This is a genomic window from Empedobacter sp. GD03739 (assembly GCF_029843245.1).
GTDB classification, from domain to species: Bacteria; Bacteroidota; Bacteroidia; order Flavobacteriales; family Weeksellaceae; genus Empedobacter; species Empedobacter falsenii_B.
Map to the genome: position 1 here is coordinate 1 of NZ_JAOCHX010000019.1, position 57,671 is coordinate 57,671.

Genomic DNA, 57,671 nt, shown 5'->3' on the forward strand with positions numbered 1-57,671 from the left:
TGCTAAATTTTGATAACTTTGTTAAAAATATAAAAAATTGTACAAAGTTTTATCAAATCACGAATATGAAATAGGTTGCGATGAAGCAGGAAGAGGATGTTTAAGTGGTCCTGTCGTAGCAGCAGCCGTTATTTTGGGAAATGATTTTGAAAATGAAATTATTAATGATTCAAAACAATTATCTGAAAAGAAAAGAAATTCGTTGAGAACATTTATAGAAGAAAATGCTAAATATTGGGCAATTGGAATTGTTTGGCCAAATGAAATTGACGAAATAAACATCTTAAACGCTAGTTTTTTGGCCATGCATAGAGCAATAGATCAATTAGATTGTCCGAAAGATTTGATTGTTGTTGATGGAAATCGTTTTAATAAATATCATGATGTCCCACACAAATGTATTATAAAAGGTGATTCAAAATATATGAATATTGCGGCAGCATCTATTTTAGCAAAAACGTATCGGGATGAATATATGGAAAAAATCCATGAAGAATTTCCAATGTACGATTGGAAAAAAAACAAAGGTTACCCGACAAAAGCTCATCGTTTAGCTATAAAAGAATTTGGAGCTACTCCTTATCATAGGATGACATTTAAGTTATTACCAGATCAATTAAGTTTAGATTTATAGAAAATAAAAACGAGAGCATTATATAAATGTTCTCGTTTTATATATATAATATAACGTTATTCTAAATCCTCACAACATCTGGAACTAATATCTCATATTTCCCTGCGTTTCGCATGACATCACGCACAATGCTTGAACTGATGTAAGCTTTACCAGAAGATGTTAATAAAAAGATTGTTTCAATATTATGATTTGTAATTGCTCGGTTTGTGTGCGCAATCGCTTTCTCAAATTCGAAATCGGCTGGATTACGAAGTCCACGTAAAATAAATTGTGCATTTACTTTATCACAAAAATCTACAGTCAGACCTTTATAAGCAATCACTTCTACATTTTCGAATTTCGCAACCGAATCTTCAATAAACTTAATTCTTTGCTCCAAAGAGAACATATAATTCTTCGATGAATTTGTTCCAATTGCAACAATAATCTTGTCAAATAAAGGAACTGCACGCTCTATAATATCTAAATGCCCTAAAGTAATTGGATCAAAAGATCCAGGAAAAACGGCTATTCTATCCATGCTGAAGGTCTATTTAAAGCAAATTCTATTTCACTATCCATCAAATCTTCCAAAGCAATTCCTGCATGAGCAGCTTGCTGAGGAAAAATACTTGCAGGAGAAAAACCTGGCAACGTATTCATTTCAATAAAATGCGGCTCTCCGTTTACAATAATATATTCTGAACGCGAAAAACCAGACATATTAATACATTTATATGCTTTAGCCGCAATTTCTCTTACTCTTGCTTCAACTTCTGGTGTTAAACGAGCTGGTGTAATTTCGTCAGACAAACCATTATATTTTGCATCATAATCAAAAAATTCTGTGTGCGAAACAATTTCTGTAATTCCCAACACCATTGTTTCTCCTTTGTAATTTAAAACTCCGACCGATATCTCAGTTCCATCTAAGAAAGATTCGATCAAAACTTCTTTATCTTCAAGAAAAGCTTTTTGCATTGCAGCTTCAAATTCATCTTCTTTATGAACTTTTGAAATTCCTAAACTTGATCCTGAACGATTTGGTTTCACAAAACAAGGTAAACCAACTTGATCGATAATTTCTTTTGCAGAATATTGATCTCCTTGATTAAGATAAATTGATTTCGCGTGTGGAATTCCATATTTACTCAATACTGCGATACAATCTTTTTTATTAAATGTTAAGGCAGATTGATAAAAAGGGCATCCATTGTATGGTAAACCAATCATTTCAAAATACGCTTGCAAATAACCATCTTCGCCTGGCGTACCATGAATTGTATTAAAAACGACATCAAACGTAATTTTTTCTCCATTTTTTTCAAATGAAAAATCACCTTTATTGATTGGATATTTTTCGCCTTCAATTTCGGCAAACCAACCTTCTTTTAAGATTCGAACCCTTGTTCTGTCGTACTTTTCTGGATTTAGACTTGAGTAAATTAACTCGCAACTTTTCAACGAAATCACGCTTTCATCCGTATATCCACCTGCTACAACTGCTACTCTTAACATGTTTAATTTAAAATTTATTCAAATATAGAACTTTGACATCAATCATAAATATTATTTTTAAACTATATTTGTGCGACAATTTATCATTTCAATGAAAGGAGTAAAATCAATCATTCAAGTTTTGCTGAATGTAGCTATTGTAATAGCGCTATCATTTGGGCTTTACCATTTTATTTTTAACATTTGGTTAGATTCGTATACAAATCACAATGAATTTGTTGAAGTTCCGGATTTATCTAAAATGAATATTACTGATGCTACAGCTAAGTTAGAAGAACTTGGTTTGACATATGAAGTAGATAGTTCTCGTTTTGATCCAAATACGAAACCTTTTGCTATTATGGATTTTTATCCTGCAGCAGAATCGCGTGTAAAAGAAGGTCGTCGTATCTTTATTAAGTCAAATCCGAAAACATATCGTCCAGTTGAATTACCAGATTTAGTTGGAAAATCAAAACGTTTAGCCTTTACACAATTAGAAATTTCTGGTCTTAAAATCGGAAAAATCATTTACGAACCAGATTTAGCAAAAGATGCAGTTCTTAAAATATTATACAACGGAAAAATTGTAAAAGCAGGCGAACAATTACCTCGTTTTGCGACAGTTGATTTGGTATTAGGACGCGGAATGTTATCTGGTGTTAGAATGCCTAATTTGGTTAATTTAACATTGACAGAAGCTAAAAAATCAATCAAAGATAATTTCTTCGAGATTGGTCAAATAAAATTTATTGGCGCATCTCACGATACAATTAACGCAAGGGTTGTTTATCAATTCCCATTTGCTACGGATACTTACGATCAAGGTCAACCAATTGATATTTGGTTATCAACAGAACCTCGCGATAAAATTAGGACGCAGTTAAAAGAATTGGATGTTCAGTACAAAAACTTTGGCGAAGATACAATTAGCGGTTCTCAATATAGAGATATTATTACACAAAAAGCTGAACAGCAGATCAAAGATATGCAACAACAGCAACAACAAAATAATCCGACAACAGAGCAGCCAAAGCCTACAGAAGCGCCTAAAGCTCCAGAAGAGGTTATTATAGAATAGAAAGAGAATAAATGACAGAAGATTTAGAAGATTTCTTGCAAGAGGAAGACGACAATAAATTATACGAGCATTTTTCAATAACGGTTGACAAAGGTCAATCGTTATTGCGTATAGATAAGTTCTTAATGGTTAGAATTGAGAACGCGACAAGAAATAAAATTCAACAAGCAGCCGATAACGGAAACATTTTAGTGAACAATGAATCTGTAAAATCGAATTACAAAGTAAAGCCTGGAGATTTTATTCAGATTATGTTAGAAACTCCTCCACGTGAGAATGAAGTTATAGCAGAAAATATTCCGATCAAAATTATTTACGAAGACGATCAAGTTGTCGTAATTGATAAAGAACCTGGAATGGTTGTGCATCCTGGACATGGAAATTATACAGGAACTTTGGTAAATGCCTTAAAGTTTCATTTTGATAATTTACCATCAATGTCAGATCAAATGGAGCGTCCTGGTTTGGTACATCGTATCGATAAAGACACAAGCGGACTTTTGGTTATTGCGAAGACAGAAGTTGCGATGACAAGTTTAGCAGAACAATTTGCAGCTCACACAACAGACCGTTTATACAATGCTTTGGTTTGGGGAGTTTTGGCAGAACAAGAAGGAACAATTACAGGACATATTGGTCGACACTTAAAAGATCGTATGCAAATGGCAGTTTTTCCTGATGGAGATCAAGGTAAACATGCTGTGACACATTATAAAGTAATGGAGAATTTTTCTTATGTTACATTGGTCGAATGTAAATTAGAAACTGGTCGTACACATCAAATTCGTGCGCATTTCAAACATTTGGGTCATCCATTATTCAATGATGCTCGTTATGGTGGAGATCGCATTTTGAAAGGAACAACATTCAACAAATACAAACAGTTTGTTGACAATTGTTTCGCTGCTTGTCCTCGCCAAGCTTTACACGCACGCACATTAGGATTTGATCATCCTACAACAGGAGAACGTATGTATTTCGAATCCCCGATGCCTGCTGATATGATAGATATTTTAGAACGTTGGAGAAATTATTCGGCAAACTCTGTTCATGCAACAGAACCTGAGGAAAAAATTGATCGCAACGCAAAAGAAATGGAATAGATTTATTTTTAATTATAAAGCACTTCTACGGAAGTGCTTATCTATTTCTATATAAAAACTTACACGATTTTAATCAATGAATTTTTCAGAATTAAATATAATTGAACCAATTTTAAAAGCAATTGATGAGGCTGGATATACAGAACCAACCGAAATTCAAGAGCAATCTATTCCTTTAGTTTTAGAAGGAAATGATATTATTGGTTGTGCACAAACAGGAACAGGAAAAACAGCATCTTTCGCAATTCCTATTCTACAAAACTTAACAAATTCTCCGAGTAAAGGAAGAAAAATTAGAACATTAATTTTAACGCCAACACGTGAATTAGCCATTCAAATCAACGAAAGTTTTAAATTATATGGTAAAAATTTACCATTAAAACATTTAGCGATTTTTGGAGGTGTTAATCAAAATCCACAAATTGGAGCCATCAAAAATGGTGTTGATATTTTAATTGCAACGCCTGGTCGTTTGTTGGATTTGATTGGACAAGGACATTTAAAAATTAATCAAATAGAGATTTTTGTTTTAGATGAAGCCGATCGTATGTTGGATATGGGATTTGTTCATGAAATCAAAAAGATTTTAGAAATCATTCCAAAAGAAAGACAATCACTTTTCTTTTCGGCAACGATGCCAAAAAACATTCGAAAATTTTCTCATTCAGTTCTTCGTCGTCCAAAAGAAGTCAGCGTAACACCTGTTTCTTCGACTGCCGAAACGGTTGAGCAGTTTGTTTATCATGTAGACAAAGACATGAAAGTAAAACTTTTGGTTAGCATTTTAAACGAGCATCCAGAAGATCGTACCTTGATTTTTACACGTACAAAACATGGCGCAAATCGTTTGGTAAGACACTTGGAAAAAGCAGGAATCCCTGCTGCGGCAATTCATGGTGATAAATCTCAAAATGCAAGACAACGTGCTTTAAATGATTTCAAAGAAGAAAAATTAAAAGTATTAATTGCCACTGATATTGCTGCTCGTGGAATCGATATTGATCAATTACCTTATGTGATCAATTACGAATTACCGAATGTTCCTGAAACATATGTACACCGAATCGGACGTACTGGTCGTGCGGGACGCGAAGGAAAAGCAATTTCTTTATGTGCTGCTGACGAAAGAGGTGATTTGGCAAATATTGAGAAATTAATTGGTAATTATGTTACAGTGATTAAAACGCCAAAAGAGTTTTATAAATTACCTGACGCGAATAGCAACAATAATAATTTCAAGAAAAATAATACTGGTTTTAAACCTAAAAAAGATACAAAACCAAAGAATCCTCATCGAGGAAGAAGAAAATAGTTTATAAAAAAATCACTTCGAAATGAAGTGATTTTTTTTGCTTTACAGATAAATTGAAATTATTTCTCTTCAGCATATTTATCTACAATCATACTCAATGCACCATCAGTTGTAATATTACACGCCGTCCCAAAACTATCTTGTAATGCGAAAATAGTCAAGATTAAAGCGACTCCTGCTTCATCAAATCCTAAAACATTTGAAATTAATCCTAACGAAGCGACAACTGTTCCACCCGGAACTCCAGGTGCACCAACAGCAAAAACGCCTAAAAGCAAGACGAAAGTTACCATTGTTCCAACATCTGGAATATGACCATATAAGACTTGCGAAACCGTCATCACAAAGAAAACTTCTGTCAAAACCGAACCACATAAATGTGTATTCGAGAAAAATGGAATCGTAAAATTAGAAATCGTAGGTTTTATTACCTTACTATCATTCACCGCTTTTACCGCAACTCCCAAAGACGCCGCCGAAGACATTGTCCCAACTGCCGTTAAATAAACAGGTGGATAGAATTTTAAAAGTTTGAATGGATTTGTCTTATGATAAAATCCTGCGATTGTATACATTAATGTCATCCAAATAAAATGACCAATAATAACGATTAAAATTACTTTCAAGAAAACTGGTAATTGTTTTTCAATAGAACCTTCATAACTCAAAATTGCAAAATTTGCAGCAATGAAAAAAGGTAAAATCGGAATCAAAACTCTATTTACCAAAAGAATTACAATGTCTTTGAATTGATCAAAAATCTTTTCTAATTCCTTCGCTTTTGTAATCAAAATTCCCATTCCTAACATCAACGAAATAACCAACGCTGTCATCACCGAAAAAATTGGCGGAATATCTAATTGAAATAAAATTTTTGGAACTTCTCGCAACGAATCAACAGAAGTTGGAATGGATAAGTTTGGAATGATTTGATAACCTCCAATTATCGAAAATAACCCCGCTCCTATTGAGGATAAATATGCAATTAATAATGAAAAACCTACTATTTTAGCAGAACCTTCTCTTAATTTCGTAATTGAAGAGACGATAAAACCAATTACAATTAAAGGAACCAAAAAGAAAATTAATTGCCCTGTAAAATATTTTAAGGATAAAACAACTTGAATTGTATTTTCGTTCAGATAATTTCCTAAAACCAAACCGGCAATCACACCCAAAAGCAATCGAAATAATGTATTGCTCGCAATCTTTTTTAACATTTGACACAAAATTTACGACAAATATAAACTCTATTAATTTAATAGACTAAATATGTTTTAGAAAATATCTTTAATTCTATTAACACTCCTCTCTCACAAACTGAATTGCTAAATTAAGTACATTATTGGAAACAATTTTGATGAATTCTTCTCGATCTAAATAGGGATAAAAATATTTTTTATTCAATGTTGTATGACCATTTGTGATCGAAATCCAAACCGTTCCAACCTCTTTTCCATCTTCACCTTTATTTGGACCAGCGACACCAGTTGTAGAAATACTAATATCCGTTTTTAATTGATTTCGAACACCTTTAGCCATTTGTTCAGCAACTTTTTCCGAAACAACTGTAAATTCATCAATATCAGATTGATTTACATTGAGCAAATTTACTTTTACCGAAGTGTCGTATGAAACAATAGTTCCGAAATAATAAGCAGAACTTCCCGAAACAGATGTGATTAAACTTGCAACATTTCCTCCAGTACAACTTTCGGCAGTCGAAATTGTCAATCCTTTTTCTTTTAAAACATCACCCAAAACTTGTTGCGCATTTCCAGAATTTTCTGAAATTAGATAATTACCAGCAATTAATTTGAATTGATTAATCTGATGTTGAATTTCATTTTGTAAAAATTCTTTATCTGTTCCAAACGCTGAAAATCGTAAATCAATAGAAGTTCGATTCGGTAAATACGCCAAATGAATAAACTCGGGCAAATTATTTTCCCATTCTTCAACTAATAAAGCCAAATCACTTTCTGGAATTCCACTGACCAAAATATCACGATGAACAATAGTTTCTGATTGAAATTGGTTTTGTAATCTCGGAATAATTTCGTCACGAATTAATCCTTTCATTTCAAAAGGAACACCTGGTAAATTGATGATAATTTTATTCTCAATTTCTGTCCAAAGACATGGCGCTGTTCCATATTTGTTCTGAATAAATATAGACTTTTTTGGAATTAACGCTTGATCTTGATTAAGATTATTCAACTCTTTTGAGTAACCTCTGGCAACAAATAATTGAACAATATTTTCTAAAACTTTAGGCTCTTTAACTAGTTCACAATTCAAAAATTGACACAAAGCTGCTTTAGTTTTATCATCTTTTGTAGGTCCTAAACCTCCTGTTACAATTACAATATCTGATTTAGAAATTCCTCGTTCGAAAGCTTCAATAATATGACTCATTTCGTCTTGAACAGAAATAATTTCTTCCACTTCAATCCCAATCTTATTCAATTGTTTGGCGATAAATGCAGAATTAGTATCTACAATTTGACCAATTAATATCTCGTCACCAATTGTGAGTAATGTCGCTTTAATTTTCATATATAAAAAAACTTGCTTAAAGTTAAGCAAGTTTGATTTCATTATTTATATGATTTTATTTTCTATCTACACCTTGATTATGTAATTCGCACTGTTTTTGATTATCCTCTTCAATCATTCTCATAAATTCTGAATAGGATACCTTTTGTAACTTATTATTTATTGTAAAAATTGGTGCTTTTTTTAATTCTTTTTTCTTTGTCGCATTCCATGAAATCATCACTTCTACATCATCTTTCGTGTATTTATAATGCAATTCTAAAATCAAACCTTTTGTACCATAATATTTATCTGGCGAATATGACTAAGGAATTAAAGGCGCATACCAAGCAATAACATCAACATCTTTGTATTTCCCGATTGCTTCTTTGGTTTCGATTCCAAGAATAGTTTTACTTTTTCCAGTATCAGTAAAATTTACATAATTCAGCGAATCATAAATGATCATTTTCTTTACAAACAAATCTGTTTCATTGTAAAAAACTTTCTCTTTGTAATCAAAAATTGGTTTTTCTCCTATATCTGGACTAATTCCCATTGAGCCTCCTTGTGCTTGTTGAGAATTATCTATTTTTTGAATATTTACTGATTGACTTTGAGTTTTATTATAGGAAAATTGATAATTAATCGAAGGAATATTTTTAGACATTTCTAAAACTTCGTCTCTTTGTTTTTGATCTGGATAATATTGCTTCATCTCTTCTAAAGCTTTATCCGTAAAATGAATTTGAGGTTTTACTTCAAAATCTATTTCATAAAATTGTGCTTGTACAAAACTAGAAATGATGATAATTAGTGTTAATAGCTTTCTCATATTTATTTTTTATCAATTCCTTGAGTGTTATTATACATTTCGTTACGTTTCTTGTTGGCTTCGTCATAAATTTTTGCTATTTCTTGTTGAGATACAATAGGTAATTTTGAAGCTTTATCAGCTTTAAGAGGATTTTTGAATTTATATTTTTTTACATTTGGTTGAATAGCTTCTACACGAATAATATTATCCATTCGTCCAACTTTTTCACTTTCAACAAATAAATTCATCTCTAAAACAAATCCTTCAATTGGTTTTACATTTATCGGCATAAAATCAAAATCAATTTCTTTGGTATACCATGCTTCTACTTTATATTTTTTAAAATCAGAAGTTGCTTTATAAACTTTATAACCCAATATTTCTTTTGTTTCGTTTGAATATTCCCAAACTAACTCTTCTATTGGATTTTTGACAATATATTTTTTACCGTAAACATCTTCTTCTTTATAATTTTCATTCAATCTAAAATCTGAATATGTCACTCCTAAAGGCAGTCCTACAACTGATTTTTTAATTTCTCCCTGATAATTTTGATCGTTATTAATTTTTTCTTGTTCAACAGAATTTTGCTCATTTTTAGAAGAATAAATTAAAAAATCTATTGGTTTTGGATTTTCATTCTGTTCAATATTCCATTTTCTTTGTTCTTCATTTTTAATATCTGAAAAAACTTTTTCAATATATTCTGAAGTATACTTTGTATGATGTTTAAATCTTACTTTCACTTCATAAACTTGCGCTTGCGCAAAACTTGAAAAAATGATAATTAGTGTTAAGAAGTTTTTCATAATTGTAATTTATATTTTAAAAATAAAAAAAAAAAGTTACAAATCATTGCAACTCTTCTAAATATTAAATTTAAATTATTTTTATAAAATATGTTTCTCTGCATGATAAGAAGAACGAACCAATGGTCCTGATTCTACATGACGGAATCCTAATCCACGTGCGAAATCTTCGTATTTTTTGAATTGTTCTGGCGTGATAAATTCTTTCAAAGGCAAATGTTTTTTCGTTGGTTGTAAATATTGACCAATTGTAATGACATCTACATTTGCATCAGCAACTTCCTGAATTGTTTCAAAAACTTCGTCTTCAAACTCACCTAAACCAAGCATAATTCCAGTCTTTGTACGATGTTGACCTGCTTCTTTTGCATAACGTAAAACTTCTAACGAACGATCATATTTCGCCTGAATACGAACTTCGCGCGTTAAACGACGAACCGTTTCCATATTATGAGAAAGTACTTCTGGAGCAGCTTCTACAATACGATCGATGTGTTTTTCGATTCCTTGAAAATCTGGAATCAATGTTTCCATCGTCGTTCCTGGGCTAATTCTACGAACAGCATGTATTGTTTCTGCCCAAATAATCGATCCCATATCTTTTAAATCATCACGGTCAACAGAAGTTAAAACCGCATGTTTTATTTGCATTAATTTGATAGAACGCGCAACTTTTTCTGGTTCTGCCCAATCCACTTGCTCTGGACGACCAGTTTTTACACCACAAAAACCGCATGAACGCGTACATACATTTCCCAAAATCATAAATGTTGCAGTTCCTTCACCCCAACATTCGCCCATATTAGGACAGCTTCCACTTTGGCAAATGGTGTTCAATTTATATTTATCTACTAAACCTCTTAATTCGCGATGTTTTTTCCCCGTAGGCAATTTTACACGTAACCATTCAGGTTTTTTTACTCTTCCATCTGGTAATAGCTCAACACTCATACATTACTTTTCTGATTGGCTAATTTACAATTATTTTTTCTAAAACAGATTCAATTGTTTCGATTCTAATTCCAACAAAAATTGTTTGCGTTTCTTTCCGCCAGCATATCCAGTTAACGAACCATCTGAGCCAATTACGCGATGACAAGGCACTACGATTGCAATTTTGTTTTTCCCGTTCGCATTTGCAACTGCTCGTATCGCTAATAAATCTCCAACGGCTATCGATTGATCTTTGTATGATCTTGTTTCTCCAAATGGAATTTTAATTAATTCGTTCCAAACTTTTTTCTGGAAATCAGTTCCAATCAAATCAAGTGGAATGGTAAATTCTTTTAAATTTCCTTTAAAATAATTGTTCAATTCAGTTTCTAAACGATTCAAAATTTCATCATCTTTTTCTAAAATTTCACCTAAGTTTTCTATTTCTTTGAGTTGTTTTTCGGTCGATTTTCCATCAAAAAACTCTAACATACAAAGTCCTTTTTCCGACTTTATTGCAAGCATTTCTCCAAGAGGTGTTTGTATTTTTTTTGAGCGAAACATTTTATAAAATTTTAGTTGAAAGTTAGAAAAATATAGTCGTAATTTGGTATCAAATTTGTTGTTAAAAATATCATAAAATTAATTTATGAAAAAATCTATTTTCGCGAGTATTTTCGCATCTTTCATTATATTCTCTTGCCAATCAAAAGGTGTTCAACAAGAACAAAAAAATACAGATTCTTCTAAAGAAATTACAGAAGCTGTAAAAAAAGAACACAATTCTATGAATTCGTTGGATTGGGCTGGAAAATATGAAGGAACTTTACCTTGCGCCGATTGCGAGGGAATAAAATATATTGTTGAATTGAAAAAAGATGGTAACTTTTTTATTGAGCAAGAATATTTAGGAAAAGAAACAGTTTATCAAGACGAAGGATTTTATAAATGGGATGCTTCTGGAAATGTTTTACATTTAAATTCTAATGTAAGTCCATTAGTGTTGAAAGTTGAAGAAAATAGATTGAAAGTTTTGGATCAACAAGGAAAAGAGATCACAGGAAATTTGAAAGATAAATACATCTTGAAAAAGACAAAATAATTTCAAAAATAAAAGGCAATCTCGATTACGGATTGCCTTTTATTTTTGAAATTATTTTTAGTTCAATAAATGATCTTTTGTCAATTTTTCAAAAACTTTGATCACACCAATTACTTGAATTTCCTCTTGTAAATATTCTTCAAAAGAAAAATAGTTGTAAGCTTCAATTTCGTTTGTTGGTTTTATTTCTTCGTTCAAATCGTACAAAAAACAATCTTGTTCCATCAAAAGGTTTTGCTCTCCATACGCTTCGGCCGTAATATGACAATAAAAATTGAGTTCTTCTTTTACCAAATCCAAACTCAATTCTTCTTTTATTTTTCTAAACTTTTTTGCCATTCCCAAGCTGTACGCATACTTTCTGACAATTTTGTTTCAGGTTTCCAACCCAATTCTTTTTCTGCTAAAGAGTTATTTGCATAAGCTTCGATAATATCACCTGCACGACGCTCTTTGATTTCGTATTTCAATTTCAAATCATTAGCATCTTCAAATGCGTGAACAACTTCTAAAACCGTAGATCCTGTTCCTGTTCCAAGATTAAAGAATTCTAGCTTTGCTTTATTTTTATTTTCGATCAAACGAGTTACTGCTTTTACATGTGCATCAGCCAAGTCATTTACATCGATATAATCACGAATTGCCGTTCCATCACGCGTAGGATAATCATCTCCCCAAACTGATAATGCTTCTCTGATTCCAGCCGCAGTTTGTGTAACATAAGGAATTAGATTATTTGGAATTCCTTTTGGTAACTCACCAATTTTAGCTGTTGGGTGTGCACCTACTGGATTGAAATAACGTAAACAAATCACATTTTTATCAAATGCTGCTGAAAAATCTTCTAAAATTTCTTCCCCCATTTGTTTCGTTTTTCCATAAGGAGATTCAGGTTTTTTCAGTGGAGTTTGTTCATCAATAGGCATTTTATCTGCTTGTCCGTAAACTGTACAAGACGAACTGAAAATAATATTATCAGCATCAAAATCTTTCATTGCATCCAAAAGATTAATCAAACCTAAAAGATTATTGCGGTAATACATCAACGGTTTTTCTACAGATTCTCCAACTGCTTTATGCGCTGCGAAGTTGATAATTCCGTCTATTTTATTTGTTTTGAAAAATTCGTTTACTTTATCTTGATTTTTTAAATCAATCTCAAAATAAGTTGGTTTTGTTCCAGTAATAGAAGTAATTTTATCCAACACACCAATTTCTGTGTTCGATAAATCGTCTATAATCACAACTTCATAACCTGCATTTTGTAAAGCTACAACTGTGTGCGAGCCAATATAACCCAAACCTCCAGTTACTAATATTTTACTCATTTTTAATATTTAGTTTTTATAGTGAAATCAAATTTAGGAAAATAAAAAAGCTTCTGAAACTAATCAGAAGCTTTTTCGTATTATTTTTTAGGATAAATTATTTTCCAAAAAATTCGCGAACAGCAGAAGTGATATAAGCTAATTGCTCTTCATCTAACTCTGTATGCATTGGCAAAGACATTACTTCTTCTACCAATTTGTTTGTATTTGGAAAATCTGCATCATTATAATGTCCGTTATCATACGCCTTTTGTTTACGTAATGGAACAGGATAATAAATCATCGCAGGAATTTCTTTTTCAGTCAAGAAAGCTTGTAATTCATTACGTTTACCATTTGTTACACGTAACGTATATTGATGGAATACGTGAGTTGTGTCTTCTCCTTTTACAGGCGTTAATAATGCATCAATATCTTTAAAAGCTTCTGTATAATAAGCCGCAGCTTTGTTACGAGCAGCGTTATAATCATTTAAGAAAGGTAATTTACGACGTAAAACTGCTGCTTGAACAGAATCCAAACGAGAGTTAACACCAACTTCATCGTGGTAGTAACGTTTGTACATTCCGTGATTTACAATTCCACGTAAACGATGTGCAATATCATCATCATTTGTAAAAATTGCTCCACCATCACCATAACAACCTAAGTTTTTTGAAGGAAAGAAAGATGTACAACCAATGTGACCAATTGTTCCAGCTTTTCGACCTTTGTAATCCGCTCCAATAGCTTGTGCAGTATCTTCTACAACATATAAGTTATGTTCTTTTGCAATTGCCATAATCTCGTCCATATTCGCACATTGACCAAATAAATGAACTGGAATAATTGCTTTTGTTTTTGGCGTGATTGCCGCTTTTAATTTTTCTGTATCAATTGTAAAAGTATCATAATCAACGTCAACTAATATTGAATTTAATTTCAATAAATCAATAACTTCAACAGTTGCAGCAAATGTAAAATCAGCAGTAATTACCTCATCACCTGGTTCTAAACCTAAAGCCATCAAAGCAATTTGCAACGCATCAGTTCCGTTTCCACAAGGAATTACGTGTTTTACATTTAAGTAATTTTGCAATTCAGTTTCGAATTGTTTTACTTCTGGTCCATTAATAAAAGCAGCCGAATCCAAAACATTCAAAATTGCTGCATCAACGTCTCCTTTTATTTTTTGATATTGACTTTGTAAGTCAACCATTTGTATTTTTTTCATAACTTAATGAATCTTTCAAAATCTACAACTTTAAAAAGTCGTTATTATTACAACAAATGTACAAAAAAAGCTCATTCTAAATTTTTAACTTTGCAACATTGTGCAAGGATTTTATAACACATCAATTAAGGCGTACGGAATGGCGCTAAAATTGGCTTCGAATTTTAACGAAAAAGCAAAACTTTGGGTAGATGGAAGAAAAAATTGGGAAGAAAAAATAGCTTCTAAAATTTCAGAAACCGATAAAGTTTTGTGGGTACATTGTTCATCTTTAGGCGAATTTGAACAAGGTAGACCAGTGATCGAAGCATTGAAAGAAAACTATCCAACACATAAAATTGCTGTTTCATTTTTCTCTCCTTCTGGTTATGAAATTAGAAAGAATTATCAAGGCGCAGACGTTATTTTTTATTTGCCTTTGGACACAAAATCAAATGCAGAAAAGTTAATAAAAGTGCTTCATCCAGAAATTTTGATTTTGGTGAAATACGAATATTGGTTTAATTTGATTATCGAATTACATCAGCAAAACATTCCTACAATAGTGGTTTCGTCAATCTTTAGAGAGAGTCAAAATTTTTTCAAAAAAGACGGAAATAATTGGTTTGCGAAAAAATTAAGTTTGATAAATCATTTCTTTGTTCAAAATCAAAAATCAAAAGATTTACTGGATTCAATCAATATCACACAAAATACAATTGCAGGCGATACGCGATTTGATCGTGTCAAACAGATCATTCATCAAGATAATGAATTGGATTTTATGAATGATTTTAAACAAAATTCGAAATTAATTGTGGTAGGAAGTTCTTGGCCAAAAGATGAAGAGTTATTTGTGAATTTAATCAATCAAAAATTAACTGATGATTGGAAAATTGTTTTTGCGCCACATAATTTGAATGATACTGAAATCAATTCGTTTCTAAGTAAAATCAATCAAAAAGCAGTTAAATTCTCTGATTTAGAAAAAACTTCGCAACAATACTTAATCGATTCGAAAATATTTATTCTAAATACAATTGGTATTTTATCAAAAGTCTATTCTTATGCAGATATTACCTATATTGGCGGAGGTTTTGGTGCAGGAATTCATAACACGTTAGAAGCTGTAACATTTGGAAATCCTGTCGTTTTTGGTACTAAATACAAGAAATTTCAGGAAGCTGTGGATTTGATTGAAATTGGCGGAGGATTTTCTATTGCTAATCAACATGAATTTGATACAATTATGAATCGTTTGATGAATAATGAAAATTTTCGAAAAGAAAGTGGAAAAAAAGCTGGAGATTTTGTTCAAAATTCGCCAAATGCAACTAAAATTATTTTAGAATATTTAGATGATATTTTGTAAATCTTAAAATTTTATCAATTTTTAACAAAAAAGGCACAGAAATTGTGAGTCAAAAAAGCATTATTGATTTTTTTAAAGTGTAAATCAATCTTTTGTATGAATAAAACTTTACTTTTGAATTAAATATTATAACTCAGACTTAAGTAATAAAAAAAATGAAAAAACTAATCTTAGGAATAGCACTTTTTGGTGGATTAAGTGCAGCAAACGCGCAAATTGATTTAGGAGTAAAAGGAGGTCTTAACTTCCCAACTTTATCTGGTGATTCTAGAAAAATTTACTCTGATAGTCAAGGAAATGGTTTAGGGACTAAATTAAGAACAGACTTTTATGTTGGTGGTTATGCAAACTACAAAATAACGGATCAAATTAGTTTTCAACCAGAACTTCTGTATTCTAAACAAGGAGCTGGATTAAAAACAAATGACAATTCAAAAGCTAAATTTGTAACACATAATATTAATATTCCTTTAATGGGACGTTATGAAATTATGGATGGTTTAAATGTTGAGTTTGGTCCGCAATTAGGATTTTTAGTTTCTGCTAAAATGAAAACTGAAGAAGGAAAAACAGATACTAAAATAAAAGCTACAGACAATTTCAAAACATTTGATTTTGGTTTAAACTTCGGAGCTGCATACAAAATTACTGATGAATTAGAAATTAATGCTCGTTTTACAAAAGGATTATCAAACATTAATGATTATTATCCAACAGGAATTGATAATAACTTTAAATTGACAAATACTTACTTTAGCGTTGGTGTAGCATATAAATTAGCTGAAATGTAATTTATTTCGAATTTAAATATAGGAAGGAGCTTTTTTGCTCCTTTTTTTGTGCTTTATCGTTAAATAATTCTAAAAAAACTTTGTCATGTTAAATTAAATTCTATATTTGTAGTAGTGAAAATACAGTTGTAGATATGAAAGTTAAATTATCAAGAAGAGAAGAGGAAGTGATGGAAGTTATCTGGAGCGGAAAACAAGTTTTTGCGAAAGATATTATCGATTCTTATGACGATCCAAAACCTGCGAATACTACAATTTCTACCTTATTAAAGAGGATGCACGACAAAGGTTATATTGATTACGAGCAAATGGGAAACTCGCGTCGATATTATGCTTTGGTAAAAAAAGATGATTATTTTTCGAAAGAAGTAAAAGGAATGATTTCCAACTTTTTTAATAATTCGGCAACACAATTTGCTTCATTTTTTGCTAAATCGAACAATATGTCGGTCGAAGAATTAGAAAAATTACGTGACATAATTGACAACGAAATAGACCGTAAAAAGAAATAGCCTATGGTTGCGTTTTTTATAAAATTTATTCTTTGTTCCGGATTTTTATATTCCTTTTATAAACTTTTTTTGGAACGTGAAAGCATGTATAAAATCAATCGATTTTATCTGTTGTTTTCGTTGATATTTTCGTTAATCGCGCCTTTGTACAAAATTGATTTGCCTATCACAGCGACAGAAACAAATATTTCGCCCGAATTATTGGCTTTTCTGATGCAAAATCCTGAATTGTTGCAACAAGAAAGAGGAATCAATTTTGGTGATATTTTGAATGTTATTTACATTTTGGTTGGCGTAATATTTCTTGTAAGATTTATCTACAATTTGTACGAATTGATGTTCAAAATTAAGACAGAAGAAAAGATCGAAGATCAAGAAATTACATACATTCTCGATTTAGATTCGAATCAACCATATAGTTTTTGGAAATATATTTTTATTCCGAAAAAGCAACTAAAAAGTTTACATCAAAATTTAATTGATCACGAAAAAGCGCATTGCATTCAGAAACATAGTTTGGATATTTTGTTGATCGAAATTTTTCAGATTCTTTTTTGGTTCAATCCGCTTATTTATTTCTATAAAAAATCAATCAAACTAAATCACGAGTTTTTGGCAGATGAATATGTTTTGAAAAGAAACTCAGATTTAAAAACTTATCAACATCAAATTTTAGATTGTATTGCAACGCAAAATCCATCTATGATGGCGAGTAATTTCAATTTTATTCTAACTAAAAAACGCCTACTTATGATGACAAAAAATACATCGAAACGAAAAGTAAAGATTCTTTCGTTTGCATCATTACCTTTTATATTGAGTGCATTTGTATTATTTTCTCAAAAATCTTTCGCACAAGAAGTTGAGAAAAAAGCTCAAAAAGTAGAACAAGTTTTGGAAAAACCTGTTCAATCGCAGGCCGAAATTCTTCTTGGACAAGCAACTACTTTAAGAGATTCGCTTCTCAAAACAGATCAAGTCAAAACGGCTACACCAATAGAAAAAGTGATTACCAAAGATGAGCTAAAAACGATTCTGAAAAGTAATCCGCAAAACAAAATTATCTTGAATGACGCAGGAGATATCATTCTGAATGATTCTATCAAAATAAAAGATATTGTCTTGAAAAAAGAGTTGGTTCCGACGATTTTATACGGAACGGATGGAAAAGTTTTGCAAAAAATTGATCCCAAAGAAATAGAAAAAGTTTTTGTAAAAAGTAATGAAGGTTTGATAGAAATTATCAAAAAAGATTCAAGTATCATCAAAATTTTTAATTCAGAAAAAGACATTCCGAATATTGATAAAAAAGTAAAAACAGCTAAAATGCCAACATTAAAAAATAATATTACGTTGAAAAATGGTTATTCTATTTATACAGATAAAAATGGTGTTGAGCATAAAATTATTAGTTCTGAAATTGATAAGGTTTATTTAGAAAATCAATTAAAATCAAAAGAAATTGATAATGGTTATAGTCTAAGTTTTTCAAAAAATAAAGGAGTTGATAAAGCGGAAATAGAAAAACAATTAAAAGAAGCACAAGCAAGAGGTTATGATATTACAGCTATAAAAACTGATACTAAAAATCCCGAAATACAAAAATTAGGTTCATTTACTGTAAAAACATTCTATTCTGAAGATCCTAAAGAAATGAGTAAACATCTTGAAGAAAAAAAGAAAGAACTTGAATTACAAGAAAAAAACACTAAGAAAATGCTAAAATAGATTGAGAAAAGGCAAAAACAGCTAAAAAAAGAAATTAAGAAATAATCAAAATTTCATAGTATATATAACATATTCAAAAAAAAGGAAACTCGTTCGGGTTTCCTTTTTTAGTACGTCATGTTTTGGCATTCTGATTTCTTATTTTTGAGAAGATTGTTTAACTTTCCTAAAAATTCAGAATTTGTTACAAGCAGGCGATTTCAAAATTTACAATGCATCCGCTGGTGCAGGTAAAACTTATACGTTGGTGAAAGAATTTCTTTCGTTGTTATTAACCAATGAAAGCGATTATCATTTCGAACATATTTTAGCCATCACATTTACCAATAAAGCTGCTGGTGAAATGAAAGAACGTATCATCGAAACGTTAGAAGAAATCGCCAAAAATCCTAATCCAAAAGAAAATCAATATATTCTGGAATTAGCTTCGGAATTGAATTTGAAACCTGAAATCATTAATACAAAAGCATATAATATTCTGATTGCGATTCTACATAATTATTCCAAATTTTCGATTTCTACGATTGATAAATTTAATCTTCGATTAATGAAATCTTTTGCACAAGATTTGGGATTATCGATGAATTTTGATGTCGAAATGAATACAAATGAAATCATTAATGAATCGGTTGATTTGTTGTATTCAAAAATTGGAGAAGACGAAAAATTAACGCAAACAATGATCAAAATTGCGTTGGATAATATGGACGAAAATAAATCGTGGGATATTCGAAAAACGCTTTCTTCAGACACTTCAGATATTTCTAATGATCGACATTTGCAAGATTTAGAAAAATTAAAAAACATTTCGTTAGACGAATTTATTCGTTACCGAAAAGTTATTTTTGATGATATAAAAACTTTGAAAGATGGTTTGATTACAATTGGAAATGAGTTTTTCGAATTACTTGCAAACAATGGAATTTCGGCAAATGAATTACCAGGAAAAAGTCGTGGAATTGCAGCTTTTTTTCAAAAATTAAAAAACTTTGATGGTTTTGGTTTGATTTTGCCAACAGATGCCAACACAAAAGATATTTTGGAAGGTGGTTACCTTTCGAAAGTGAAAGATGCAACTGCTGAATCTATTTTTCCTCAAATAAAAGATTTGTTCGAAAAAGCTGCAAATATCAACGATCACTTACTTTTATTAACTTCGATTCAGAAAAATATATCTTCGATCTCACTGATTAATGAGGTTGAAAAATCATTGGATTCGATCAAAAAAGATTCAAATGTTTTGTTGATTAATGAATTCAATACCATTATCAGTAAAAATCTGCAACAACAACCTGCCAATTTTATTTATGAGAGAATCGGTTCCCGTTACAATCATTATTTTATTGATGAATTTCAAGATACATCAACGTTACAATGGAATAATCTGAATCCGTTGGTGGAAAATGCACGCGCGCAATCTGACACAATTATGCTGGTTGGCGATGCAAAACAGTCTATTTATCGTTGGCGAGGTGGAAATCCTGCGCAAATGATTGATTTAATTGATCGAAAAGAGGAAGAAAATATAAAAGTTGAAGAGTTAGAAAAAAACTGGCGAAGCCACGAGAATATTATCCAATTTAACAATGAATTGTATTCGTTTATCGCACCACAACTCAATTTGCCGAGTTTTCAATATTTGTACGAAATCGGAAATAAACAATTGACCAATCATCAAAAAGATGGGTTTGTCAAAATAAACTTCATTGAGCAAGAAGGTCGTTCGAAAGATTTATTTAAAGAACAAAATTTAGAATTAGTTTTAAAAACGATAGAAGATTGTCGAGCAAATGGTTTTTCTTTAAATGATATTGCAATTTTGGTTCGTAGTAATGCGCAAGGGATTTTGTTAGCGAAATATTTGACCGAAAATAACTTGGTTGTAATTTCAAATGAAGCTTTGTTGTTAAAAAATTCTTTCGAAATTCAATTGATTGAATATTTGTTCAAAATCACATCAAATCCTCAAGACGAGCAATCGAAAATTCGTTTTTTGATGGTGGCTTATGAATTAGAATTATTCAAAACGAATGATTTAACAATCACAGTTGAAAAAGCATTAAAAGGTGATTTGCCTAAGTTTTTAAAATTAACCAAATCAGTTGGAATTGATTTAGATTTTATTCAAGATCAAAACCTTTCATTATACGATTTCACCGAAAAAGCGATTCGAACTTTACATTTACAAGAGCGTTCACCAGCTTATATTTTGAGCTTTTTGGATGTTATTTTAGAATATTCATCAAAAAACGAATCTGATCTTAATTCATTTCTTGAGTTTTGGTCAACGATCAAAGATAAAGCGAGTATCAAAACACCAAAAGGTGTCGATGCAATCCAGATTATGACGATTCATAAATCAAAAGGATTGGAATTTCCAGTTGTAATTTTACCATTTTTGGATTGGCAAAGTAAGAATTCTAAAATTTGGATTCCATTACAAAAAGATGAAGAAAATCCCTTCGAAACATTTTATGTTGGAATTAATAATGAATTAAAATCAATCAAAAATGAAGCGATAAAATCGAAGATTGACGAAGAAGAGAATTTGGTTCAATTGGATGAAATTAATACGCTTTATGTTGCAACAACGCGTGCAAAAGAGCAATTGTATATGATTGCGCTAAAACCGAAAGAATCTTCGAAATCTAAAAATATTGCAAATTATTTACACGAATTTGTATTCAGTAAAGGTTTTTCTGAGGATGAAGTTATTTTGAAAGGTTCTCCAGAACGAATTTCAACTCCTAAAATCATAGAAAACTCTTCGGCTGAGTTAAAAATTTATTCTTCGGATTGGAATACGCGTTTAGTGATTAATACGAATTCGGAAAAGGCGCAAGAAAAGTTAAAATTCACCGAATTTGGAAATACAGTTCATAACATTTTATCGCAAATTGTTACACAAAATGATTTACCAAAAATCATCGAAAGTGAAAAACAACGTGGTACAATTTCAGTCGAAAATGTAGAACATCTGCAAAAAACCTTGCAAAATTTATTACAAGATGCTAAATTAGTTCCATATTTTGCTGAAGGTTTAACCGTTTTAAATGAACGCGATTTTATTGATGAAAATGGACAAATTTTCAGAGCCGATCGTGTGGTAATTGATTCTGAAAATAATTGTTCAATTATCGATTATAAAACTGGTCAACCCGATTTAGATCATCATTTTCAAGTGAATAGATATACAGATTTTTTTAGAAATTTAGGTTATAATATTCAGACCAAAATCTTGATTTATATTGATGATGAACAGCAAAAAATAAATGTTGTAGAGGTATTTTGATGAATGAAAATGTAAAATTAAAATTAGCGAGTTTACCCGAAACGCCTGGTGTTTATCAGTATTATAACAAAAAAGGAGATTTGTTATACATTGGCAAAGCGAAAAACTTGAAGCGTCGCGTGAATTCGTATTTCAATAAACAACACGATTCAAAACGTTTGCGTGTTTTGGTGAGTAATATTGATAACATCGAAACCATCAACGTAAATTCTGAATATGACGCGTTGTTGTTGGAAAATAATTTGATTAAAGAACATCAACCGCGATATAATATCCTGTTAAGAGATGACAAAACCTATCCTTGGATTTGTATCAAAAATGAACGATTTCCGCGAATTTTTTCGACTCGCAATGTAATCAAAGATGGTTCGGAATATTTTGGACCATATTCTAACGGAAAAGCGATGAAAGTTTTGTTAGGTTTGATCAAAGAATTGTATCAACTAAGAACATGTTCGTACGATTTGAGCGAGAAAAATATTGAAAATCATAAATTCAAAGTTTGTTTAGAATATCATATTGGCAATTGTCTTGGTCCTTGTGAAGCTTATCAAACCGAAGAAGAATACAACGAACAAATTTCGGCAATTCGTAATATTATCAAAGGAGAATTTAACGAAGCAAAACAATATTTGGTCAATCAAATGACGAAATATGCATCGGATTTGAAGTTTGAAAAAGCGCAAATGATTAAAGAAAAAATTGAAGCGTTGCAGAATTATCAATCTCGATCTACAATTGTTTCGCCAACGATTACCAATGTTGATGTTTTTTCGATTACGTCAGACGAAGAATATGCGTATGTCAATTTCATGAAAATTTATCACGGTGCTATTATACAGTCGCATACAGAGGAATGGAAAAAGAAATTGGATGAAACGGACGAAGATTTATTGGAGCGCGCAATTATTGATTTTTCAGATCGATTTAATTTAACTTCGAAAGAAATTTATGTTCCGTTTGAATTGAGTTTAGAAATTCCGTTCAGAAAAATTACAGTTCCAAAAATTGGCGATAAAAAACATATTGTCGATTTATCATTAAAAAATACTCGAATTTATCGTTTAGAACAGCTTAAACAAACTAAAATCGTCGATCCTGATCGTCATACAAATCGTATCATGAATCAGATGAAAGTTGATTTACGTTTACCTGCAGAACCTCGACATATAGAAGGTTTTGATAACTCTAACATTCAAGGAACGAATCCTGTTTCTGCTTGTGTGGTATTCAAAAATGGAAAACCAAGTAAGAAAGATTATCGCATTTTCAATGTAAAAACCGTAGAAGGACCGAACGATTTTGCAACGATGGAAGAAGTGATTGAAAGACGATATTCGAGAGTTTTGGCAGAAGGAGAATCTTTGCCTCAATTAATTTTAATTGATGGTGGAAAAGGGCAATTAAGTTCTGCTCTAAAATCGATTGATCGTTTGGGATTGCGCGGAAAAGTTTCGGTGATTGGAATTGCGAAGCGTTTAGAAGAAATTTATTATCCAGATGATCCTTATCCGTTATATTTGGACAAAAATTCTGAAACCTTGAAAGTGCTTCAACATGTGCGAGATGAATCGCATCGATTTGGAATTACGCGTCACCGAAATCGTCGAAGTAAAAACGCTTATAATTCGGTTTTGGAAGAAATAGAAGGTGTCGGTCCGCAAACAATTAAAGAATTATTAACAAAATTTAAATCGGTCGAACGAATAAAAAATGCATCTTTGTTAGAATTAACCGATTGTATAGGAAAATCTAAAGCAAAAAAAATAAAAGATTATTTTTCGAATGATGAAAAATCTACTAATTGACAGAGATTTAACGTCTCTTTTGAACAATCCAAAGCTACAAGCCACTTTGGCAATTGTTCCTATCACTTTATTTGTACTTGGCTTGTTAAGTTATTTTGGAATTTTTTATTCGATGTTTAGTACGCTCGATGTGCAGCTAGGACATTCAGGAAGTTCTAAATCGCTATTGAGTGCGTTATTAGGAAATCTTATCATTTTTATCTTCTTGGTATTGATGAGTTTTTTCACTGGCGTGATTTCTTTTGTATACTTTATTGTGCATGCTTTAAAGAATCCAAATTTGATAAAAAGTGATGATCGCTTGGTCTGGATTACGATTATTATTTTTGGAAATGGAATAGGAATTTTTGTCTATTGGCTGACTCAAATCAAGCGAAAAAAACCTCGTCCAATTATTGATTTATACACAGACGATATCTAAAAATATAAACTGCTTTACAATTTAGTAAAGCAGTTTTTTTTATGAATTATTTCAAAAATTTGTACCTTTTAACTACAAATCAAAACAACATGAAAATAGTAGAATTATTAGCAAAAGAATTGCAAAACGAGTATCAAATTACCAAAGAATTTATTGCAAGATTCCCTGAGGATAAAACGACATACAAACCTCATGAAAAAAGTATGGACATTACAATGTTGACGAATCATATTGTCGAAATATTTGCTTGGCCAGCTTTGATTTTAACAACTGATAAATTAGATTTTGCTACAGGAGATTACAAACCGACAAGTTTTACTTCTGTGCAAGATTTACAAAAGAAATTAGACGAAGATTACGAAGCGGGTGAAAATTCCTTGAAAAACGCAACGGATGAAGAATTGAATAATAATTGGAAAATTGTTGCTGGTGATACAGTCTTCGCAGATTTTACAAAATATGAAGCAATTCGTCATGCACTAAATCAAATTACACATCACCGCGCTCAATTGGGAGTTTTTTATCGCTTACTTGGAATAGATTTACCTTCGAGTTATGGACCAAGTGCTGATTCTCAAAAGTTTTAAAAAATAAAAAAGACCTCTAATAGAGGTCTTAAAATCATAATTAGTGTTAATTGTATTACTGATCAGTAATATTATTATCTCAATAAATATAACATATATCATATTTAAGCAAATCTAAGTTATGTTTTTTTTAAGAAATATTAACAATTTTATAATATTCGTAGTTAATAATCTATTTTATTGATTTTATCAAAAAAAGACATCTATAAAAGTATCAATTAATGTGAATTCATAAAAAAAGCTTTCGAAATCCTCGAAAGCTTTTTTGTATTTTGACTTTATATTGTTTTAAACAAAAGGAGTTTTTACAACTTCTGCTAATACATTTTTATCACGAATTTGAATTCTAATTGTTGTTCCAACTTTAGCAAAATCTGTATGAACATATGCTAAACCAATTCCTTGTTTCAACATTGGAGACTGCGTTCCTGAAGTCACAATACCGATTGTATTCTCGTTGTCATCTACAACTTTATAATCGTGGCGAGGAATTCCTCTTTCGATCATTTTGAAACCAACTAATTTCTTCTCAACTCCAGCTTCTTTTTGAGCTTTTAAAATATCAGATGAAATAAAATTTGTGTCCAATTTCGTTACCCAACCAAGACCAGCTTCTAATGGAGTTGTATCATCATTGATATCATTTCCGTATAAGCAGTATCCTTTCTCTAAACGCAATGTGTCACGAGAAGCTAAACCGCAAGGCTCAATATCGAAAGATTTTCCAGCTTCCATTACTTTGTCCCACATTTCGTTTGCTTGCTCATTCGCGAAATAAATCTCGAAACCTCCTGAACCAGTGTAACCAGTTGCAGAAATAATCACATTTTCCATACCTGCAAACGTACCAATTGCGAAATGATAGAACGGAATTTCAGCTAAATTAACATCTGTCAACGACTGCATTGCTTCAATTGCTTTTGGACCTTGAATTGCTAACAAAGACATCTCATCAGATTTATTTGTTAACTCTGCACCAAACGTATTGTGTTTGTTCATCCATTCCCAATCTTTATCGATATTAGATGCATTTACAACTGCCATCCATTCATCATCAGAAATTTTATAAATGATTAAATCATCTACAATTCCTCCTTTTTCGTTTGGCATTGCATTATATTGAGCTTGACAAATGGCAACTTTCGTTACATCATTCGTCAATAAGTGTTGTAATAAGTCTGTTGCTTTTTCTCCTTTTACAAAAAATTGTCCCATGTGAGAAACGTCAAAAACACCAACTTTTTCTCGAACAGCAAAGTGTTCTTGGTTAACACCTGCGTATTGCACTGGCATTTCATATCCAGCAAAAGGAACCATTTTCGCACCTAAATCTTTGTGCTTTTGGTTTAATGCAGTTACTTTCATTGTTTGTTTGCTTTGATAAGTTTATAATTCTCCCAAAAATAAGGAATTAATTGTTAGGAAAATTTCTTTAATAGAAGATTATCTAATTTTATGAATAATTTTTAAATTCCCTTCCGTCGCTTTATACGGCTCGAAACGCATAACCGATTTTCCTTTACCAAATTTGTTCATAAACTTTTCGTTTATTTTTCCTGATAATTTCAATGGTTGACAACCTTCGCAAGGAATAATCAAAATGGTATCGTTTGTTTTACCTTTTACTTTTACAATTTCGTACGAATAATCTGTATCCAAACGAGAATTAATAACATTTTCAATTGGTTTATTAAAGCTCTCAATAAAGAAAACGCGTCGATCTTTGTTGCTTCCAATAATAATTGCAGCACCAACTAAAATCAATAAAACGACAATTGATATGGTCAAAATTTTTTTAAAATCCATCTTTTTGGTTAATTCGTAGATTAAAAGTAATAATTCATTCCGAATGAAAAAAATATTCGTTTTATTTCCTATCTTTTTACTTCTATTTACATTGACAATGAATAGTTGTACAAAAGCAAAAATATTAAAAGAAAAACATTCAATTTCATTACAAAATATCCAAAATGGAGATTTGATTTTTGTTGGTGCGCAAACAGAAGAACTTTCGGGCGCGATAAATAGAGTGACAAAAATAAATGACGAAACCAATTTTGATCATGTTGGTTTAATCGAAAAAACTGATGATTCTATTTTTGTTCTACATGCTGCTCCAATGGGCGGATCGCAACGAGAGGAAATTCATCATTTTTACATTTCTCAAACCGAAAAGAATAATAAAATTGTCATTTATCGTCTCAAAAATGAATATCAATATACAATTCCTCATGCAATTGAAAAAGCTAAAACAATGCTCGGAAAACCTTATAATTGGTTATACATTTTGAATGATGACGAATTATATTGTTCAGATTTTGTGGAAAGAGCTTTTCGTGATGATACTATTTTTGAATTGATTCCCATGAATTTCAAAAACAAAGAAACTGGAATTATTGATGATTTTTGGATAGATTTCTATCGTAAAAAAGGAAAAAAAGTTCCGCAAGACGAACCAGGAACAAATCCAAATCAATTGGCAACTTCTAAGAAATTAATTAAGGTTGGTGAGGTGAAGTTTTAAAATGAAACTCTGAAACAAATTCAGAATGATTCATAGAATCTTTATAACAAATAAATTAATTCCTACTTTTACCACATGAAACAAAATATCATTTATAGTATCATTTTCTTTTTCGTGTTATTTGGACTAAAATATTTGTTCGATAAAAGCGATGTGCAAACAATGTTGGTTTATTCGGCAATTGGAACGGTTATCTTTTTTATTTATCGCGTTTTTGTAAGAAAAATGTTGTACAAACAAAAAGACCAAGAAAACTAATTTTCTTGGTCTTTTTTTATTGCTTGCATCGCTTCCTCGATGTGCGTTTCGGCAACATTTGAAACAATGTGTTTGATTAATTTTCCTTGTTTATTGAATACAAAAGTTTCTCTCGGGGTGATTAAACCAAATTTCTTTTTAATTCCCAACAACTTCGACAACTTTGCGCCTTTATCAGAAAGCAACGGAAAGTTTAGTTGATGTTTTGTATAAAACTTTTCGTGAGAAGAAGTTGATTGTCCATTTATTCCGACAATCACAGCATCTAAAGCATTAAAATCTGTATTTACATCACGAAATTGACAGACTTCTTTTGTACACATTGGCGTAAAATTCATTGGATAAAAGAATAAAACAAAATATTTTTTGTACAAAAACTCGTCCGAATTAAACCAATTTCCTTTATTATCCTCCAACGAAAAAGTTGGAATGTGATCGCCTAATTTCATTCGCCTGTGTATTCTACGAAATTACGTGGAGTTTCGTATAAAGTTACTTTCAATTCTAAATCAGTCGCTAATTTTGCTCTAATTTTATTCCAAATCAAAATCACAATATTTTCGGCAGTTGGATTGATAGTTTTAAATTCTTCAATATCAACATTTAGATTTTTATGATCCAAATACTCTTCAACTTCAACCGCGACAATTTTTCGTAATTCGTCCAAATTCATCACAAAACCTGTTTCTGGATCAACTTCACCTTTCACCGCCACAATAATTTCATAATTGTGTCCGTGATAATTTGGGTAAGAACATTTTCCGAAAACTTCAAAATTCTGTTCATCGCTCCAATTCTTGTTAAACAATCGGTGCGCAGCGTTAAAATGTGCTTTTCTGTTGACAGTAACCTTCATCTGTATAAATTTTTATTCTTCGATATACGAAACGTAATGTTCAAAAATTATTTTGAACCAAGCTGTATAATTCTGAGGATTTTTTTCCATATCTTTTTTCAAATCATCCAATTCTACCCAACGATAAGCCATCACTTCATCAGGATTTAGCTTTGGTTCTTCATCAAATGTTCCGATAAAAACATGGTCTAATTCATGCTCAATCAAATCATTTTCTAAATGCGCTTTGTAGATGAAATTGAATTTATATTCTAATTCGCAATCAAATCCCATTTCCTCTTCCAAACGTCTATGCGCCGCTTGTTCGTATGTTTCGTTATCGCGCGGATGACTACAACATGTGTTTGTCCACAACGTTGGCGAATGGTATTTGCTCGCAGCTCGTTGCTGAATCATCAATTCTCCTTTGGAATTGAATACAAAAACAGAAAATGCACGATGCAACAAACCAGCTACATGAGCCTGTTGCTTCTCCATCAATCCTAATTTTTGATCGTCCTGATCAACTAAAACTACAAATTCTTCCATAAAACAAAAATAACCATTTATGTAGGATTAAAAAAGAAGTTCGATTTCTTTGTGTTTAAATTCTCGCAATTCTTGATTGATTTCAATTAGTAAATTTCCTGCTTCATTTACATCTCTAATCATTCCGTCTACTTCTACTCCATCTAATTTAAATTGTGAGATTTCATCTTTTCTAAATAGATTATCTAAATATGTTTGATGAATTTGTTCGAATTTTTTTTGTTCTAAAATTGGATATTCATTTTCGAAATGATGCATTAAATCTGCCAAAATTTCCTCGATGTCATATTCTTTGTCAGTTATTTTTCGAATAGATGTTGCTTTTGGTAAGTGATTAAAGTCAGCTTGATTGACATTAATTCCAATTCCAATCACAGAATTCATTATTCCATTAGAACGATGATTCTCAATTAAAATTCCGCAAACCTTTTTATCATTTAAAATGATATCATTTGGCCATTTTACGTTAGATTTTGGATGAAATTGTTTTAAAAATAGACAAATAACATTCGAAATCCATTCGTTAAAATAAATTAATTCTTGAAAACTATAATCCGTTTTCAGCAAAAAACTAAAGGTTAAATTTTCTCCTGCGACAACTTTCCACTCATTTCCTGCATAACCTTTTCCTTTTGTTTGATTTTTAGCATGTATGACAGTCCAACTATTGGCATCTTTTTTGGACAAATCCACCAAGAACTCATTCGTATTAGGCAAAGAATCAAAACTAATTAAATACATTTTTTTTACTATTTTTATAGAGTGGTTAAAGTTATTTTAAAAAGTTTAAACTTTAATAAGGATTCACTAAATTTGCGAATTACAAAATAAAAGATGATAGATACTCAATATACAAAAGACTTGCTAGATAGCATTGTTGACGGAATTACAAATGTTAAAGGAGAAGAAATTACAATTCTAGATTTACGCGAAATTGAAAATGCATTTTGTCAATACTTCGTTATTTGTACCGGAAACTCGAATACACAAGTTAGTGCTTTAGCAGGTTCGATTGAAAGAACTGTAAAAACAGAAATGTCAGAAAGACCTTTTCATGTAGAAGGAACACAAAACAATCAATGGGTTTTGTTGGACTACACAAATGTTATTGTCCATATTTTCCAAAAAGAATACAGAGAATATTACGATATCGAAAGTCTTTGGGGTGATGCTGTAGAGACGCGTATCGAAATGGAATATTAATCATAACTGAAACCAAAAAAAATTGAAAAAAAATAATTTTAAACCTTCGGGGTTTAATCCTACATGGATATATGCCATTATTGGATTATTGCTGATTGCCTTTCTATTATTTTCTGATAACATTGGAGGTGCCGGCGGAACTACTAAAAATATAGACCGTACGACTTTCCTTTCTTATGTAGAAAAAGGTTACGTAAAAGAAGCCAATCTAGAAAAAGAATCAGGACGTGTAAGTGTATATTTAACGGACGCAGCTCTGAATACTGAAGAATTTAAAAAGTTTAAAAAATCAAACGAAACTTTAAATCCTTTTGCTACAGGTACTCCAAACTTTATTTTCAATGTTGCTGATGCAGGAAATTTTGAAAAAGATTTTTATGCTAACGTAGAAAAGAGTCCAAATAAAACTGCCGTTCTTAACACACAAATTTCAAATGGTTTTGGAAGTTTGTTTATGAATCTTTTCATTTCATTAATTTTCTTCGGATTAATCTACTTCTTACTATTTAGACGAATGGGCGGAGGCGGATCTGCTGGAGGTGGCGGAGGAATTTTCTCTGTCGGAAAATCGAAAGCGAAATTATTTGAAGGTGATGATCATATCAAAACAACTTTCAAAGATGTTGCAGGTTTAGAAGGTGCAAAAGAAGAAATCGAAGAAATCGTTGAATTCTTGAAACACCCAGAAAAATTCACAAAATTAGGTGGACGTATCCCTAAAGGAGCCTTATTAGTAGGACCTCCAGGTACAGGTAAAACCTTATTAGCAAAAGCTGTTGCTGGAGAAGCGAAAGTGCCTTTCTTCTCATTATCAGGATCAGATTTCGTAGAAATGTTTGTGGGAGTTGGTGCATCTCGTGTACGTGACTTATTCAAAAATGCAAAAGAAAAATCTCCTTCAATTATCTTTATTGATGAGATTGATGCAATTGGTCGTGCACGTGGAAAATCAAACTTTACAGGTTCTAATGACGAACGCGAAAATACATTAAACCAATTATTAACAGAAATGGATGGTTTCGGAACAGAATCTAACGTAATTGTGATTGCTGCAACAAACCGTGCTGATGTATTGGATAAAGCATTGATGCGTCCAGGTCGTTTTGACCGTATTATTCACGTTGATTTACCTGAATTAAACGAACGTAAAGAAATCTTCGCGGTTCACTTACGTCCATTAAAATTAGGTGAAGATGTTGAAATCGAATTTTTAGCAAAACAAACGCCAGGTTTCTCTGGTGCAGATATTTTCAATGTTTGTAATGAAGCCGCTTTAGTTGCTGCTCGTAAAAACAAAGACGTTGTAGAAAAACAAGACTTTTTAGACGCTGTTGACCGTATTATTGGTGGATTAGAGAAAAAAAGTAAAGTGATTAAACCTTCTGAGAAAAAACGTATCGCTTATCACGAAGCTGGTCACGCGACAATTGGTTGGTTAACAGAACACGCTGCGCCATTGGTAAAAGTAACTATCGTTCCTCGTGGACGTTCGTTAGGTGCCGCTTGGTATTTGCCAGAAGAAAGACAAATTACAACGACAGAACAATTGTTAGACGAAATGTGTATGACAATGGGTGGTCGTGCTGCTGAGGAAGTTGTTTTCAATAATATTTCTACAGGTGCATTAAGTGATTTGGAAAAAGTTACAAAACAAGCTTCTGCAATGGTTAGTATTTACGGATTGAACAAAGAAGTTGGTAATGTTTCTTATTACGATTCATCTGGACAAAATGAATATGGTTTCAGCAAGCCTTATTCAGAACAAACTGCTCAGGTAATTGATAAAGAGGTAAAAACAATGATCGAAGCTCAATATGATAGAGCAAAAGATATTTTACGTGAACATCGCGATCAATTAGATGTTTTAGCTCAAAAATTAATTGAGAAAGAGGTGATCTTTAGAGAAGATTTGGAAGAAATTTTCGGACCAAGAAAATTTGTAAACGAATTAGATCAAATCGAAGAAAAACAAGAGGAAGCTATAGAAGCTGGTTCAGAACAAGTTGTTCAACCAGAATCTGGAAATGATATTTAATCAAATTCATTCAAAATAATAGAAAAAATCGTCCTATTTGGACGATTTTTTTTTTACTTCTTATTATATTGTTAAAATTTATTACCTTTAGGCTGAAATTGTATTAAACCGTACAAAAATCATAAGTTCCCATGTGGAAAGCAATTAAAAACCTACTTAAAAAAGCAACAGAGAAATCTGAGAATAAAGACGATGATAATCATATTGATTTATTTCATCCAAATTATTCTGAGGATAATATTTCTATGGATGAAGTTTTTGCGACAAACTTCAACGCTGGTGGTGGTCACTTTTTATTCTGCGATAACAATCAAGAAGCTTTTCAGAACTTAAAAGAAATTATCAATTACGAAAATGTAACTGAGTTAATTTGTCTTGATCCAAAGCTTCAAGAGATGTTAACAACTAATCAAATCCCGTTTGTAGTTAATCCTTGCGATTCTCGTTACACGCTTAGTTTTCTTAGTTGCGAGTTCTTAATTGCCTTTGATGGTAGTATTATGTTATCTGCACATCAAACTTGTGGAAGAAATATAGATGATTTTCCATCAAATTTTATTATCTATGCACGCCCATCGCAATTAGTAGAAAATGTGGGAGCGGCATTACAGAAATTACGAACATTAAAAAAAGACAACCTACCATCTAAAATAACTTCTATTCGAGGGAAAAACATGCACAAATTTCCTAATATACAGAATGCGAAGAATATTTATTTGTTATTGGTTGAAGAATAGCTATGAAAAATTTAGCAATTAGAGCATTTTCGGGACTTATTTATGCACTTGTAATATTTTTCGGAACAACAATACATCCAAAAGGTTTAATCGTTTTAATGATGGTTTTTGGACTTTTTTGTTTGTACGAATTCTTTAAAATCACCAATCTTACCAATAAACTTTATCAATTAGGTTCACTTTTAGCTGCTTTAGTTGTATTTGGATATTATGGGAAAGAGTTTTTACAAGCCTTTGAAACTACAAATCACTACTATTTTTATTTACGAAGTTTATATTTCATTATACCTGTTTTATTTATTTTTAGTATTTATGTTATTTTCAAATCAACAAATGAGTTATTGAATGATTTTGGTAAAGCTACTTTAGGTTTAACCTACGTCATCGCTCCTTTCGCTATTGCACTTACTCTACCAAGTTTTGATTATAGTTTAGGTGAAAAAGTAATGCACTACGAAGTATTTTTTGTTTTCTTATTACTTTGGTGCAGCGATACATTTGCTTATTTAACAGGAAACTTAATCGGAAAACACAAATTAGCACCAAAAATTTCTGGAGCTAAAACGTGGGAAGGCTTTTTTGGTGGAATTATTTTCACTTTATTAACTGGATTTTTTATTCAGAAATATTTTGGAGAAAACTTACATGGTAATTGGATGATTATAGGTTTAATCGTTGCTGCATTAGGACCTTTAGGTGACTTAACAGAATCTAAATTGAAACGTTTTTTCAATGTAAAAGACAGCAGCAATTTAATTCCGGGTCATGGTGGTTTTTTAGATCGATTAGATAGTTTTATATTTGTCACACCATTTGTTTATTTATATTATTTATTAGTATATACTTTATGAAACTTCACAGAGAAGGAACTGCAATTTTGATAGGTTGCTTAATTTTATTTGCAATCGCTACAGGAGTATTACATTACTTTTTTCCTGTTTATGGTCTTTTATTCGCTTTACCATTATGGATTCTTTATGGATTTGTCGTTTGGTTTTTTAGAAATCCAATTCGTGAATCAGATTCATCTGAAAATTGTGTTATTGCGCCGGTAGATGGAAAAGTAGTTGTATTAGAAGAAGTATATGAAAGTGAATTTTTGAATCAAAAATGTATTCAATTATCTATTTTCATGACGCCACTTAATGTACACGTAACACGTTATCCTGTGAATGGTAAGGTTATTTATTCTAAATATCATCCAGGGAAATTTTTGGTAGCATTTCATCCTAAATCATCAGAGTTAAACGAAAGAACAACTGTTGTTGTAGAAAATACAGATCATACAAAAGTTCTTTTTAGACAAATTGCTGGTGCTGTTGCGAGAAGAATTGTTTGCTACAGTAAAGAGAATGATACAGCTGTTGCTGGTAAAGAATATGGTTTTATCAAATTCGGATCTCGTGTAGATATCTTTTTACCACTTGATACTGAAATCAATGTAAAGGTTGGAGATAAAACAAAAGGTGGAATTCAGAAAATTGCACAATTGAAATAAATCAGTTAGTTGAACTCAATGTTTTTAACTAATTTTGTCAAAACAATTATAACAATATATTCATACAATAAATTTTGTACGTCATGAAAAAATTAATTCTTTTAGTAGCTGTTGCTGCATTTGCTACATCTTGTAACTCTAAAGCAGGTGTAAACCATGGTGTACTTCCTGTAGTTCACGAACCAGCTACTGCTGAAGAAATGCACCACAAGTCTGAAGCTGCTCACGAAGGTCATGCAAAACATGAAGAAGCTGTTGAAGAAAAACATGAGGAAGTAAAAGATTCTACAAAAACTGTAGAAACTCCGAAAGTTGAGAAAAAAGATACTGTAAAAGCTGGTCATTAAGATTCAGCTTTTTTTGTTTTTATAGATTTATAATCAGTTTATCATCACCTATTAAATAATTTTTATTTTTAGGGCGAATATAAAATGAACGTGAAGAAGAGTTGTTTTCAGAAATGATTGATAATATCTCTTGATAAGTAAAAAAACTTGCATCAATTGCAATTTCATTATTTGATAAAGATTTGAAATCTGATTTCTTATCAATCCAAAATAAATTTTCTGCTTTTACTTCTATTTTAGAAGTATTATTAGATGAATGTAAAGAAAATTTAAATAATTGAATTAAATATTTAATCAAAATTCCCGAACGTAAAAGTTGATAATGCAACCAATTTTTTTGATAATATTTCGCCAAGAAAATCATCATGGCTTCAAAAAAATGTTTGTAATATTTTTTATCCTTTTTCGTACTTTCTCCTTTGTAATGTAAAACCGTTATATCTCCTTTATAATAATTTTTATAACCAGCTAATTCTGCACTAAAAGACAAATCTATATCTTCTCCGTACATAAAATAACGCGGATCAAATCCTCCAATTTCTTGATAGATTTTTTTCGTAGTAAACATAAAAGCACCAACTAAAATTTCGCAAGGAGCAACTTCAAATTCACCAACTTCTAATTTGTAATAATTATTTTTCTTTGAATGATTAAATCGACTATACAACTTAGAAAATGAATTTTTAGCTGTCGGAATATTTCGTTTAGATTCTGGATGAAAATTGCCGTTTGTATCTATCATTCGTACTCCCACAAAACCTATTTTTTCTTTCGACTGATGAAATTCAATCAAAGATTCGAATAAATTCTCTGGAATAATTGTATCTGGATTAAGAATTAGGATATATTCTCCCAAAGCATTCTCAACCCCAATATTATTCGCTTTTGCAAAACCAAGATTCTCTTTTTGAAATAAAAAGTTTACAATAGGAAAAGTTTTTTTTAGGAATGTAAAATCAATTTCCGATGAATTATTATCAATTACAATTATTTCGCCATCTACATTTTTCAAAGCCTCCTGACACGAATCAAGACAAAGCTCTAAATGTTTTGGCGCATTATAACTAACAATAATTATCGATAATTTCATCTAAAATTTATTTTCTGAATACGGGATTCGATGTTGTATAGAACGAACCAGCGTCGCTTCGTCTGCATATTCTAACTCATCTCCTACACCAAGACCTCGTGCAATGGTAGAAAAAATAATTTCGGCATTCTTTAATTGTCGGTACAAATAGAAAACAGTTGTATCTCCTTCCATTGTCGAACTTAAAGCAAAAATTATTTCCTTCACATTTTCATTTTGAACACGATCAACCAACGTTTGAATATTCAATTGACCAGGTCCAATGCCTTCCATTGGAGAAATCTTTCCTCCTAAAACGTGATATTGTCCTTTAAATTGTCCTGTGTTTTCAATTGCCATCACATCGCGTACATCTTCTACCACACAAATTATAGTTTCTTCTCGCAATGGATTGTTGCAAATATCACAAACCTCATCATCAGAAATCGTATGACAATGTTGACAATATTTAACATCATTCACCAAATGAGAAAGCGCTTCGGACAAAGCCGTCGTTTGAGATTTGGGACTATTTAACATATGTAAAACAAGTCGCAAAGCTGTTCTCTTTCCTATTCCTGGCAAATTTGACATTTCTTCTACAGCTCGCTCTAAAACCTTGCTTGGGTAATTCATTCGTTCAAAAAATTATAGACAACAAATTTACAATTTTATCTTCGGAAAATTAATCTATCATCATTCACTCAAAAATATTAAATTTGGGCTTATTTACTAAATAAATTATGAACTCAACAATTTTACTACTTTGTGTTATCGTATACTTTGTAGGACTTTTAGTGATCTCTTACTTCACCAGTCGAAATTCTGACAATCAATCTTTTTTTAACGGAAACAAAAAAAGTAAATGGTGGTTAGTGGCTTTCGGAATGATTGGAACAAGTCTTAGTGGCGTTACTTTTATTTCGGTTCCGGGAACGGTCGGAAAATTAACTGGTTCCGAATATATTTACGGAGGATTCGAGTATTATATGATGGTAATCGGATTTTTTCTTGGTTATTTTATCGTCGCGGGTGTATTACTTCCGCTCTATTACCGAATGAATCTGACCTCGATTTACACCTATTTAGGAAAACGTTTCAATGTTGAAGCGCATAAAATAGGATCGGTTTTCTTTATTATTTCACGTGGAATTGGCGCAACAGCACGTTTATATTTAGTTGTAAATGTGTTACAAATATTTTTGTTAGACAATTTAGGCGTACCATTTTGGGCAACAACATTTGTGTTATTATTAATGATTTTATTGTACACGTTTGAAGGTGGAGTAAAAACAATTGTTGTAACCGACACTTTACAAACATCATTTATGATCATTAGTTTGATTGCTTGTATTTGGTTTATCCTTTCTCATCTTAACTTATCTGTTGGTGAAGCTTACGATATGATGCAAGCCAAAAATTATACGCATTTCATTAATCTTGATCCAAATTCGAAAACTTATTTCTTAAAAACAATTTTGGGCGGAATGTTTATCACAATTGCAATGACTGGTCTTGACCAAGAAATGATGCAAAAAAATATTTCGGTTGATAATCTTCAAAACTCGAAAAAGAATATGTTGACGTTTGCTGGAACATTATTGATTGTAAATTTAGCCTTCTTATTTTTGGGCGGATTGCTTTATTTATACGCTATGAGCGAAGGTGGTTTTTATACTGCTGATGGTTTCTTTATGGAACAAGGCGGGCAAAATATTATGGGTGATGATATGTTTCCTGCGCTTTCGCTTTTAGGACATCATTTCCCAATGATTATTTCTGTGATTTTTATTATCGGATTAATTTCTGCCTTATTTCCTTCTGCGGATGGTGCTTTAACAGCGGTTACAAGTTCATATTGTGTCGATTTATTAAACATCAACGAAGACAAAGAAAAGTCAGAAAAAGAGAAGAAAAAGATTCGTATTCGTGTTCACTTGATTTTCACGGTAGTTTTCTTTATCTTGATTATGGTTTTCAAAGCGATTAACAACAAATCCATTGTTTATCTTGTGATGGAAATTGCAGGTTATACTTATGGACCATTATTGGGATTGTTTGCTTTCGGAATTTTAACGAAACGTAACATTTACAAAAAATATTCAATTATTACAGTTGCGATTTTAGCGCCTATTTTTACCTATATCATCAACGAATTAGTGATCAATTTTACCGATTACAAAATTGGTGTTGAATTAATCATTCTGAATGGTTTATTAACTTTTATCGGTCTATGGTTGGTAAGTTCTAATCGTCAAAAAGAAACAATTATTCATTCATAATCAGAACAATTAACACTCTACAACTATGAAAAAAATCGCCATTATTGGAGCAGGAAATTTAGGAATTTCTATAACAGAGGGTTTAATTAAGAATAAAGCATTCGATCCAAATCAAATTATCGCTACAAGAAATAATTTGAATCAAATTGAACATCTTAAAAAGCTTGGTGTAACGATTACAAATGATAATCATTTTGCTGTAAAAGAAGCTGATTATATTCTGTTGTGTGTAAAACCGTACAAAGTGGAAGAAGTTTTGACGCAATTAAAAGACAATTTTACGACCAATAAAATATTAATTTCAGTTGCAACAGGAATTTCATTGCAAACGTATCAAAATATTTTATCACAAGGTATGTCAATTTTTCGTGCAATGCCTAATACAGCTGCTTCTGTGGAAGAATCGATTACATGTATTTGTGGAAATTCGAAAGATGAAAACATTTTAAATGAAATCAAAACGATTTTCAATCCAATTGGCGAAACAGTTGTTATAAATGAGGAGTTGATGAATGCAGCGACTGTAATTGGCGCTTGCGGAATTGCTTATGTTTTACGATTTATAAGAGCAATGATTCAAGGTGGAATCGAAATTGGATTTGACACACAAACTGCTACAAAAATTGTGACACAAACTGTAAAAGGAGCTGCTGAATTATTAATAGAAAACGGTTTGCATCCAGAACAAGAAATTGATAAAGTGACGACACCAAAAGGTTGTACGATTGCTGGATTAAATGAAATGGAACATCAAGGATTTAGTTCTGCTTTAATAAAAGGAATTAAAACTTCTTTTGATAAAATATAATTATGGAAAAGAAATTAAAATTAATCTGGGATTTTTATGGTCCCGATGCTATACCAACTGCAAAACATCATGCAGTTCACCTGAAACAATACGCAGAAAAAGAAAAGTTACAAAGTACATTTTCTGAATTTGTAGAGGTTGAACCAGAATATGCAGTTGCTTATTTGGTGGTGGTAGAATCTGAAATGATACAAGTTCGTGACGCTTTGATACCTCATCGTGGCGAATGGCATGTGGAAGAAGAATAAATAAAAAAGACGAAGTTTTGCTTCGTCTTTTTTATTGTTTTAAAAATCGCATAAAATCTCCTCCCCAATTGTAGTGATTTATGTTCTACGATTTTTTTGCCCTACAAAAAAGGATTATTTTTGTTCAAATTTTTATAAACAAACAATGACACTTCAAGAACTTCAAACACAAGTACAACAAACAAGGAGAGATATTTTGAGAATGGTACATGCCGTAAATAGTGGACACCCAGGTGGATCATTAGGTTGTGCAGAATATTTTGCTGCATTATACGGTAAAATCATGACTTACTCTACAGACTTCTCTATGGACGGAAAGGGAGAAGATTTATTCTTCTTATCAAATGGTCACATTTCACCAGTTTTCTACAGCACATTGGCTCGTTCAGGATTTTTCCCAGTTAGCGAATTAGCTACATTCAGAAAATTAGATTCTCGTTTACAAGGTCACCCAACAACACACGAAGGTTTACCTGGAATTCGTATCGCTTCTGGATCTTTAGGACAAGGTTTATCAGTTGCTTTAGGTGCTGCTCAAGCAAAAAAATTAAACAACGACGATAAATTAGTTTACACATTACATGGTGACGGTGAATTACAAGAAGGTCAAGTCTGGGAAGCTTTTATGTATGCTGCTGGTAAAAAAGTGGATAATGTAATTGCAACGATTGACTACAATGGTCGTCAAATTGATGGTGATACAGACCACGTTTTACCATTAGGAGATTTGAAAGCTAAATTAGAAGCTTTTGGATGGATTGTTTTAGAAGAAAAAGATGGAAATAACTTAGAAAAAGTAATTGCTATTTTAGAAGAAGCTAAAACATTAACAGGAAACGGAAAACCAGTTTCAATTTTATTACACACAGAAATGGGTAATGGAGTTGATTATATGATGGGAAGCCACTCTTGGCACGGAAAAGCGCCTAACGATGAGCAATTAGCATTTGCATTAGAGCAAAATCCTGAAACTGAATTGACAGATTATTAATAATTTGAATACAACCACAATACTATGAAAACGTTATTTTATTCTATACTTACGCTTTGTTCTTTGACAGCCTTTGGGCAGGAAAAAACATATTCTTTTGACAAAAAAGTATCGTACAAAATCAATTTACCAGAAGAATATCAAACTTATTTGGATGGTCAAAAAGATTTATCTTTTGTAACCTATATTTCTAAAGACGCTGTTTTAGGAACTTCGGAAGGAGGTCCTTACACTTCAGGAAGCTTCAGTAAAGATGCTTTCTTTATCAACAACAGCAAGTTTTTCGAAGTCTATGCCAATTCATTAGAAAATCAATTATCGATAAAAGCACCTTATTATTATGAAGGCATGTCGGATGATAGTTTAAAACCTTATTCGGATAATTTGTTCGAGAAATTTATTTCAGTTAAAAATCTAAATTCATCTACAACGATCAATGGATACAAGTGTAATGAATACGAATTAACATCTAAAACAGATTTCGAAACAAAATCTTCTACATTATGTGTTGATGAAAAAAATGCAATTAATAACGTTGCGATTATGTTTCCTCAAACAAAACTGAAAGGTCTTTTGATACGATATGACGCAGGAGATTTTAATGGATTAACAATTCAAAATATTGCAAATTCTAACGTAAAAGTAACTTTTGATGAGAAAAAAGAAATCGAAAGTTTTACTAACGAATTGGCAAAAAAGAAACAAGAATACGAGAACATGATGTCGTCTGTAGATACAGCTTATGCAGCGGAAGCGGCTTATTCACCAGACAATCGTTACGAGGATCCTATTGTTAATTATTACAATTATCAAACATCAGAAAGTGATAACGTAAATAGTCTTTTTGGGACTGTTGCTTCATTAAATTATAGTTTGATTTATAATGATAGCGATTATGATGGAAATCCTGATATCGAGCGTTCTAAAGCTTTGGCAGCTGCTCAAGGTTCTACAAATCAATTGGTAAAACAATTCAAAAAGAATAAATTAGCAAACAAAAGCGAAGTAAAAGAATTAAATAACCTTTTCAAAACGTATTTCGATGATGCTAAAAAGTTTAAATTAACAGAAGTTTCAACAGATTATGATGAAGCGGCTGTAGCAGTAGATTCTGCTGTTGCTGCAACAGAAGTTAGTTTAGCCGAATATTATGATCCTTATACATCTGCTTACAAAACGACAGATATTAGCAAAATCGATTTAGCAATCGACAATCCAGACGTTCAAGATTTCATGAAAGTTGCACCAGAACATTGCAAAAACTTGAAAGCTAAAATTCCGACTTTTACAGATAAAGATTTAGGAAATTTGGTTTACAATTACGCAGGACAAGTGTGCGATATGTACATTTATCAAAGCGGAAGTGTTGCTCTTTCGGGAACAATTGATGCAATAAGAAAAAGTGTTTTAGAAATCAATAACAAATATGATAAACTGAAAAAAGAAGACAAAGATAAGTTAACTACTTTCTTAAATTCTTTGGATTAATACTTATCAAATCAATTCGATAATGAAAAAATCAATCAGTTTTATATTAACGCTTTTTACAAGTTTAACTTTCGCTCAAATGCAATCGTATAAATTCGAAAACGTTATTCAATATCGTATCAAAAGTGATTTCTATTCAGATTTTCTGGATATTTTATCAACCAAAGATTACAAAGCGCATTTAATGATTACGCGAACACCGATGGGAAATTTCGCTTCATTAAAAGTAAACGACAATATGTATTCTGTTTACAGCGAAGAAGAAAATCCGAAGGTTTTTAAAATAGATTTCGAAGGCACTAAAGATTTATTAGGAACTTCTTTTTTAGCGACTGATAATCCAAGTTTAACGAATTCCGCAATCGGAAATAGTTATGTTGCGAACAAAACTGGTCAAAAAGAAACAATTCTGAATAAACAATGTGAAGTGTATAACATTTTCAGAAAAGATAATGACAACGACAATGGTACAGAAATTTGCATCGATACAAATTCTAACATCAACACCGTTCCATTTATCAATTCTGAACTAAATTTGAAAGGCTTGATTTATCGAGTTGGACATAATATTGTGTTAGAAAATGTTGAAATCTTAGAAAATTGGATAAAAAAGAGCGCCGAAGAGGAAGAAGAAATTAATGTTTCGCCAAATGATTTTATTTATCAATTTGATGAAAAAACAGAAGTAGAAAAATACAAAAACGAATACAAAAAACAAAAACAATGATAGACTTAACATACACAGAAAAAAAAGATACACGTAGTGGATTCGGAGACGGATTGACAGAGTTAGGAAGAACAAATCCTAACGTTGTTGCATTGTGTGCTGACTTGATTGGTTCATTGAAAATGGATCAATTTATCAAAGAAAACCCAGAGCGTTTTTTCCAAATTGGTATTGCTGAAGCAAACATGATGGGAATTGCTGCAGGTTTGACAATTGGAGGTAAAATTCCTTTCACAGGAACTTTCGCTGAGTTTTCTACAGCTCGTGTATACGATCAAATTCGTCAATCTATCGCTTACTCTAACAAAAATGTAAAAATCGCTGCATCGCACGCTGGTTTAACATTAGGAGAAGATGGTGCAACTCACCAAACATTAGAAGATATTGGTTTGATGAAAATGTTACCAGGAATGGTGGTTATCAATCCTTGTGATTACAATCAAACTAAAGCGGCTACAATTGCAGTAGCTGAATATGAAGGTCCTGTTTACTTACGTTTCGGACGTCCTGCTGTTCCAGTTTTCACACCAGCTGACCAAAAATTTGAAATTGGTAAAGGTATCTTAATGAACGAAGGTTCTGATGTAACAATTGTTGCGACAGGTCACTTAGTTTGGGAATCTTTGGTTGCTGCTGCTGAGTTAGAAAAAGAAGGAATTTCTTGTGAGGTGATCAATATTCATACAATCAAACCATTGGATGAAGAAATTATCTTAAACTCTGTAAAGAAAACAGGAAAAATTGTAACAGCTGAAGAACATAATATTTTAGGTGGTTTAGGTGAATCTGTTGCAAGAGTTTTAGCTCAAAAATTACCAACAAAACAAGCTTTTGTTGCGGTTAATGATAAATTCGGTGAATCTGGAACACCTTCAGATTTAATGAAAAAATATGGAATCGATTCTACTGCTGTAATCGAGAAAGTAAAATCTTTACTTTAATTCCATCATAATATTAAAAAGGAGCTAAAAAATTTAGCTCCTTTTTTTATAGGTTAAATATAAAATAGGTTGGTTGAAAAAGCAAAACTGCTTTAATCCTATATATATTTTGCAAAATTAGTTTATATTACTAACTTAAAAAATACTCATTTAATGGTATTTTATTAACTTTTACTTGTAAGCATATGAAAAAAGCAAATCAAAAATCTATTACTGAATATGCAAGTATTGTAAAAAAACTATGGAGTGAAAATACAGATCGTAGAACCTTAAACGAAAAAAATGAGAGTTTTCAATCGATTAATGATTATTTACAAACTTTAAGAAGTCTTGCTCTTGGTGAATCTTTTATGTATTTCATCAATCCTAATTCTGCAACATTCGAATATGTTTCTCCTCAATGCGAAGATATTTTGGGTTATCTTCCTGACGAATATACAGCTGAATTATGTGTTCAAATGGTACATCCCGATGATTTGCAACATGTGATTGATATTCAGCAACGAATTGCAAATTTTAGTATGGAAATTGTCCCTGAAGAAAGAATGAATTATAAATTTACTTATGATTTTCGTGTGATAGATAAAAAAGGAGAAATTCATCAAATTCATTTGCAACATTTCTTTTACGAATTAAGTAAAAATTTTTTACCAAATCGAGTTTTTTGTTTAGCGACTGACATCACACAAATAAAGGTTGGAGGAAAGCCTATTATGCATATTTACAACATCAAAGATGGATTGAATAATCTTCTTAATTCAAAAACAAATTCATCTTTACAACTTACAAAAAAAGAAACGGAGATTATCGAATTTCTGATTAAAGGCTACACAAGTCAGGATATAGCAAACGCTATAGATTTAAGTAAACATACTATTGACACGCATCGAAGAAATATTTTGAAAAAGAACAACTGTTCTAATACTTCAGAATTATTTAGTCTTTACTTCAAAAAATAGAAAAAAGCAAGCCGATAAGCCGGGTTCTGTCACCTTAATAAATCAAGATGCTTTGTCATTTATCTAGTATTTTAGTTACCTAAAATATCAATCTGCCTACCCCCCAGCAACGAACGAGTAGCTCTTAACTGCTGGTATACATGGCATTGCTCCGCATAGAGTTTACCTGGTTTCACTACAGCCGAACTGTACATACTTTCTGTTGCACTTGTCCTCGCCTCTCGACGGACGGGCGTTACCCGCTATGCTTACTCTTTGGAGCCCGGACTTTCCTCTTCACATACATGAAGCGACAAAGTGGCTTGCTGAGCGCAAATGTACGGCAAAAGTTACCGAAATAAAAAAAGGCTTGAACAAAAATGTTCAAGCCTTTCTATTATAGAAACTTAGAAATTATTCTGATTTTTCTTCTTTCGTTTTTCCTTTTACAGAAATTTTAACGCCATCTTTTGCATCATTTAAGCCAAGGATTAATTCATCTCCTTCACTAATTACAGCATTGATGATTTCTTCTGCCATCGGATCTTCGATGTATTTCTGAATAGCACGTTTCAACGGACGAGCTCCATAATCTTTATCAAATCCTTTGTCTGCGATAAAATTCTTCGCTTCCTCAGTTAATTCAATATGATAATTTAAAGCTGTTAAACGCTCTATTAAACTTGCCAATTCAATATCGATGATTTTCATGATATCTTCTTTTGTCAATGAATTAAAGAAGATAATATCATCAATACGATTCAAAAATTCTGGAGCAAAAGCACGTTTTAAAGCTGTTTCAATTGTTGATTTTGCGCGTTCATCAGCAGAATCTTTCTTAGATGAAGTTCCAAATCCAACACCATCTCCAAACTCTTTCAATTGTCTTGTACCAATGTTAGACGTTAAAATGATAATCGTATTACGGAAATCAACTTTACGACCTAAACTATCAGTTACATGACCATCATCCAAAATTTGTAATAAAATATTGAATACATCAGGATGCGCTTTCTCAATCTCATCTAACAAAATTACCGCATATGGTTTACGACGAACTGCTTCTGTTAATTGTCCACCTTCTTCATAACCAACATAGCCTGGAGGTGCCCCAACTAAGCGAGAAACGGCAAATTTCTCCATATATTCTGACATATCGATACGAATTAATGCATCGTTAGAATCAAAGATTTCTTTCGCCAAAACTTTCGCTAATTGTGTTTTACCAACACCCGTAGTACCTAAGAAAATGAATGAACCAATTGGTTTATTTGGATCTTTCAATCCTGCACGATTACGCTGAATTGCTTTCACAACTTTCGTTACCGCTTCATCTTGACCAATTACTTTTCCTTTCATTAACTCATTCATCTGAGCCAATTTTTTCAATTCTTTTTCAGCTACACGATGTACAGGAACGCCAGACATCAACGAAACAACTTCCGCTACATTTTCTTCTGTAACTGTTTCACGATTCTCTTTCGATTCTTGTACCCATTTTGCTTGCTCACGTTTCAAATCACTTTCTATTTGTTTCTCTGAATCACGTAAACGAGCAGCTTCTTCGTATTTTTGAGATTTTACAACTTTCGTTTTCTCTTCGCGAACTTCTTCTAATTTTGCTTCAAGATCTAAAATTTCTTGAGGAACTTTTATATTCTTGATATGCACGCGAGAACCCGCTTCATCTAAAGCATCAATCGCTTTATCTGGCAAGAAACGATCTGTAATATAACGTGTTGTCAAATTTACACAAGCTTGCAACGCTTCATCTGTATAATTTACATTATGATGCGCTTCATACTTATCTTTGATATTATGTAAAATCTGTAATGTTTCTTCTGGAGTTGTTGGTTCAACCATCACATTTTGAAAACGACGAACTAATGCACCATCTTTTTCAATATATTGACGATATTCGTCCAACGTTGTTGCTCCAATACATTGTAATTCACCACGCGCCAAAGCAGGTTTGAACATGTTAGAAGCGTCTAAAGAACCCGTAGCTCCTCCTGCTCCAACAATTGTATGTAACTCATCAATGAAAAGAATAATATCATCATTTTTCTCTAATTCATTCATGATTGCTTTCATACGCTCTTCAAATTGTCCACGATATTTAGTTCCAGCAACTAATGATGCTAAATCTAATGTTACCACACGTTTGTTGAACAATACGCGCGAAACTTTACGTTGTACAATTCTTAACGCTAAACCTTCTGCAATTGCAGATTTACCAACACCTGGCTCTCCAATTAACAATGGATTGTTCTTTTTACGACGAGAAAGAATTTGCGAAACACGTTCTATTTCTTTTTCGCGTCCAACTACAGGATCTAATTTTCCTTCTTGCGCAATCGCTGTCAAATCTCGTCCGAAATTATCTAAAACTGGTGTTTTACTTTTCGAAGTAGGTTTACTTGTAGATGCACGCTCAAAATCGTTATCAGAATCACCTCCATCAAAAGATGGATTTTCTGCACGAGGAGATTGAATTTCCTCATCTTGAAATTGAAATTTGAATTCCTCCTTTACTGTATTGTAATCAATATCCAACTTATTCATCAATTTTGTAATCGGATCGTTTTCATTACGAAGAATACACAATAATAAGTGAATTGTATTTACAGTCGGACTTTTAAACAATTTTGCTTCTAAGAATGTTGTTTTCAACGCTCTTTCAGCTTGTTTTGTCAAACTCAAATTTTTTATATTATTACCTGGAGTTTCTTTTGCTGGGTTTAGGTTTTCTATTTTTTGACGCATTTCGTCTAAATCGACATTCAATGCTTCTAAGACAGAAATGGCTTTCCCTTCACCGTCGCGAATAATCCCCAACAGAAGGTGTTCCGTTCCTATTTGGTCGTGGCCTAATCTCAACGCTTCTTCCTTACTATAAGAAATAACGTCTTTTACTTGTTGTGAGAAATTATCGTTCATTTTATTATTTAAGCTGTCTTTAACAAATATAATTATTCTGATAGACTATAGCATAAATTATGCCTATGTCCGAAATGATTTGATGATTCCTTAAAATAACGAATTATTGTCTATTAATTTCAAAATAGCTGACAATATTTCATATCAATTCTTAAAGAATTCATAATAATTTGAGAGATAGATGTCGTTGCTAAAAAATCGTACAAATCACCTTTTTTCATTTTCAAATCATCGTGAAGTTCTAAAATTTCTTCGGATTTTAAATCATTATTTTGATTAAAAATTTCATCAATTTCATTTCTTCTTTCAGGACTGTACAATGTCGACGAACACCATGTCACAATTTTTTCTTGCGAAATATCTTTTACGCTCAGTTTATTTTCATTCCAAAACAAAAGGTAAGCATTTTTAGTTAGTCTTTCAAAAACAAAAATTGTAAAAGGTGCGATTCCTGACAAATTTTCCGAATTAATAAACTCATTTACAGAATTATATTTCAATAAATCTAATAAGATAATTCCTCTACTTTCTCTGTATTTTTCTTTGAAATGCATTGGTTTTTCGATTCCTCCATTCAAAATACACGCAACATATTGTTCCGAATAAAAAATCCAAGTTCCATTTGCGCGCTCATCTACAGGCGAAAAATAAGTTTTATCAAAACGCTTTTGCTCCACAATCTCTTTAGAAGAAGAACGATTTATTTCCTCATCTCGGTTGTGCGTCAACACAAATTCATCCTCATTTCTGTAAAAACTGATTATACACATCTCATTTTTCAATTTAGTTCAAATGTAAAAATTTATCTTTGCAAAGAATTATGAGTATTCAGAAAACTATAGCGCATTCCTTTGATGAAATGAAATCGATTCTTTTGCAATTTGACGATCTGTCTTTTCAAAAGGAATTAGAAATCATTTCTGGTGCTTCTGTTGGTCAACATTTTCGTCATATTATCGAGTTTTATTCGTGCTTTTTACAAGCGCAAAAAAACAATTGTATTTGTTATGATGATAGAGAGCGAAATCGTGCTTTAGAAAATTCGGTTGTTGAAAGTTTGAATACGCTGAATCATCTAAAATCACAAATAGAACGTTTAGATTTAGAAAAAACAATTCAGCTAAAACAGAATTATTACGGAGAGAATTTCACAATTAATACCACAAATTATCGCGAATTAATGTATTGTTTTGATCATAGCATTCATCATTTTGCGTTGATTAAAATTGCGATCGAAACTCATTTTTCAACGATTAAAATTCCACAAAATTTTGGAATTGCATCTTCTACAATTGCTTTTCAAAATCAAGAAAAATGAATCCGAAAATAACAAAATGGACACGATACGAATTTTGGCCATTCTGGTTATTTTATGCGCCATTGACACCTTGGTACATTTATAAAATCTTTCAAACAGGCGCTCCAGCTTACTTTTGCTCGGCAAATCCTACAATGAAATGGGGCGGATTTATTGATTATTCTAAAATTGATTTACTCCATCAAATTGATAAAAATTATAAGCCAAAAACCATTTTTTTTGATGAATTTACAACACAAGAAATTCCGTTTAATTTTCCCTTTATTGCAAAACCAAATCTTGGTGAACGTGGAATTGGTGTAGAATTAATCAGAAATGAAATTGATTGGAAAAATTATTTAGAGCAAAATAATCGAGATTTAATTTTACAAGAATATATTCAATCAAACTTTGAGTTTGGTGTTTTCTATGTTAGATTACCAAAAGAAAAAAATGGTAAAATACTGTCGATAACAGCAAAAGATTTTTTGACGTTTACGGGTGATGGAAAATCAACTTTGAAAGAATTAATCGAACAAAATTTAAGAGCTTTTTACCGAAAAGATTATTTGTTTAAACGTTTACAAAACGAACTAAATTCAGTTCTTCAAAAAGATGAAAAATTATTGGTTGAACCAATAGGAAATCATAGTCGAGGAACAACTTTTTTAGATGGATCTTCTCTAAAAACGTCTAAATTAGAAGAAACTATAGATCAAATCGCACAAAAAATTGATGGTTTTTATTATGGTCGTATCGATTTGAAAGCAAAAAGTTTAGAAGATTTTCAGAACGGAAATTTTGTCATACTTGAAATTAATGGTGCAAATTCTGAAGCAACTCATATTTATGATCCGAATTTTAATTTGATAAAAGCTTATAAGGAAGTGATTAAGCATTTGAATTACCAACATAAAATTGCTGTTCAAAATCATCAATTAGGCGTGAAATGGACAGATTGGAAATTGCTTGCGAGAGAATTAATAAAACGCTATTAAACTTAATTTGACCAAAATTGGCAGATTTTCTGGAAAGGAATAAAGATTGAATGATGTTTTCAAAACCAATTTTATGAGTTATCCTTTTCCGAAGAAAACTATTATAATTCCTCTGCTACTGCTTATACCAATGTGGATTATCTTTTTGTTCCAACAAAACGGATACAATTTAAACGGTTGTTACGGCGTTATTCCGAGAACTTTCGTAGGATTGAAAGGAATTCTGCTCTCACCTTTATTTCATTCGGGTTGGAAACACATTATCAGTAATACCTTTCCGTTAGCATTTCTTAGCTTTATCGCACTATTGATGTACGATAGATTAGCTTATTATGTTATTTTTTTTGGTTGGATTTTATCAGGAATTATTCTTTGGATGATTGGAAATCCTCCTTTTTTAGATGATAATGTAAGTTGCCATATCGGAGCAAGTTCTATCGTTTATTTATTGGCTTCGTTCATATTTTTCAGTGGAATTATTAGAAAAGAACGCGGTTTAATGGCAATTTCGTTAATCATTATTTTATTATACGGCGGAATGATTTGGGGAATGGTTCCTCAAGAAATTTTACCGCAGTTAAAAACAGATACAAGTAGCAATTCTATTTCTTGGGAAGGACATTTGAGTGGATTTATCTCGGGTGCATTTTTCGCTTATCTGTTCAGAAATATTGGTCCGCAAAAAGAAGTTCCGAAATGGGATCAAGAAAATTATTATGATCCGCAAGCCGAGCGTTTATGGGATATTTACCAAGAACAAGAACGTTTGAAAGCAGAATATCTTGAATCTTTGGATGAGAAAGATGATAAAAATATTGAACCAAATTATCAAACAAAAACCCCTGAAAATTAATTTTCAGGGGTTTTTATTTTTTCAAATTCTTCTTAGAAAGGCATTCCAGGAATGTTTGGTAAATTTTCTTGAGCTGTTTTTTTCGCTCTGTCAATTGCTTCTGTTTTTACTTGTTCCAACGCTTTGTTTAACGTCATCACTAACAAATCTTCAATTTCTTCTTTTTCCATTCCTTCAGCAAGTTCAATATCTTTTACTGTTGCCAATTTAGACATTGTAATTTTTACTTTTCCATCGTTAGAAGTCGTTGTAAATATTTCTCCATCTAATTCATTTTTCAAATCAGAAAATTTATCTTTAAATGAATTGATTTTTCCCATCATTCCCATGATGTCTCCAAAATTTCCAAACATTTGTCTTTATCTTTAATAATTAGTTATTCGTGTAGTTTTTTCCACAATAAATCTTTCAATTCTGTGATTCCTTTTCCAGAAACAGACGAAATAAATATCGTATCAATATCAGTTGGTAATTGTGCTTTAATCTCAGCTTCCAATTCATCATCTAACATATCTGACTTAGAAATAGCTAAAATTCGTTCTTTATCTAACAATTCAGGATTGAATTTTTTCAATTCATTCAACAGAATTTCATATTCTTTTTTATAATCTTCTGTATCGGCAGGAATTAAAAATAATAAGTTAGAATTACGCTCAATATGACGCAAGAAACGATGTCCAAGACCTTTTCCTTCTGCCGCACCTTCGATAATTCCAGGAATATCTGCCATAATAAATGACTGATGATTACGGTATTCTACAATTCCCAAGTTAGGTGTTAACGTTGTAAATGCGTAATCTGCAATTTTTGGTTTAGCAGCCGAAACAGCTGATAATAAAGTAGATTTTCCTGCATTTGGAAAACCAACTAAACCAACATCTGCCAAAATTTTCAACTCCAATGTAACTTGACGCTCGTCACCATCCAAACCTGGTTGGGCATAACGAGGCGTTTGACGCGTTGCAGAACGGAAATGCCAGTTTCCTAAACCTCCTTTTCCTCCTTGCGCAATAATTAATTCTTGCCCATTTTCTGTTACTTCGCCAATAATATTTCCTTCGTCATCTTTGGCAATTGTTCCGATCGGAACTTCCAAAATAATATCTTCACCGTCAGCACCAGTAGAACGAGATTTACCTCCACGTCCACCGTTTTGCGCACGGAAATGTCTTTTGAATCGAAATTCTAACAAGGTCCAAAGATTTGAGTTTCCAAGAAGCGTGATATTTCCTCCACGTCCACCATCTCCACCATCTGGTCCACCTTTGTCAATATATTTTTCGCGATGCAAACTTGCTGAACCCGCACCTCCATGTCCGGCTCTACAATTTATTTTTACGTAGTCAACAAAATTTGATTGCATAATTTTTCTCTTTTAATTAGTCTGCAAAAGTACAATTTCTAATTTGTTTATTAAAATCTTGTATTATCTATTTTGAATGAATAATTTATAATGACTCAGATTTTTATTTATATTTATTCAATTAATTAACACACTATCATGAATACTAAAAAAATTTGTCCGAATATACTGATGACTAACTTCTGAAAAAGCAAAAACAAACCAAAACAATGGTAATTACTTTTGGATGTTTGATGTTTTTGATTTCTATCTTCTTGGTATATTCAGCAATAAAATCAAAAAATTATGCATTAATTGCCGTTGCTTGCAGAACTTCAACTACTTTGATGCCTTTGGTCATAAGGCTTTCTATGATTAACAAAGAAATAAAATCGCGCCAAAAATAGATTCAATAGTATGAATAACGAACATTTACAACGATTACTTCCTTTTGGTTATATTTATTTAGTCTTCATGGGAATTATTAAAGAATCTATTTTTTATTATCAATTGGATATTAATATTCTGAAATTTTCGAGCATTATGGATATCTTAATTAGTCCAATAGCCGAAATCACCGCACATCCTTTCTTACTAATCTTTTTTATTCTTCTTATTTTTCTACTTTATAGTTTTAAACAGTATTCATTGAAACATCCAGAGAAAAAATTCATTAAGAAATATTACAAGATTAAAGAAACTGATAACCTCACGAATGAAGAATTCACTAAGAAAATTAATCAAAATTTAATTGGATTCTTTTTTGTTATGCTGATTTGTTTCTTTTTAGGATTTGGAGTTGGTGGTGGTAATTTTTTATCAAAACGAATAAAAAATGGAGATTTAAAATTCGAAAAATATGGACAGACCTTAACTTTCAATTCTGGTGAGAAAAAAGAAATTTATTTAGTCAATACGAATAGTCTTTATTATTTTTATGTTGTGAAAGGTCAAAAAACTGTTGAAATTTCTCCAATTAGCACAATACAATCAATCACGAAAAATAAGTAATCAAAACATATTTTTATAATGAATAGGATTGATTAATTTTGCAGCATGTACAAACAATTCAAAAACATTTTATTTCAATTACAACCCGAAGAAGCACATCATTTCGTTACACGAAATCTAAAAAATTATGCTGCATTTCCTGGAGTTGGAAAATTATTAGATAAATTTTATCAATACAATCAACCAAGTTTAGAACGAGAAGTTTTTGGAATTAAATTCAAAAATCCAATTGGTTTGGCTGCAGGTTTTGATAAAAATGCTGAATATATTGAAGAATTGAACCACTTCGGATTTGGCTTTATCGAAATTGGAACCGTTACACCAAAACCTCAACCGGGAAATGATGCACCACGTATGTTTCGTTTGATGGAAGATGAGGCGATTATTAACCGAATGGGATTTAATAACAAAGGTGTTGATTTTGTTGTTTCGAAAATTAGAGAATTAAAAAATCGTGAAAACTATATCATTGGCGGAAATATTGGTAAAAACAAATTGACACCAAATGAAGATGCTGTTGACGATTACATCAAATGTTTCAATGCATTGTTTGATTATGTTGATTATTTTGTAGTCAATGTAAGTTCTCCAAACACACCTGGATTACGCGATTTACAAGAAAAAGAACCTTTATTGTACATTCTTAATTATTTGCAACAATACAATAATCAAAACGAAAAACCGAAACCAATTTTACTTAAAATCGCACCAGATTTAACAGATTCTCAATTGGACGATATTATAGATATTGTATTAGAATCTAAAATTGCTGGAGTGATTGCTACAAATACAACCATTTCAAGAGAAGGATTAAAATCTGATCCAGAAATTGTAAAAGAAACTGGTGGAGTTTCGGGAAAACCACTTAAAAATCGTTCAACAGAAGTGATTCGTTATCTTTCTGAAAAATCGAACAAAGCATTTCCTATCATTGGAGTTGGCGGAATTCATACAGCCGAAGATGCTAAAGAAAAACTGGAAGCTGGTGCAAGTTTGTTACAAGTTTATACAGGTTTTATTTATGAAGGTCCTGCTGTTGTAAAAAACATTTGTAAAGGCTTGGTTGAAGGAAAATAGAAAACTTATGACTCCAAATTATATAGATTTAGGATTATCATCTCCTATGAGTGTTGAATTGAGAAAATTAGTCGAAGAACAATTAATTGTTGACTTAAAATACTATGATGTAAAATCTGATAATTTAAAATTTGATTGGTCAAATAGTTGTATTGAAGGTCATCTAAGTAACCATCTTAATAGCTCTTTAGAAAATTACTCAGAAATTTATGTATATGATAATTCTAACAATTTAATTGCAGAAGGTTGGATGGATTATATAAATAGTTCTGAATATTTAGATAAATCTACTTTTTTTATAACGTACTGGGATAATGTAATAATTTGGAACAATAAAGAGAAACTATTTGAAAAATTAGAATTTGGTATTCCTAATCATATTTGGGAGAAAATTCCTGAAAATCTAAAAAAATTCTTGAAAAATGATAAACTGAAAAAAATTCAGCTTGACAATAATAAAAAAGGATTCTCAAAATGAGAATCCTTTTTATTTTATAATGTAAAAGTCGTTTTATAAAACTTCTTTAATTGCTGCGTTCAATTTTTCGGTAATATCTTCAATAGAACCTACTCCATCAATCTCAACCCATTTTCCTTGCGCTTTGTAGTGCTCTGCTACAATTGCAGTTTTCTCGTAATATTCTGTAATACGATCGCGGATAATTTTTTCGTCCACATCATCAGCACGACCAGAAGTTTTTCCGCGTTCTAATAAACGTTGAACCAAAATTTCGTCATCCACAACTAATGCTAATGTAATCGAAACTTCGCTTTCGTATTTATCTGCTAAGATTTTATCTAAAGCTTCTGCTTGAGATGTTGTACGTGGATATCCATCAAAAATGTATCCTTGCGCATTTGGATTGTTATCTAAATGATCAACCAACATATTTGTTGTTACCTCATCTGGAACTAATTGTCCCTTGTCCATGTAAGATTTCACAAGAGCGCCTAATTCTGTTTCATTTTTAAGGTTGAAACGAAATAAGTCTCCAGTAGAAATTTGAGGAGTTTGGTACTTTTCTTCTAAAAATTTAGCTTGTGTTCCTTTACCACTGCCAGGAGGTCCGAACAATACAATGTTTAGCATTTTGTTTTAATGTTTTATTTGATAAATATCTGGTAAATTTCTTCCTAATCCGTCAAAATCTAATCCATAACCTACTACAAATTTATCAGGAATAGAAATTCCTACTAAATCTACCTTTAAATCTTTTTTGTAAGCATCTGGCTTAAATAATAAAGTTGCTACTTTTAATGATTTTACCTTTTTCTCTTTCAAGATTCGGTGCAACTCTACTAACGTATTACCTGTATCTACAATATCTTCTAAAATAATTACGTGACGTCCTTCAACATTCATCGGAATATCCATCTCAATAGTAATTTTCCCTGTTGATTCTGTTCCTTCGTAAGATTTTAATTTCAAGAATGAAATCTCACATTCTCCTTGATATTGTTTTAAGAAATCGCTGAAGAACATTACAACTCCGTTTAATACACCAACAAAAATCGGTCTTTCGTCTTTGTATTCTTCGTAAACTTCGTTTGCCATATTTTTGATGGCGTGTTCTATTTCTTCAAAAGCGATGTACGGAATAAATTTTTTACCGTGAATTTCTATTTCTTTCATTGTTTGAGATATTCAAATATATACTTTTTTTGATAAAGTTTAAAACATTTATCTATTTTATTAGATTGTCATTGAGAAAATGCGTGTTTCTGGCTCGTTATCTATCATTCTCTTATCGAATGTCATACACACATTTCGAACGTATGGACGTCCTTCTTCTTTTACGATCAAACCATTTTCTACAAATTCAATCAAATTATCGTCAACCATATCTTGTAACATAGTTTTGATACGATCTACATCATCAAATTTCATGTTATCATCAGCCCAAGAAGTTTCTAAATTACACATTAAATTTAGAATATGACGACGCATAATCAAATCTTCTTCTGATAATATATGTCCTTTGAAAACGGATAATTCTCCGTTATTGATTGATTTTTCGTACTCTTCTACTGTCTTCTCGTTTTGTGCAAAACTATACCAAGAATCACTGATAGAAGAAACTCCTAAACCAACCATTAATTGTGTTTTCGAAGAAGAATATCCCATAAAATTACGATGTAATGTATGGTTTTTCATCGATTGATACATCGAGTCTTGTTCTAAGGCAAAATGATCCATTCCAACTTCGAAATAGTTCATTTCCTCGAACATTTTCTTTCCTTCTTCATATAATGCACGTTTCAATTCTGGTGAAGGCAAATCATCGTCCTGAAAACCACGTTGTCCAACACCTTTTATCCACGGCACATGCGCATAACTGTAAAACGAAATACGATCTGGATTTAATTCTTTTGTCAAATTAATAGTTTCCATCATTCCTTCCATTGTTTGATGTGGAAGACCAAAAATCAAATCGTGAGAAATCGATGTAAAACCAATTTCGCGCGCTTCTTCGGTTGCTCTTTTCACATTCTCGAAAGGTTGAACACGATTGATCGCTTCCTGAACTTTCAGATCATAATCTTGTACACCATACGAAATACGTCTAAAACCTAAATCGTATAAAGCCTGTAAATGTTCTCTTGTTGTGTTATTTGGATGACCTTCTAAACTAAATTCGTGTCCTTCAGCTACATCCGCATATTCAAAAATACCATCAATTAATTTCTTCAAATTTTCTGGAGAAAAAAACGTTGGTGTTCCTCCTCCTAAATGAATTTCTTTAATTTTTGGTCGAGATGAAAATAAATCCACATATAATCTCCATTCTTTCAAAACTGTATCAATATACGGAACTTCTACCGAATGTTGTTTCGTAATACGTTTGTTACATGCACAAAACGTACACAACGACTCGCAATAAGGTAAATGAATATAAATTGATATTCCTTCTTCTACATTACTTTCATCGAAAGATCGTTGAAAAGTTTCAATCCAACCTTGTTTAGTAAAATCATCATTGTCCCAAAACGGAACAGTTGGATAACTTGTGTAACGAGGTCCTGGAATATTATATTTCTGAATTAAATTATCCATTATCTAAAAAAATTAAAAATACTTAATCAACTTGACTAAGTATTATTTAATAAATTTTCTTTAAAAATTATTTTTATAGAATTGCCTGACGAACTCTAACTAATTTAGTTAATAAGTCTTCTAACAAATCTAATTGTAACATGTTTGCACCGTCACTTTTTGCATTTTTAGGATCTGGATGCGTTTCGATAAAAATACCATCAGCACCAACAGCAATTCCAGCTTTAGCAATCGTTTCGATTAATTCTGGCTTTCCTCCTGTTACACCTGAAGCCTGATTTGGTTGTTGTAAAGAATGTGTGATATCTAAAATAACTGGTGCATAATTTTGCATCACAGGAATTCCACGATAATCTACCACTAAATCTCCGTAACCTAACATTGTTCCACGCTCGATAATTGCAACATTACTATTACCAGAATCTGTTACTTTTTCTACAGGAAATTTCATTGCTTCTGGCGAAAGAAATTGACCTTTTTTCAATGTAACATGTTTCCCTGTTTGTGCAGCTGCAACCACTAAATCGGTTTGACGAACCAAGAAAGCAGGAATTTGTAACACATCTACATAAGCCGCCGCCATTTCTGCATGAAAAGGTTCATGGATATCTGTAGTTGTTGGAACATCAAAAGTTTCTCCAACTTTTTGAATAATTTTCAATGCTTTTTCATCTCCAATTCCTGTAAAACTATCAATACGAGAACGATTTGCTTTTTTGAAAGATCCTTTAAAAACATAAGGAATCTCTAATTTATCAGTAATTGTTACTACTTTTTCAGC

Annotated in this window: 63 protein-coding genes and 1 other RNA gene (1 of these 64 running past the window's edge); 35 read left to right on the forward strand and 29 right to left on the reverse strand. The window is 31.6% G+C overall.

Features of this window, described 5'->3' with window-relative positions:
• The first annotated feature begins 37 nt into the window (after positions 1–37).
• Positions 38–634 carry a ribonuclease HII gene (locus N5E64_RS07820; protein WP_280036862.1) on the forward strand — a complete coding sequence of 199 codons (597 nt, stop codon included), beginning with the start codon at positions 38–40 and terminating at the stop codon, positions 632–634.
• A gap of 61 nt (positions 635–695) precedes the next feature.
• Here the strand turns inward: N5E64_RS07820 and coaD are convergent, their stop codons facing one another.
• Together coaD and N5E64_RS07830 are read right to left on the reverse strand one after the other, a co-directional pair.
• The gene (gene coaD, locus N5E64_RS07825) at positions 696–1,157 is read right to left on the reverse strand and encodes a pantetheine-phosphate adenylyltransferase (protein WP_280036865.1); all 462 of its coding nucleotides are present in this window, start codon (positions 1,155–1,157) and stop codon (positions 696–698) included.
• Complete coding sequence (locus tag N5E64_RS07830) at positions 1,145–2,134, reverse strand: D-alanine--D-alanine ligase (protein ID WP_115001541.1); 990 nt, start codon at positions 2,132–2,134, stop codon at positions 1,145–1,147. The genes coaD and N5E64_RS07830 overlap by 13 nt, the downstream gene beginning before the upstream one ends.
• Positions 2,135–2,225: 91 nt before the next feature.
• Here N5E64_RS07830 and N5E64_RS07835 point away from each other — a divergent pair, with 91 nt between their 5' ends.
• From N5E64_RS07835 to N5E64_RS07845, 3 genes are all read left to right on the forward strand, one after another.
• Positions 2,226–3,194 (forward strand): PASTA domain-containing protein, encoded by a 969-nt coding sequence (locus tag N5E64_RS07835; protein WP_280036867.1) that lies wholly within the window; start codon positions 2,226–2,228, stop codon positions 3,192–3,194.
• A gap of 11 nt (positions 3,195–3,205) precedes the next feature.
• Positions 3,206–4,297 carry an RluA family pseudouridine synthase gene (locus N5E64_RS07840; RefSeq protein ID WP_280036869.1) on the forward strand — a complete coding sequence of 364 codons (1,092 nt, stop codon included), beginning with the start codon at positions 3,206–3,208 and terminating at the stop codon, positions 4,295–4,297.
• Between the two features lie 76 nt (positions 4,298–4,373).
• The gene (locus tag N5E64_RS07845; RefSeq protein WP_280036871.1) at positions 4,374–5,609 is read left to right on the forward strand and encodes a DEAD/DEAH box helicase; all 1,236 of its coding nucleotides are present in this window, start codon (positions 4,374–4,376) and stop codon (positions 5,607–5,609) included.
• A gap of 59 nt (positions 5,610–5,668) precedes the next feature.
• On the opposite strand, the gene N5E64_RS07850 is transcribed toward N5E64_RS07845, so the two are convergent.
• From N5E64_RS07850 to N5E64_RS07880, 7 genes are all read right to left on the reverse strand, one after another.
• Positions 5,669–6,829, reverse strand: coding sequence for a dicarboxylate/amino acid:cation symporter (locus N5E64_RS07850; protein WP_280036874.1), 1,161 nt, complete (start codon positions 6,827–6,829; stop codon positions 5,669–5,671).
• 79 nt (positions 6,830–6,908) lie between these two features.
• Positions 6,909–8,168, reverse strand: a complete 1,260-nt coding sequence (locus N5E64_RS07855; protein WP_280036876.1) for a CinA family nicotinamide mononucleotide deamidase-related protein — start codon at positions 8,166–8,168, stop codon at positions 6,909–6,911.
• Positions 8,169–8,223: 55 nt separating this feature from the next.
• The gene (locus N5E64_RS07860) at positions 8,224–8,424 is read right to left on the reverse strand and encodes a hypothetical protein (protein ID WP_148097314.1); all 201 of its coding nucleotides are present in this window, start codon (positions 8,422–8,424) and stop codon (positions 8,224–8,226) included.
• A 48-nt stretch (positions 8,425–8,472) separates the two neighbouring features.
• Positions 8,473–8,982, reverse strand: a complete 510-nt coding sequence (locus N5E64_RS07865) for a GLPGLI family protein (RefSeq protein ID WP_280036880.1) — start codon at positions 8,980–8,982, stop codon at positions 8,473–8,475.
• A gap of 2 nt (positions 8,983–8,984) precedes the next feature.
• On the reverse strand, positions 8,985–9,773 hold the full coding sequence (locus tag N5E64_RS07870) for a GLPGLI family protein (RefSeq protein WP_125348637.1): 789 nt from the start codon (positions 9,771–9,773) through the stop codon (positions 8,985–8,987).
• Positions 9,774–9,854: 81 nt separating this feature from the next.
• Positions 9,855–10,724, reverse strand: a complete 870-nt coding sequence (gene lipA, locus N5E64_RS07875) for a lipoyl synthase (RefSeq protein WP_280036882.1) — start codon at positions 10,722–10,724, stop codon at positions 9,855–9,857.
• A 39-nt stretch (positions 10,725–10,763) separates the two neighbouring features.
• Positions 10,764–11,270, reverse strand: coding sequence for a methylated-DNA--[protein]-cysteine S-methyltransferase (locus N5E64_RS07880; protein ID WP_115001557.1), 507 nt, complete (start codon positions 11,268–11,270; stop codon positions 10,764–10,766).
• Positions 11,271–11,355: 85 nt separating this feature from the next.
• Between N5E64_RS07880 and N5E64_RS07885 the strand changes: the two genes are divergently transcribed.
• Complete coding sequence (locus tag N5E64_RS07885) at positions 11,356–11,808, forward strand: copper resistance protein NlpE (protein ID WP_115001559.1); 453 nt, start codon at positions 11,356–11,358, stop codon at positions 11,806–11,808.
• 57 nt (positions 11,809–11,865) lie between these two features.
• Here the strand turns inward: N5E64_RS07885 and N5E64_RS07890 are convergent, their stop codons facing one another.
• The 3 genes from N5E64_RS07890 to N5E64_RS07900 form a co-directional block, all read right to left on the reverse strand.
• On the reverse strand, positions 11,866–12,147 hold the full coding sequence (locus N5E64_RS07890; protein WP_280036885.1) for a hypothetical protein: 282 nt from the start codon (positions 12,145–12,147) through the stop codon (positions 11,866–11,868).
• Positions 12,123–13,136: a UDP-glucose 4-epimerase GalE gene (gene galE / locus N5E64_RS07895; protein WP_280036886.1), complete on the reverse strand. Its 1,014-nt coding sequence runs from the start codon at positions 13,134–13,136 to the stop codon at positions 12,123–12,125. Before galE ends, N5E64_RS07890 begins: the two co-directional genes overlap by 25 nt.
• Before the next feature lie 97 nt (positions 13,137–13,233).
• Positions 13,234–14,349, reverse strand: coding sequence for a DegT/DnrJ/EryC1/StrS aminotransferase family protein (locus N5E64_RS07900; RefSeq protein WP_038331857.1), 1,116 nt, complete (start codon positions 14,347–14,349; stop codon positions 13,234–13,236).
• 100 nt (positions 14,350–14,449) lie between these two features.
• Here N5E64_RS07900 and N5E64_RS07905 point away from each other — a divergent pair, with 100 nt between their 5' ends.
• The 8 genes from N5E64_RS07905 to N5E64_RS07940 all read left to right on the forward strand — a co-directional run bounded on the left by N5E64_RS07905 (position 14,450) and on the right by N5E64_RS07940 (position 24,839).
• Positions 14,450–15,700: a 3-deoxy-D-manno-octulosonic acid transferase gene (locus N5E64_RS07905; protein WP_280036891.1), complete on the forward strand. Its 1,251-nt coding sequence runs from the start codon at positions 14,450–14,452 to the stop codon at positions 15,698–15,700.
• A gap of 155 nt (positions 15,701–15,855) precedes the next feature.
• Positions 15,856–16,491, forward strand: coding sequence for a porin family protein (locus tag N5E64_RS07910; protein WP_052217537.1), 636 nt, complete (start codon positions 15,856–15,858; stop codon positions 16,489–16,491).
• A gap of 134 nt (positions 16,492–16,625) precedes the next feature.
• Positions 16,626–17,003, forward strand: coding sequence for a BlaI/MecI/CopY family transcriptional regulator (locus N5E64_RS07915; protein ID WP_038331851.1), 378 nt, complete (start codon positions 16,626–16,628; stop codon positions 17,001–17,003).
• An 84-nt stretch (positions 17,004–17,087) separates the two neighbouring features.
• Complete coding sequence (locus N5E64_RS07920) at positions 17,088–18,731, forward strand: M56 family metallopeptidase (protein ID WP_181816326.1); 1,644 nt, start codon at positions 17,088–17,090, stop codon at positions 18,729–18,731.
• A 181-nt stretch (positions 18,732–18,912) separates the two neighbouring features.
• Positions 18,913–22,023, forward strand: a complete 3,111-nt coding sequence (locus N5E64_RS07925; protein WP_221854195.1) for an exodeoxyribonuclease V subunit beta — start codon at positions 18,913–18,915, stop codon at positions 22,021–22,023.
• Complete coding sequence (gene uvrC, locus N5E64_RS07930; RefSeq protein WP_280036900.1) at positions 22,023–23,831, forward strand: excinuclease ABC subunit UvrC; 1,809 nt, start codon at positions 22,023–22,025, stop codon at positions 23,829–23,831. The genes N5E64_RS07925 and uvrC overlap by 1 nt, the downstream gene beginning before the upstream one ends.
• Complete coding sequence (locus N5E64_RS07935) at positions 23,809–24,252, forward strand: hypothetical protein (RefSeq protein ID WP_038331840.1); 444 nt, start codon at positions 23,809–23,811, stop codon at positions 24,250–24,252. The genes uvrC and N5E64_RS07935 overlap by 23 nt, the downstream gene beginning before the upstream one ends.
• An 89-nt stretch (positions 24,253–24,341) precedes the next feature.
• Positions 24,342–24,839: a DinB family protein gene (locus N5E64_RS07940; RefSeq protein ID WP_280036904.1), complete on the forward strand. Its 498-nt coding sequence runs from the start codon at positions 24,342–24,344 to the stop codon at positions 24,837–24,839.
• Positions 24,840–25,127: 288 nt separating this feature from the next.
• Here N5E64_RS07940 and gcvT read toward each other — a convergent pair whose 3' ends face one another.
• Together gcvT and N5E64_RS07950 are read right to left on the reverse strand one after the other, a co-directional pair.
• Entirely contained in the window at positions 25,128–26,204 is a 1,077-nt protein-coding gene (gene gcvT, locus N5E64_RS07945) for a glycine cleavage system aminomethyltransferase GcvT (RefSeq protein ID WP_280036906.1), read from the reverse strand.
• A 78-nt stretch (positions 26,205–26,282) separates the two neighbouring features.
• On the reverse strand, positions 26,283–26,645 hold the full coding sequence (locus tag N5E64_RS07950; protein ID WP_219033679.1) for a hypothetical protein: 363 nt from the start codon (positions 26,643–26,645) through the stop codon (positions 26,283–26,285).
• 43 nt (positions 26,646–26,688) lie between these two features.
• On the opposite strand from N5E64_RS07950, the gene N5E64_RS07955 reads away from it, so the two are divergent.
• Both N5E64_RS07955 and N5E64_RS07960 read left to right on the forward strand, forming a co-directional pair.
• Positions 26,689–27,363 carry a YiiX/YebB-like N1pC/P60 family cysteine hydrolase gene (locus N5E64_RS07955; protein ID WP_257467987.1) on the forward strand — a complete coding sequence of 225 codons (675 nt, stop codon included), beginning with the start codon at positions 26,689–26,691 and terminating at the stop codon, positions 27,361–27,363.
• A gap of 75 nt (positions 27,364–27,438) precedes the next feature.
• Positions 27,439–27,621, forward strand: coding sequence for a hypothetical protein (locus N5E64_RS07960; RefSeq protein ID WP_115001584.1), 183 nt, complete (start codon positions 27,439–27,441; stop codon positions 27,619–27,621).
• Here N5E64_RS07960 and N5E64_RS07965 read toward each other — a convergent pair.
• From N5E64_RS07965 to N5E64_RS07980, 4 genes are read right to left on the reverse strand one after another with little or no spacing between them, the layout of a single operon-like run.
• The gene (locus N5E64_RS07965) at positions 27,618–28,070 is read right to left on the reverse strand and encodes a peroxiredoxin (RefSeq protein WP_115001585.1); all 453 of its coding nucleotides are present in this window, start codon (positions 28,068–28,070) and stop codon (positions 27,618–27,620) included. The two genes, N5E64_RS07960 and N5E64_RS07965, sit on opposite strands and share 4 nt — an antisense overlap.
• Entirely contained in the window at positions 28,067–28,477 is a 411-nt protein-coding gene (locus N5E64_RS07970) for a 6-carboxytetrahydropterin synthase (protein WP_280036913.1), read from the reverse strand. Before N5E64_RS07970 ends, N5E64_RS07965 begins: the two co-directional genes overlap by 4 nt.
• Positions 28,478–28,489: 12 nt before the next feature.
• Positions 28,490–29,005 (reverse strand): isopentenyl-diphosphate Delta-isomerase, encoded by a 516-nt coding sequence (idi, locus tag N5E64_RS07975; protein ID WP_280036915.1) that lies wholly within the window; start codon positions 29,003–29,005, stop codon positions 28,490–28,492.
• 27 nt (positions 29,006–29,032) lie between these two features.
• Positions 29,033–29,746, reverse strand: a complete 714-nt coding sequence (locus tag N5E64_RS07980; protein WP_280036916.1) for a biotin--[acetyl-CoA-carboxylase] ligase — start codon at positions 29,744–29,746, stop codon at positions 29,033–29,035.
• Positions 29,747–29,839: 93 nt separating this feature from the next.
• On the opposite strand from N5E64_RS07980, the gene rsfS reads away from it, so the two are divergent.
• The 6 genes from rsfS (at position 29,840) to N5E64_RS08010 (ending at position 34,825) form a co-directional block, all read left to right on the forward strand.
• Positions 29,840–30,208, forward strand: coding sequence for a ribosome silencing factor (gene rsfS / locus N5E64_RS07985; RefSeq protein ID WP_038331822.1), 369 nt, complete (start codon positions 29,840–29,842; stop codon positions 30,206–30,208).
• A gap of 22 nt (positions 30,209–30,230) precedes the next feature.
• Positions 30,231–32,243 (forward strand): ATP-dependent zinc metalloprotease FtsH, encoded by a 2,013-nt coding sequence (gene ftsH, locus N5E64_RS07990; RefSeq protein ID WP_280036918.1) that lies wholly within the window; start codon positions 30,231–30,233, stop codon positions 32,241–32,243.
• Between the two features lie 131 nt (positions 32,244–32,374).
• Complete coding sequence (locus N5E64_RS07995; RefSeq protein WP_280036921.1) at positions 32,375–32,980, forward strand: hypothetical protein; 606 nt, start codon at positions 32,375–32,377, stop codon at positions 32,978–32,980.
• A gap of 2 nt (positions 32,981–32,982) precedes the next feature.
• On the forward strand, positions 32,983–33,831 hold the full coding sequence (locus N5E64_RS08000) for a phosphatidate cytidylyltransferase (RefSeq protein ID WP_125350512.1): 849 nt from the start codon (positions 32,983–32,985) through the stop codon (positions 33,829–33,831).
• A complete protein-coding gene (locus N5E64_RS08005) occupies positions 33,828–34,478 on the forward strand; it encodes a phosphatidylserine decarboxylase family protein (protein ID WP_125350513.1) in 651 nt (216 codons plus the stop codon). The genes N5E64_RS08000 and N5E64_RS08005 overlap by 4 nt, the downstream gene beginning before the upstream one ends.
• Positions 34,479–34,561: 83 nt before the next feature.
• On the forward strand, positions 34,562–34,825 hold the full coding sequence (locus tag N5E64_RS08010) for a hypothetical protein (RefSeq protein ID WP_115001599.1): 264 nt from the start codon (positions 34,562–34,564) through the stop codon (positions 34,823–34,825).
• 19 nt (positions 34,826–34,844) lie between these two features.
• Here N5E64_RS08010 and N5E64_RS08015 read toward each other — a convergent pair whose 3' ends face one another.
• Together N5E64_RS08015 and recR are read right to left on the reverse strand one after the other, a co-directional pair.
• Positions 34,845–35,915 carry a glycosyltransferase family 2 protein gene (locus N5E64_RS08015; protein ID WP_280036928.1) on the reverse strand — a complete coding sequence of 357 codons (1,071 nt, stop codon included), beginning with the start codon at positions 35,913–35,915 and terminating at the stop codon, positions 34,845–34,847.
• On the reverse strand, positions 35,916–36,530 hold the full coding sequence (gene recR / locus N5E64_RS08020; RefSeq protein ID WP_280036931.1) for a recombination mediator RecR: 615 nt from the start codon (positions 36,528–36,530) through the stop codon (positions 35,916–35,918).
• A 107-nt stretch (positions 36,531–36,637) separates the two neighbouring features.
• Here recR and N5E64_RS08025 point away from each other — a divergent pair, with 107 nt between their 5' ends.
• From N5E64_RS08025 to N5E64_RS08060, 8 genes are all read left to right on the forward strand, one after another.
• Entirely contained in the window at positions 36,638–38,176 is a 1,539-nt protein-coding gene (locus tag N5E64_RS08025; RefSeq protein WP_280036932.1) for a sodium:solute symporter, read from the forward strand.
• 25 nt (positions 38,177–38,201) lie between these two features.
• Positions 38,202–38,984, forward strand: a complete 783-nt coding sequence (gene proC, locus N5E64_RS08030; protein WP_038331802.1) for a pyrroline-5-carboxylate reductase — start codon at positions 38,202–38,204, stop codon at positions 38,982–38,984.
• Positions 38,985–38,986: 2 nt separating this feature from the next.
• Positions 38,987–39,232: a hypothetical protein gene (locus N5E64_RS08035; RefSeq protein ID WP_038331800.1), complete on the forward strand. Its 246-nt coding sequence runs from the start codon at positions 38,987–38,989 to the stop codon at positions 39,230–39,232.
• A gap of 145 nt (positions 39,233–39,377) precedes the next feature.
• Complete coding sequence (locus N5E64_RS08040; RefSeq protein ID WP_280036936.1) at positions 39,378–40,223, forward strand: transketolase; 846 nt, start codon at positions 39,378–39,380, stop codon at positions 40,221–40,223.
• A 24-nt stretch (positions 40,224–40,247) separates the two neighbouring features.
• Positions 40,248–41,711, forward strand: coding sequence for a hypothetical protein (locus N5E64_RS08045; RefSeq protein WP_280036938.1), 1,464 nt, complete (start codon positions 40,248–40,250; stop codon positions 41,709–41,711).
• A 22-nt stretch (positions 41,712–41,733) separates the two neighbouring features.
• Positions 41,734–42,438, forward strand: coding sequence for a hypothetical protein (locus N5E64_RS08050; RefSeq protein WP_280036939.1), 705 nt, complete (start codon positions 41,734–41,736; stop codon positions 42,436–42,438).
• On the forward strand, positions 42,438–43,379 hold the full coding sequence (locus N5E64_RS08055; protein WP_185144213.1) for a transketolase family protein: 942 nt from the start codon (positions 42,438–42,440) through the stop codon (positions 43,377–43,379). The genes N5E64_RS08050 and N5E64_RS08055 overlap by 1 nt, the downstream gene beginning before the upstream one ends.
• Positions 43,380–43,564: 185 nt before the next feature.
• Complete coding sequence (locus tag N5E64_RS08060; RefSeq protein WP_219033690.1) at positions 43,565–44,338, forward strand: LuxR C-terminal-related transcriptional regulator; 774 nt, start codon at positions 43,565–43,567, stop codon at positions 44,336–44,338.
• On the opposite strand, the gene rnpB is transcribed toward N5E64_RS08060, so the two are convergent.
• From rnpB to N5E64_RS08075, 3 genes are all read right to left on the reverse strand, one after another.
• Positions 44,338–44,647: RNase P RNA component class A (gene rnpB / locus N5E64_RS08065), an RNA gene on the reverse strand. The two genes, N5E64_RS08060 and rnpB, sit on opposite strands and share 1 nt — an antisense overlap.
• Before the next feature lie 84 nt (positions 44,648–44,731).
• Positions 44,732–47,257, reverse strand: coding sequence for an ATP-dependent Clp protease ATP-binding subunit (locus tag N5E64_RS08070; RefSeq protein WP_115001617.1), 2,526 nt, complete (start codon positions 47,255–47,257; stop codon positions 44,732–44,734).
• Positions 47,258–47,376: 119 nt separating this feature from the next.
• Positions 47,377–48,027, reverse strand: coding sequence for an NRDE family protein (locus N5E64_RS08075; protein ID WP_115001619.1), 651 nt, complete (start codon positions 48,025–48,027; stop codon positions 47,377–47,379).
• Positions 48,028–48,077: 50 nt separating this feature from the next.
• On the opposite strand from N5E64_RS08075, the gene N5E64_RS08080 reads away from it, so the two are divergent.
• The 3 genes from N5E64_RS08080 to N5E64_RS08090 all read left to right on the forward strand — a co-directional run bounded on the left by N5E64_RS08080 (position 48,078) and on the right by N5E64_RS08090 (position 50,405).
• Positions 48,078–48,575 carry a hypothetical protein gene (locus N5E64_RS08080; RefSeq protein ID WP_125350525.1) on the forward strand — a complete coding sequence of 166 codons (498 nt, stop codon included), beginning with the start codon at positions 48,078–48,080 and terminating at the stop codon, positions 48,573–48,575.
• Positions 48,572–49,552, forward strand: a complete 981-nt coding sequence (locus N5E64_RS08085; protein ID WP_280036944.1) for a D-alanine--D-alanine ligase — start codon at positions 48,572–48,574, stop codon at positions 49,550–49,552. The genes N5E64_RS08080 and N5E64_RS08085 overlap by 4 nt, the downstream gene beginning before the upstream one ends.
• Before the next feature lie 73 nt (positions 49,553–49,625).
• Positions 49,626–50,405 (forward strand): rhomboid family intramembrane serine protease, encoded by a 780-nt coding sequence (locus N5E64_RS08090; protein ID WP_260392035.1) that lies wholly within the window; start codon positions 49,626–49,628, stop codon positions 50,403–50,405.
• 32 nt (positions 50,406–50,437) lie between these two features.
• Here N5E64_RS08090 and N5E64_RS08095 read toward each other — a convergent pair whose 3' ends face one another.
• On the reverse strand, positions 50,438–50,758 hold the full coding sequence (locus tag N5E64_RS08095) for a YbaB/EbfC family nucleoid-associated protein (protein WP_038333099.1): 321 nt from the start codon (positions 50,756–50,758) through the stop codon (positions 50,438–50,440).
• Positions 50,759–50,781: 23 nt separating this feature from the next.
• Entirely contained in the window at positions 50,782–51,768 is a 987-nt protein-coding gene (gene obgE, locus N5E64_RS08100) for a GTPase ObgE (RefSeq protein ID WP_115001628.1), read from the reverse strand.
• A gap of 396 nt (positions 51,769–52,164) precedes the next feature.
• Between obgE and N5E64_RS08105 the strand changes: the two genes are divergently transcribed.
• From N5E64_RS08105 to N5E64_RS08115, 3 genes are read left to right on the forward strand one after another with little or no spacing between them, the layout of a single operon-like run.
• Positions 52,165–52,758 (forward strand): hypothetical protein, encoded by a 594-nt coding sequence (locus N5E64_RS08105; protein ID WP_147280019.1) that lies wholly within the window; start codon positions 52,165–52,167, stop codon positions 52,756–52,758.
• 45 nt (positions 52,759–52,803) lie between these two features.
• Positions 52,804–53,835 carry a quinone-dependent dihydroorotate dehydrogenase gene (locus N5E64_RS08110; protein ID WP_219033696.1) on the forward strand — a complete coding sequence of 344 codons (1,032 nt, stop codon included), beginning with the start codon at positions 52,804–52,806 and terminating at the stop codon, positions 53,833–53,835.
• A 7-nt stretch (positions 53,836–53,842) separates the two neighbouring features.
• Entirely contained in the window at positions 53,843–54,313 is a 471-nt protein-coding gene (locus N5E64_RS08115) for a hypothetical protein (RefSeq protein WP_280036948.1), read from the forward strand.
• A gap of 33 nt (positions 54,314–54,346) precedes the next feature.
• On the opposite strand, the gene N5E64_RS08120 is transcribed toward N5E64_RS08115, so the two are convergent.
• The 4 genes from N5E64_RS08120 to kdsA all read right to left on the reverse strand — a co-directional run.
• On the reverse strand, positions 54,347–54,925 hold the full coding sequence (locus N5E64_RS08120) for an adenylate kinase (RefSeq protein ID WP_125350758.1): 579 nt from the start codon (positions 54,923–54,925) through the stop codon (positions 54,347–54,349).
• Positions 54,926–54,931: 6 nt separating this feature from the next.
• The gene (gene hpt / locus N5E64_RS08125; RefSeq protein WP_038333090.1) at positions 54,932–55,468 is read right to left on the reverse strand and encodes a hypoxanthine phosphoribosyltransferase; all 537 of its coding nucleotides are present in this window, start codon (positions 55,466–55,468) and stop codon (positions 54,932–54,934) included.
• A gap of 60 nt (positions 55,469–55,528) precedes the next feature.
• Complete coding sequence (gene hemN / locus N5E64_RS08130; protein ID WP_115001634.1) at positions 55,529–56,890, reverse strand: oxygen-independent coproporphyrinogen III oxidase; 1,362 nt, start codon at positions 56,888–56,890, stop codon at positions 55,529–55,531.
• 73 nt (positions 56,891–56,963) lie between these two features.
• Positions 56,964–57,671, reverse strand: partial view of a 3-deoxy-8-phosphooctulonate synthase gene (gene kdsA / locus N5E64_RS08135; protein ID WP_038333085.1) — the 3' portion only. 102 nt of this gene lie beyond the right edge of the window; only the last 708 of its 810 coding nucleotides appear in the window; the start codon falls outside the window, past its right edge — the gene reads right to left on this strand; its stop codon occupies positions 56,964–56,966.

Bases quoted from the DNA above. Each gene is read 5' to 3' on its own strand.
- galE (WP_280036886.1), bottom strand. From the start codon at position 13,136: ATGAGTAAAATATTAGTAACTGGAGGTTTGGGTTATATTGGCTCGCAC.
- N5E64_RS08080 (WP_125350525.1), top strand. From the start codon at position 48,078: ATGAGTATTCAGAAAACTATAGCGCATTCCTTTGATGAAATGAAATCG.
- N5E64_RS07835 (WP_280036867.1), top strand. From the start codon at position 2,226: ATGAAAGGAGTAAAATCAATCATTCAAGTTTTGCTGAATGTAGCTATT.
- N5E64_RS07970 (WP_280036913.1), bottom strand. From the start codon at position 28,477: ATGAAGGTTACTGTCAACAGAAAAGCACATTTTAACGCTGCGCACCGA.
- hpt (WP_038333090.1), bottom strand. From the start codon at position 55,468: ATGAAAGAAATAGAAATTCACGGTAAAAAATTTATTCCGTACATCGCT.
- N5E64_RS08040 (WP_280036936.1), top strand. From the start codon at position 39,378: ATGACACTTCAAGAACTTCAAACACAAGTACAACAAACAAGGAGAGAT.
- N5E64_RS08085 (WP_280036944.1), top strand. From the start codon at position 48,572: ATGAATCCGAAAATAACAAAATGGACACGATACGAATTTTGGCCATTC.
- idi (WP_280036915.1), bottom strand. From the start codon at position 29,005: ATGGAAGAATTTGTAGTTTTAGTTGATCAGGACGATCAAAAATTAGGA.
- obgE (WP_115001628.1), bottom strand. From the start codon at position 51,768: ATGCAATCAAATTTTGTTGACTACGTAAAAATAAATTGTAGAGCCGGA.
- N5E64_RS07855 (WP_280036876.1), bottom strand. From the start codon at position 8,168: ATGAAAATTAAAGCGACATTACTCACAATTGGTGACGAGATATTAATT.
- N5E64_RS07880 (WP_115001557.1), bottom strand. From the start codon at position 11,270: ATGTTTCGCTCAAAAAAAATACAAACACCTCTTGGAGAAATGCTTGCA.
- gcvT (WP_280036906.1), bottom strand. From the start codon at position 26,204: ATGAAAGTAACTGCATTAAACCAAAAGCACAAAGATTTAGGTGCGAAA.
- N5E64_RS08045 (WP_280036938.1), top strand. From the start codon at position 40,248: ATGAAAACGTTATTTTATTCTATACTTACGCTTTGTTCTTTGACAGCC.
- N5E64_RS08000 (WP_125350512.1), top strand. From the start codon at position 32,983: ATGAAAAATTTAGCAATTAGAGCATTTTCGGGACTTATTTATGCACTT.
- N5E64_RS07935 (WP_038331840.1), top strand. From the start codon at position 23,809: ATGATGAAAAATCTACTAATTGACAGAGATTTAACGTCTCTTTTGAAC.
- coaD (WP_280036865.1), bottom strand. From the start codon at position 1,157: ATGGATAGAATAGCCGTTTTTCCTGGATCTTTTGATCCAATTACTTTA.
- N5E64_RS07890 (WP_280036885.1), bottom strand. From the start codon at position 12,147: ATGGCAAAAAAGTTTAGAAAAATAAAAGAAGAATTGAGTTTGGATTTG.
- N5E64_RS07950 (WP_219033679.1), bottom strand. From the start codon at position 26,645: ATGGATTTTAAAAAAATTTTGACCATATCAATTGTCGTTTTATTGATT.
- N5E64_RS08005 (WP_125350513.1), top strand. From the start codon at position 33,828: ATGAAACTTCACAGAGAAGGAACTGCAATTTTGATAGGTTGCTTAATT.
- N5E64_RS08120 (WP_125350758.1), bottom strand. From the start codon at position 54,925: ATGCTAAACATTGTATTGTTCGGACCTCCTGGCAGTGGTAAAGGAACA.
- lipA (WP_280036882.1), bottom strand. From the start codon at position 10,724: ATGAGTGTTGAGCTATTACCAGATGGAAGAGTAAAAAAACCTGAATGG.
- N5E64_RS08010 (WP_115001599.1), top strand. From the start codon at position 34,562: ATGAAAAAATTAATTCTTTTAGTAGCTGTTGCTGCATTTGCTACATCT.
- N5E64_RS07910 (WP_052217537.1), top strand. From the start codon at position 15,856: ATGAAAAAACTAATCTTAGGAATAGCACTTTTTGGTGGATTAAGTGCA.
- N5E64_RS07915 (WP_038331851.1), top strand. From the start codon at position 16,626: ATGAAAGTTAAATTATCAAGAAGAGAAGAGGAAGTGATGGAAGTTATC.
- N5E64_RS08075 (WP_115001619.1), bottom strand. From the start codon at position 48,027: ATGTGTATAATCAGTTTTTACAGAAATGAGGATGAATTTGTGTTGACG.
- N5E64_RS08035 (WP_038331800.1), top strand. From the start codon at position 38,987: ATGGAAAAGAAATTAAAATTAATCTGGGATTTTTATGGTCCCGATGCT.
- rsfS (WP_038331822.1), top strand. From the start codon at position 29,840: ATGATAGATACTCAATATACAAAAGACTTGCTAGATAGCATTGTTGAC.
- N5E64_RS07865 (WP_280036880.1), bottom strand. From the start codon at position 8,982: ATGAGAAAGCTATTAACACTAATTATCATCATTTCTAGTTTTGTACAA.
- N5E64_RS07900 (WP_038331857.1), bottom strand. From the start codon at position 14,349: ATGAAAAAAATACAAATGGTTGACTTACAAAGTCAATATCAAAAAATA.
- proC (WP_038331802.1), top strand. From the start codon at position 38,202: ATGAAAAAAATCGCCATTATTGGAGCAGGAAATTTAGGAATTTCTATA.
- N5E64_RS08105 (WP_147280019.1), top strand. From the start codon at position 52,165: ATGAATAACGAACATTTACAACGATTACTTCCTTTTGGTTATATTTAT.
- N5E64_RS08095 (WP_038333099.1), bottom strand. From the start codon at position 50,758: ATGTTTGGAAATTTTGGAGACATCATGGGAATGATGGGAAAAATCAAT.
- N5E64_RS08025 (WP_280036932.1), top strand. From the start codon at position 36,638: ATGAACTCAACAATTTTACTACTTTGTGTTATCGTATACTTTGTAGGA.
- N5E64_RS07845 (WP_280036871.1), top strand. From the start codon at position 4,374: ATGAATTTTTCAGAATTAAATATAATTGAACCAATTTTAAAAGCAATT.
- N5E64_RS07870 (WP_125348637.1), bottom strand. From the start codon at position 9,773: ATGAAAAACTTCTTAACACTAATTATCATTTTTTCAAGTTTTGCGCAA.
- N5E64_RS07995 (WP_280036921.1), top strand. From the start codon at position 32,375: ATGTGGAAAGCAATTAAAAACCTACTTAAAAAAGCAACAGAGAAATCT.
- uvrC (WP_280036900.1), top strand. From the start codon at position 22,023: ATGAATGAAAATGTAAAATTAAAATTAGCGAGTTTACCCGAAACGCCT.
- N5E64_RS07840 (WP_280036869.1), top strand. From the start codon at position 3,206: ATGACAGAAGATTTAGAAGATTTCTTGCAAGAGGAAGACGACAATAAA.
- N5E64_RS07955 (WP_257467987.1), top strand. From the start codon at position 26,689: ATGAAAAAAATATTCGTTTTATTTCCTATCTTTTTACTTCTATTTACA.
- N5E64_RS08050 (WP_280036939.1), top strand. From the start codon at position 41,734: ATGAAAAAATCAATCAGTTTTATATTAACGCTTTTTACAAGTTTAACT.
- N5E64_RS07960 (WP_115001584.1), top strand. From the start codon at position 27,439: ATGAAACAAAATATCATTTATAGTATCATTTTCTTTTTCGTGTTATTT.
- N5E64_RS07920 (WP_181816326.1), top strand. From the start codon at position 17,088: ATGTATAAAATCAATCGATTTTATCTGTTGTTTTCGTTGATATTTTCG.
- N5E64_RS07980 (WP_280036916.1), bottom strand. From the start codon at position 29,746: ATGTATTTAATTAGTTTTGATTCTTTGCCTAATACGAATGAGTTCTTG.
- N5E64_RS07850 (WP_280036874.1), bottom strand. From the start codon at position 6,829: ATGTTAAAAAAGATTGCGAGCAATACATTATTTCGATTGCTTTTGGGT.
- N5E64_RS08115 (WP_280036948.1), top strand. From the start codon at position 53,843: ATGACTCCAAATTATATAGATTTAGGATTATCATCTCCTATGAGTGTT.
- hemN (WP_115001634.1), bottom strand. From the start codon at position 56,890: ATGGATAATTTAATTCAGAAATATAATATTCCAGGACCTCGTTACACA.
- N5E64_RS08070 (WP_115001617.1), bottom strand. From the start codon at position 47,257: ATGAACGATAATTTCTCACAACAAGTAAAAGACGTTATTTCTTATAGT.
- N5E64_RS07940 (WP_280036904.1), top strand. From the start codon at position 24,342: ATGAAAATAGTAGAATTATTAGCAAAAGAATTGCAAAACGAGTATCAA.
- N5E64_RS08110 (WP_219033696.1), top strand. From the start codon at position 52,804: ATGTACAAACAATTCAAAAACATTTTATTTCAATTACAACCCGAAGAA.
- recR (WP_280036931.1), bottom strand. From the start codon at position 36,530: ATGAATTACCCAAGCAAGGTTTTAGAGCGAGCTGTAGAAGAAATGTCA.
- N5E64_RS08015 (WP_280036928.1), bottom strand. From the start codon at position 35,915: ATGAAATTATCGATAATTATTGTTAGTTATAATGCGCCAAAACATTTA.
- N5E64_RS08090 (WP_260392035.1), top strand. From the start codon at position 49,626: ATGAGTTATCCTTTTCCGAAGAAAACTATTATAATTCCTCTGCTACTG.
- N5E64_RS08060 (WP_219033690.1), top strand. From the start codon at position 43,565: ATGAAAAAAGCAAATCAAAAATCTATTACTGAATATGCAAGTATTGTA.
- N5E64_RS07830 (WP_115001541.1), bottom strand. From the start codon at position 2,134: ATGTTAAGAGTAGCAGTTGTAGCAGGTGGATATACGGATGAAAGCGTG.
- N5E64_RS07885 (WP_115001559.1), top strand. From the start codon at position 11,356: ATGAAAAAATCTATTTTCGCGAGTATTTTCGCATCTTTCATTATATTC.
- N5E64_RS07965 (WP_115001585.1), bottom strand. From the start codon at position 28,070: ATGAAATTAGGCGATCACATTCCAACTTTTTCGTTGGAGGATAATAAA.